General features: G+C 42.6%; 62 protein-coding genes and 1 pseudogene (2 of these 63 running past the window's edge). 34 read left to right on the forward strand and 29 right to left on the reverse strand.

What is annotated here, in order from left to right:
• On the forward strand, positions 1–433 hold the final stretch of the coding sequence (locus tag J7E52_RS05470) for a leucyl aminopeptidase (RefSeq protein WP_214744010.1). It extends 1,073 nt beyond the left edge of the window; only the last 433 of its 1,506 coding nucleotides appear in the window; the start codon falls outside the window, past its left edge; the stop codon is at positions 431–433.
• Positions 434–492: 59 nt separating this feature from the next.
• On the opposite strand, the gene J7E52_RS05475 is transcribed toward J7E52_RS05470, so the two are convergent.
• Positions 493–882, reverse strand: coding sequence for a YuzC family spore coat inner layer protein (locus J7E52_RS05475; RefSeq protein WP_214744011.1), 390 nt, complete (start codon positions 880–882; stop codon positions 493–495).
• Between the two features lie 254 nt (positions 883–1,136).
• Here J7E52_RS05475 and J7E52_RS05480 point away from each other — a divergent pair, with 254 nt between their 5' ends.
• From J7E52_RS05480 to J7E52_RS05505, 6 genes are all read left to right on the forward strand, one after another.
• Positions 1,137–1,886 carry a GTP cyclohydrolase II gene (locus J7E52_RS05480; protein WP_214744012.1) on the forward strand — a complete coding sequence of 250 codons (750 nt, stop codon included), beginning with the start codon at positions 1,137–1,139 and terminating at the stop codon, positions 1,884–1,886.
• Positions 1,887–1,899: 13 nt separating this feature from the next.
• Entirely contained in the window at positions 1,900–2,994 is a 1,095-nt protein-coding gene (gene ribD, locus J7E52_RS05485) for a bifunctional diaminohydroxyphosphoribosylaminopyrimidine deaminase/5-amino-6-(5-phosphoribosylamino)uracil reductase RibD (RefSeq protein ID WP_214744013.1), read from the forward strand.
• A 23-nt stretch (positions 2,995–3,017) separates the two neighbouring features.
• Positions 3,018–4,115 (forward strand): FAD-dependent monooxygenase, encoded by a 1,098-nt coding sequence (locus J7E52_RS05490; RefSeq protein WP_214744014.1) that lies wholly within the window; start codon positions 3,018–3,020, stop codon positions 4,113–4,115.
• Between the two features lie 15 nt (positions 4,116–4,130).
• Positions 4,131–4,694 carry a 5' nucleotidase, NT5C type gene (locus tag J7E52_RS05495; RefSeq protein WP_214744015.1) on the forward strand — a complete coding sequence of 188 codons (564 nt, stop codon included), beginning with the start codon at positions 4,131–4,133 and terminating at the stop codon, positions 4,692–4,694.
• Between the two features lie 126 nt (positions 4,695–4,820).
• The gene (locus J7E52_RS05500) at positions 4,821–5,219 is read left to right on the forward strand and encodes a hotdog fold thioesterase (RefSeq protein WP_286197468.1); all 399 of its coding nucleotides are present in this window, start codon (positions 4,821–4,823) and stop codon (positions 5,217–5,219) included.
• A gap of 63 nt (positions 5,220–5,282) precedes the next feature.
• Complete coding sequence (locus J7E52_RS05505; protein ID WP_214744017.1) at positions 5,283–6,002, forward strand: MOSC domain-containing protein; 720 nt, start codon at positions 5,283–5,285, stop codon at positions 6,000–6,002.
• 52 nt (positions 6,003–6,054) lie between these two features.
• On the opposite strand, the gene mnhG is transcribed toward J7E52_RS05505, so the two are convergent.
• Genes mnhG through J7E52_RS05540 form a run of 7 tightly spaced genes read right to left on the reverse strand, consistent with a single transcriptional unit; the run spans position 6,055 to position 11,783 of the window.
• Positions 6,055–6,393: a monovalent cation/H(+) antiporter subunit G gene (gene mnhG, locus J7E52_RS05510; RefSeq protein ID WP_214744018.1), complete on the reverse strand. Its 339-nt coding sequence runs from the start codon at positions 6,391–6,393 to the stop codon at positions 6,055–6,057.
• Positions 6,377–6,613: a Na(+)/H(+) antiporter subunit F1 gene (locus J7E52_RS05515; RefSeq protein WP_396020251.1), complete on the reverse strand. Its 237-nt coding sequence runs from the start codon at positions 6,611–6,613 to the stop codon at positions 6,377–6,379. Before J7E52_RS05515 ends, mnhG begins: the two co-directional genes overlap by 17 nt.
• Positions 6,614–6,660: 47 nt before the next feature.
• Positions 6,661–7,137 (reverse strand): Na+/H+ antiporter subunit E, encoded by a 477-nt coding sequence (locus tag J7E52_RS05520; RefSeq protein ID WP_214744020.1) that lies wholly within the window; start codon positions 7,135–7,137, stop codon positions 6,661–6,663.
• Between the two features lie 6 nt (positions 7,138–7,143).
• The gene (locus tag J7E52_RS05525) at positions 7,144–8,625 is read right to left on the reverse strand and encodes a Na+/H+ antiporter subunit D (RefSeq protein WP_214744021.1); all 1,482 of its coding nucleotides are present in this window, start codon (positions 8,623–8,625) and stop codon (positions 7,144–7,146) included.
• A complete protein-coding gene (locus J7E52_RS05530; RefSeq protein WP_214744022.1) occupies positions 8,618–8,959 on the reverse strand; it encodes a Na(+)/H(+) antiporter subunit C in 342 nt (113 codons plus the stop codon). The genes J7E52_RS05525 and J7E52_RS05530 overlap by 8 nt, the downstream gene beginning before the upstream one ends.
• Positions 8,959–9,381: a Na(+)/H(+) antiporter subunit B gene (locus J7E52_RS05535; RefSeq protein ID WP_053536727.1), complete on the reverse strand. Its 423-nt coding sequence runs from the start codon at positions 9,379–9,381 to the stop codon at positions 8,959–8,961. The genes J7E52_RS05530 and J7E52_RS05535 overlap by 1 nt, the downstream gene beginning before the upstream one ends.
• On the reverse strand, positions 9,378–11,783 hold the full coding sequence (locus J7E52_RS05540; protein WP_214744023.1) for a Na+/H+ antiporter subunit A: 2,406 nt from the start codon (positions 11,781–11,783) through the stop codon (positions 9,378–9,380). The genes J7E52_RS05535 and J7E52_RS05540 overlap by 4 nt, the downstream gene beginning before the upstream one ends.
• 396 nt (positions 11,784–12,179) lie before the next feature.
• Between J7E52_RS05540 and J7E52_RS05545 the strand changes: the two genes are divergently transcribed.
• Positions 12,180–12,377, forward strand: a complete 198-nt coding sequence (locus J7E52_RS05545; protein WP_214744024.1) for a DUF5366 family protein — start codon at positions 12,180–12,182, stop codon at positions 12,375–12,377.
• 145 nt (positions 12,378–12,522) lie between these two features.
• Here the strand turns inward: J7E52_RS05545 and J7E52_RS05550 are convergent, their stop codons facing one another.
• From J7E52_RS05550 to J7E52_RS05560, 3 genes and pseudogenes are all read right to left on the reverse strand, one after another.
• Positions 12,523–12,966, reverse strand: a complete 444-nt coding sequence (locus J7E52_RS05550) for a hypothetical protein (protein WP_286197469.1) — start codon at positions 12,964–12,966, stop codon at positions 12,523–12,525.
• Between the two features lie 57 nt (positions 12,967–13,023).
• Positions 13,024–13,413: pseudogene (locus J7E52_RS27350) on the reverse strand (transglycosylase domain-containing protein); the annotation flags it as partial.
• Complete coding sequence (locus J7E52_RS05560) at positions 13,376–13,669, reverse strand: hypothetical protein (protein WP_214744025.1); 294 nt, start codon at positions 13,667–13,669, stop codon at positions 13,376–13,378. The pseudogene J7E52_RS27350 and the gene J7E52_RS05560, both read right to left, overlap by 38 nt.
• A 263-nt stretch (positions 13,670–13,932) precedes the next feature.
• Here J7E52_RS05560 and kapD point away from each other — a divergent pair, with 263 nt between their 5' ends.
• Entirely contained in the window at positions 13,933–14,556 is a 624-nt protein-coding gene (kapD, locus tag J7E52_RS05565) for a 3'-5' exonuclease KapD (protein WP_214744026.1), read from the forward strand.
• A 40-nt stretch (positions 14,557–14,596) separates the two neighbouring features.
• Here the strand turns inward: kapD and kapB are convergent, their stop codons facing one another.
• Complete coding sequence (kapB, locus tag J7E52_RS05570) at positions 14,597–14,983, reverse strand: kinase-associated lipoprotein KapB (RefSeq protein WP_214744027.1); 387 nt, start codon at positions 14,981–14,983, stop codon at positions 14,597–14,599.
• Positions 14,984–15,161: 178 nt separating this feature from the next.
• Between kapB and J7E52_RS05575 the strand changes: the two genes are divergently transcribed.
• The 4 genes from J7E52_RS05575 (at position 15,162) to J7E52_RS05590 (ending at position 17,405) form a co-directional block, all read left to right on the forward strand.
• The gene (locus J7E52_RS05575) at positions 15,162–15,752 is read left to right on the forward strand and encodes a peptidylprolyl isomerase (RefSeq protein WP_214744028.1); all 591 of its coding nucleotides are present in this window, start codon (positions 15,162–15,164) and stop codon (positions 15,750–15,752) included.
• A gap of 134 nt (positions 15,753–15,886) precedes the next feature.
• The gene (locus J7E52_RS05580; protein WP_214744029.1) at positions 15,887–16,111 is read left to right on the forward strand and encodes a hypothetical protein; all 225 of its coding nucleotides are present in this window, start codon (positions 15,887–15,889) and stop codon (positions 16,109–16,111) included.
• A 163-nt stretch (positions 16,112–16,274) separates the two neighbouring features.
• Positions 16,275–16,751: a GNAT family N-acetyltransferase gene (locus J7E52_RS05585; RefSeq protein ID WP_214744135.1), complete on the forward strand. Its 477-nt coding sequence runs from the start codon at positions 16,275–16,277 to the stop codon at positions 16,749–16,751.
• 39 nt (positions 16,752–16,790) lie between these two features.
• Entirely contained in the window at positions 16,791–17,405 is a 615-nt protein-coding gene (locus J7E52_RS05590; protein WP_214744030.1) for a PH domain-containing protein, read from the forward strand.
• A gap of 40 nt (positions 17,406–17,445) precedes the next feature.
• Here the strand turns inward: J7E52_RS05590 and J7E52_RS05595 are convergent, their stop codons facing one another.
• Positions 17,446–18,303: a manganese catalase family protein gene (locus J7E52_RS05595; RefSeq protein ID WP_214744031.1), complete on the reverse strand. Its 858-nt coding sequence runs from the start codon at positions 18,301–18,303 to the stop codon at positions 17,446–17,448.
• A gap of 143 nt (positions 18,304–18,446) precedes the next feature.
• Here J7E52_RS05595 and J7E52_RS05600 point away from each other — a divergent pair, with 143 nt between their 5' ends.
• Complete coding sequence (locus J7E52_RS05600) at positions 18,447–19,202, forward strand: TraR/DksA C4-type zinc finger protein (RefSeq protein WP_214744032.1); 756 nt, start codon at positions 18,447–18,449, stop codon at positions 19,200–19,202.
• A gap of 40 nt (positions 19,203–19,242) precedes the next feature.
• On the opposite strand, the gene J7E52_RS05605 is transcribed toward J7E52_RS05600, so the two are convergent.
• Positions 19,243–20,418, reverse strand: coding sequence for a MalY/PatB family protein (locus J7E52_RS05605; protein ID WP_214744033.1), 1,176 nt, complete (start codon positions 20,416–20,418; stop codon positions 19,243–19,245).
• A 102-nt stretch (positions 20,419–20,520) separates the two neighbouring features.
• On the opposite strand from J7E52_RS05605, the gene J7E52_RS05610 reads away from it, so the two are divergent.
• Positions 20,521–20,781 (forward strand): DUF1871 family protein, encoded by a 261-nt coding sequence (locus J7E52_RS05610; RefSeq protein WP_214744034.1) that lies wholly within the window; start codon positions 20,521–20,523, stop codon positions 20,779–20,781.
• Positions 20,782–21,030: 249 nt separating this feature from the next.
• Here the strand turns inward: J7E52_RS05610 and J7E52_RS05615 are convergent, their stop codons facing one another.
• The gene (locus J7E52_RS05615; protein ID WP_214744035.1) at positions 21,031–21,876 is read right to left on the reverse strand and encodes an alpha/beta fold hydrolase; all 846 of its coding nucleotides are present in this window, start codon (positions 21,874–21,876) and stop codon (positions 21,031–21,033) included.
• A 295-nt stretch (positions 21,877–22,171) separates the two neighbouring features.
• Here J7E52_RS05615 and J7E52_RS05620 point away from each other — a divergent pair, with 295 nt between their 5' ends.
• Both J7E52_RS05620 and J7E52_RS05625 read left to right on the forward strand, forming a co-directional pair.
• Positions 22,172–22,672 carry an Lrp/AsnC family transcriptional regulator gene (locus J7E52_RS05620; RefSeq protein WP_214744036.1) on the forward strand — a complete coding sequence of 167 codons (501 nt, stop codon included), beginning with the start codon at positions 22,172–22,174 and terminating at the stop codon, positions 22,670–22,672.
• Positions 22,669–23,838: an aminotransferase gene (locus J7E52_RS05625; protein WP_214744037.1), complete on the forward strand. Its 1,170-nt coding sequence runs from the start codon at positions 22,669–22,671 to the stop codon at positions 23,836–23,838. The genes J7E52_RS05620 and J7E52_RS05625 overlap by 4 nt, the downstream gene beginning before the upstream one ends.
• 160 nt (positions 23,839–23,998) lie before the next feature.
• On the opposite strand, the gene J7E52_RS05630 is transcribed toward J7E52_RS05625, so the two are convergent.
• On the reverse strand, positions 23,999–24,352 hold the full coding sequence (locus J7E52_RS05630; RefSeq protein ID WP_214744038.1) for a helix-turn-helix domain-containing protein: 354 nt from the start codon (positions 24,350–24,352) through the stop codon (positions 23,999–24,001).
• Between the two features lie 135 nt (positions 24,353–24,487).
• On the reverse strand, positions 24,488–25,831 hold the full coding sequence (locus tag J7E52_RS05635) for a sodium-dependent transporter (RefSeq protein ID WP_214744039.1): 1,344 nt from the start codon (positions 25,829–25,831) through the stop codon (positions 24,488–24,490).
• A 345-nt stretch (positions 25,832–26,176) separates the two neighbouring features.
• On the opposite strand from J7E52_RS05635, the gene yugI reads away from it, so the two are divergent.
• Positions 26,177–26,581: a S1 domain-containing post-transcriptional regulator GSP13 gene (gene yugI, locus J7E52_RS05640; protein ID WP_063234086.1), complete on the forward strand. Its 405-nt coding sequence runs from the start codon at positions 26,177–26,179 to the stop codon at positions 26,579–26,581.
• A gap of 126 nt (positions 26,582–26,707) precedes the next feature.
• On the opposite strand, the gene J7E52_RS05645 is transcribed toward yugI, so the two are convergent.
• Positions 26,708–26,941 (reverse strand): DUF378 domain-containing protein, encoded by a 234-nt coding sequence (locus J7E52_RS05645; RefSeq protein ID WP_214744040.1) that lies wholly within the window; start codon positions 26,939–26,941, stop codon positions 26,708–26,710.
• A gap of 205 nt (positions 26,942–27,146) precedes the next feature.
• Here J7E52_RS05645 and J7E52_RS05650 point away from each other — a divergent pair, with 205 nt between their 5' ends.
• The 3 genes from J7E52_RS05650 (at position 27,147) to J7E52_RS05660 (ending at position 30,429) form a co-directional block, all read left to right on the forward strand.
• Positions 27,147–28,310 (forward strand): iron-containing alcohol dehydrogenase, encoded by a 1,164-nt coding sequence (locus J7E52_RS05650; RefSeq protein ID WP_214744041.1) that lies wholly within the window; start codon positions 27,147–27,149, stop codon positions 28,308–28,310.
• A gap of 147 nt (positions 28,311–28,457) precedes the next feature.
• Positions 28,458–29,804 (forward strand): glucose-6-phosphate isomerase, encoded by a 1,347-nt coding sequence (locus J7E52_RS05655; protein WP_214744042.1) that lies wholly within the window; start codon positions 28,458–28,460, stop codon positions 29,802–29,804.
• Positions 29,805–30,024: 220 nt separating this feature from the next.
• Positions 30,025–30,429, forward strand: a complete 405-nt coding sequence (locus J7E52_RS05660) for a YugN-like family protein (protein WP_214744043.1) — start codon at positions 30,025–30,027, stop codon at positions 30,427–30,429.
• On the opposite strand, the gene J7E52_RS05665 is transcribed toward J7E52_RS05660, so the two are convergent.
• Both J7E52_RS05665 and J7E52_RS05670 read right to left on the reverse strand, forming a co-directional pair.
• Positions 30,426–31,418 carry a potassium channel family protein gene (locus J7E52_RS05665; RefSeq protein WP_214744044.1) on the reverse strand — a complete coding sequence of 331 codons (993 nt, stop codon included), beginning with the start codon at positions 31,416–31,418 and terminating at the stop codon, positions 30,426–30,428. The genes J7E52_RS05660 and J7E52_RS05665 overlap by 4 nt on opposite strands.
• Positions 31,419–31,670: 252 nt before the next feature.
• The gene (locus J7E52_RS05670) at positions 31,671–32,957 is read right to left on the reverse strand and encodes a glycoside hydrolase family 18 protein (RefSeq protein WP_214744045.1); all 1,287 of its coding nucleotides are present in this window, start codon (positions 32,955–32,957) and stop codon (positions 31,671–31,673) included.
• Positions 32,958–33,123: 166 nt separating this feature from the next.
• On the opposite strand from J7E52_RS05670, the gene J7E52_RS05675 reads away from it, so the two are divergent.
• On the forward strand, positions 33,124–33,333 hold the full coding sequence (locus J7E52_RS05675) for an alpha/beta-type small acid-soluble spore protein (RefSeq protein ID WP_034310322.1): 210 nt from the start codon (positions 33,124–33,126) through the stop codon (positions 33,331–33,333).
• 60 nt (positions 33,334–33,393) lie between these two features.
• Here J7E52_RS05675 and J7E52_RS05680 read toward each other — a convergent pair whose 3' ends face one another.
• Complete coding sequence (locus J7E52_RS05680; protein ID WP_214744046.1) at positions 33,394–34,143, reverse strand: glycerophosphodiester phosphodiesterase; 750 nt, start codon at positions 34,141–34,143, stop codon at positions 33,394–33,396.
• A 147-nt stretch (positions 34,144–34,290) separates the two neighbouring features.
• Here J7E52_RS05680 and J7E52_RS05685 point away from each other — a divergent pair, with 147 nt between their 5' ends.
• From J7E52_RS05685 to J7E52_RS05700, 4 genes are all read left to right on the forward strand, one after another.
• Positions 34,291–35,118, forward strand: a complete 828-nt coding sequence (locus J7E52_RS05685) for an undecaprenyl-diphosphate phosphatase (protein ID WP_286197471.1) — start codon at positions 34,291–34,293, stop codon at positions 35,116–35,118.
• A 376-nt stretch (positions 35,119–35,494) separates the two neighbouring features.
• On the forward strand, positions 35,495–36,817 hold the full coding sequence (locus tag J7E52_RS05690; protein WP_214744047.1) for an APC family permease: 1,323 nt from the start codon (positions 35,495–35,497) through the stop codon (positions 36,815–36,817).
• A 146-nt stretch (positions 36,818–36,963) separates the two neighbouring features.
• A complete protein-coding gene (locus J7E52_RS05695; protein ID WP_214744048.1) occupies positions 36,964–38,157 on the forward strand; it encodes an MFS transporter in 1,194 nt (397 codons plus the stop codon).
• A gap of 99 nt (positions 38,158–38,256) precedes the next feature.
• Positions 38,257–38,586 carry a hypothetical protein gene (locus J7E52_RS05700; protein WP_101223592.1) on the forward strand — a complete coding sequence of 110 codons (330 nt, stop codon included), beginning with the start codon at positions 38,257–38,259 and terminating at the stop codon, positions 38,584–38,586.
• A 14-nt stretch (positions 38,587–38,600) separates the two neighbouring features.
• On the opposite strand, the gene J7E52_RS05705 is transcribed toward J7E52_RS05700, so the two are convergent.
• Entirely contained in the window at positions 38,601–38,837 is a 237-nt protein-coding gene (locus J7E52_RS05705; RefSeq protein WP_214744049.1) for a hypothetical protein, read from the reverse strand.
• Between the two features lie 145 nt (positions 38,838–38,982).
• Here J7E52_RS05705 and J7E52_RS05710 point away from each other — a divergent pair, with 145 nt between their 5' ends.
• From J7E52_RS05710 to J7E52_RS05720, 3 genes are all read left to right on the forward strand, one after another.
• Positions 38,983–39,846 carry an STAS domain-containing protein gene (locus J7E52_RS05710; protein WP_214744050.1) on the forward strand — a complete coding sequence of 288 codons (864 nt, stop codon included), beginning with the start codon at positions 38,983–38,985 and terminating at the stop codon, positions 39,844–39,846.
• Positions 39,847–40,021: 175 nt separating this feature from the next.
• Positions 40,022–40,459, forward strand: coding sequence for a hypothetical protein (locus J7E52_RS05715; protein WP_214744051.1), 438 nt, complete (start codon positions 40,022–40,024; stop codon positions 40,457–40,459).
• A gap of 337 nt (positions 40,460–40,796) precedes the next feature.
• A complete protein-coding gene (locus tag J7E52_RS05720; protein ID WP_214744052.1) occupies positions 40,797–43,166 on the forward strand; it encodes a penicillin acylase family protein in 2,370 nt (789 codons plus the stop codon).
• Positions 43,167–43,220: 54 nt separating this feature from the next.
• On the opposite strand, the gene J7E52_RS05725 is transcribed toward J7E52_RS05720, so the two are convergent.
• Positions 43,221–43,439 carry a hypothetical protein gene (locus J7E52_RS05725; protein WP_214744053.1) on the reverse strand — a complete coding sequence of 73 codons (219 nt, stop codon included), beginning with the start codon at positions 43,437–43,439 and terminating at the stop codon, positions 43,221–43,223.
• Complete coding sequence (locus J7E52_RS05730; RefSeq protein WP_214744054.1) at positions 43,432–44,055, reverse strand: sigma-70 family RNA polymerase sigma factor; 624 nt, start codon at positions 44,053–44,055, stop codon at positions 43,432–43,434. Before J7E52_RS05730 ends, J7E52_RS05725 begins: the two co-directional genes overlap by 8 nt.
• 156 nt (positions 44,056–44,211) lie before the next feature.
• On the opposite strand from J7E52_RS05730, the gene J7E52_RS05735 reads away from it, so the two are divergent.
• From J7E52_RS05735 to J7E52_RS05750, 4 genes are all read left to right on the forward strand, one after another.
• Positions 44,212–44,376 carry a YvrJ family protein gene (locus J7E52_RS05735; RefSeq protein ID WP_286197472.1) on the forward strand — a complete coding sequence of 55 codons (165 nt, stop codon included), beginning with the start codon at positions 44,212–44,214 and terminating at the stop codon, positions 44,374–44,376.
• Between the two features lie 412 nt (positions 44,377–44,788).
• A complete protein-coding gene (locus J7E52_RS05740) occupies positions 44,789–45,619 on the forward strand; it encodes a GNAT family N-acetyltransferase (protein ID WP_286197473.1) in 831 nt (276 codons plus the stop codon).
• A gap of 8 nt (positions 45,620–45,627) precedes the next feature.
• Complete coding sequence (locus J7E52_RS05745) at positions 45,628–46,089, forward strand: DinB family protein (RefSeq protein ID WP_309476854.1); 462 nt, start codon at positions 45,628–45,630, stop codon at positions 46,087–46,089.
• 379 nt (positions 46,090–46,468) lie between these two features.
• Complete coding sequence (locus tag J7E52_RS05750) at positions 46,469–50,287, forward strand: bifunctional 2',3'-cyclic-nucleotide 2'-phosphodiesterase/3'-nucleotidase (RefSeq protein WP_286197474.1); 3,819 nt, start codon at positions 46,469–46,471, stop codon at positions 50,285–50,287.
• A 108-nt stretch (positions 50,288–50,395) separates the two neighbouring features.
• Here the strand turns inward: J7E52_RS05750 and J7E52_RS05755 are convergent, their stop codons facing one another.
• Positions 50,396–50,824 carry a TspO/MBR family protein gene (locus J7E52_RS05755; protein ID WP_214744056.1) on the reverse strand — a complete coding sequence of 143 codons (429 nt, stop codon included), beginning with the start codon at positions 50,822–50,824 and terminating at the stop codon, positions 50,396–50,398.
• Positions 50,825–50,998: 174 nt separating this feature from the next.
• Here J7E52_RS05755 and J7E52_RS05760 point away from each other — a divergent pair, with 174 nt between their 5' ends.
• Complete coding sequence (locus J7E52_RS05760) at positions 50,999–51,862, forward strand: DUF4349 domain-containing protein (protein ID WP_214744057.1); 864 nt, start codon at positions 50,999–51,001, stop codon at positions 51,860–51,862.
• A 44-nt stretch (positions 51,863–51,906) separates the two neighbouring features.
• Here the strand turns inward: J7E52_RS05760 and J7E52_RS05765 are convergent, their stop codons facing one another.
• The 4 genes from J7E52_RS05765 to J7E52_RS05780 all read right to left on the reverse strand — a co-directional run.
• Positions 51,907–53,274 carry an amino acid permease gene (locus tag J7E52_RS05765; protein ID WP_214744058.1) on the reverse strand — a complete coding sequence of 456 codons (1,368 nt, stop codon included), beginning with the start codon at positions 53,272–53,274 and terminating at the stop codon, positions 51,907–51,909.
• 316 nt (positions 53,275–53,590) lie between these two features.
• Positions 53,591–54,748 carry an endonuclease gene (locus J7E52_RS05770; protein WP_214744059.1) on the reverse strand — a complete coding sequence of 386 codons (1,158 nt, stop codon included), beginning with the start codon at positions 54,746–54,748 and terminating at the stop codon, positions 53,591–53,593.
• A gap of 206 nt (positions 54,749–54,954) precedes the next feature.
• Positions 54,955–55,302 carry a phage holin family protein gene (locus J7E52_RS05775; protein WP_101223581.1) on the reverse strand — a complete coding sequence of 116 codons (348 nt, stop codon included), beginning with the start codon at positions 55,300–55,302 and terminating at the stop codon, positions 54,955–54,957.
• A 539-nt stretch (positions 55,303–55,841) separates the two neighbouring features.
• Positions 55,842–55,997, reverse strand: the 3' end of a protein-coding gene (locus J7E52_RS05780; protein WP_214744060.1) for a TetR/AcrR family transcriptional regulator. Its footprint extends 735 nt past the window's final position; only the last 156 of its 891 coding nucleotides appear in the window; the start codon falls outside the window, past its right edge — the gene reads right to left on this strand; the stop codon is at positions 55,842–55,844.

The following is a 55,997-nucleotide window of genomic DNA, read 5'->3' on the forward strand; positions in this document are numbered from 1 at the left end:
GACATACGCTAAACATCATGGTGCTGACTATCTTATTGACGTTGCTACTTTAACGGGCGGTGTCATAACGGCGCTGGGCATGGATATGACGGGTGCAATGACAAATGACACGGAATTCTATGAACAAGTGGTCAAAGCCTCAGAGGAGGCCGGGGAGCCCATTTGGAGATTGCCGATTACAGAAAAGGATAAAGAGCGGGTACGCAATAGTAAAATAGCGGATTTGAATAATTCACCTGGAGGGGCAGGGCATGCGATCATGGGCGGTGCATTCATCGGCGAATTTGCCGAAGACACTCCGTGGGTCCATCTGGATATTGCCGGAACATCCACAACCTCGAGCAGCTCCGAATTGTGCACGGCGGGGGCTACCGGTGTCATGGCACGAACGCTTGCACTATTGGTTGAAACCTTTGAATCGAAAACAAGATGAACCCAAATATCCGAAGCCGAAAAAAGGCTTCGGTTTTTTTACCAAAAGAATGTTTGACGTTATACATCCCTCCATTTCAAGCTGACGATGATATGACAATTTTCTTCCCCTGCTTTAGGATAGAAATCAAAACGGATCCCATCTGGGTTATACGTGATATCAGGTTCGTTCTTAATTCCTATCTGTCGGATCATATCGATCACGACACTCTTTTTCGACGCTTGGGCAGCAGTCATCAACCGGTTCGAGAAAGGCTTGGATGTGGCTAAAGTATCCATGACTTTTTTTACATCAAGCATTAAGGATTGCGATGTCTTTGCCGATTTAACCAGCAGATCCGGATTGGTTGCCGAGTAGGGGCGCAATGTTCCTTCCCGTTCCCGATTCATTGCCCCGGCATGAGGCGGAAACAGGATAGGGTCATAAAAAAAATAAGGGAAATCCTCCAAAAGGTTTCCTTCCTTTCCTTAAGTCTGTCTATAGACACGTTTTCGTTATACGTTAAAATATGTATAAAGGCCAGCCGATATGATAGCGGTTTGTGAATGACCTTTCTCTGCAAAAAAACTTCTTGAAAATTATGATTAAAGACACACTATTATTTGTAAACTGCTTCATTGACAGGTATAGTGTATAGTAATATACTTACTTACCTAAAGTAAGGAGAAGGCACACTATAAATTATAAAATAGGTGATGTTAACATGAAAATAACCGAGGAAACAAAAAACCTTTTAATAGATAAAATGAATATCATCAAAACCCCGGGAAAAGCTGATATATGCCTTGTGGGGCCTGTGAACCTGCCTGTCGAACAAGGTGATTTCTCAACGGTTTTCCAATGGTATACATGGCTTCAGCTTGACGGCGCGGATAATGACAAGGAAGCGGTGCTTGATTCGCTTTCGGAAGCCAACCTCGCTTTTGGACAGCAATCCTCCGTATTGGTGTATGGGGATTTTAATAAGTCGGGGGATGCACTTGTCCGGATGCATAGCATCTGTCACACAGGTGATATCTTCGGCAGTAAACGCTGTGATTGCGGCTACCAGCTCCACCAATCGATGAAGATGATAGCCGAGCATGGGTGCGGGGCCATTTTTTACCTTGCGGACCATGAAGGAAGAGGGATCGGCCTGTTTTCCAAATCTCTTGCCTATTTGCTTCAGCAGGAAGGTTATGACACGGTCGAGGCGAATGAGGCTTTAGGATTCGAGGACGATACGCGATCTTACGAGGGAGCCATTCGAGTGTTGAGGGAACTGCGCGAGAATCCGGTGACTTTGATCACGAACAACCCGAAAAAGCTGGATGCCCTCAAGAAGCATGGACTTGCGGCAAAGGACCATATTCCGCTTTGGGGCGGTCTGACGGAAGATAATAGTTTCTATCTCGATACAAAGGTTAAGAAGTCTGGACATATTCCCGAAAAGAAGCCAACTTTGATTGTATAAGGAGAGCTATAGTATGAATGATGATCAATATTACATGAAGCTGGCACTGGATTTGGCGGCGAGTGCCAAAGGAAAGACGAATCCGAATCCAGTGGTCGGTGCAGTCATAGTCAAAGACGGTGTGATAGCCGGGACAGGGATCCACCGTAAAGCGGGTGAACCGCATGCGGAAGTACATGCTTTCAAAATGGCGGGTGAGTATGCGGAAGGTGCAACGCTATACGTGACTCTTGAGCCTTGTTCCCATTATGGAAAGACACCTCCTTGTGCAAATTTGGTGAAAGAATCAGGTGTCCGGCGGGTTGTCGTGGCTACTCAAGATCCAAATCCGGAAGTAGCCGGCAGAGGGATATCGATCATAAAGGATGCAGGCATTGAAGTGGAAGTTGGCGTCCTTGAAAAGGAAGCTCAAAGGCTGAATGAGCGTTTTATTCACAATATGCTGACGAATCGTCCATTTGTCATATCGAAGTATGCGATGACGCTCGACGGAAAACTTGCAACCCACACAGGTCATTCAAAATGGATAACAGGAGAAGAATCACGTCATTCCGTTCATTTGCTGCGTGATGAGGTGGATGCCATTCTCGTTGGTATCGGGACTGTGTTGGCCGATGATCCATCACTGACGACCAGACTTCCGGAGGGCGGAGGGAAAAATCCGATCCGGATCATTTTAGACAGTGAATTACGTGTTCCCTTGGATGCCAATGTTGTACAAGCATCAGTTGCGAAAACCTTGATCGTAACGCAGGAAAAAGCACCTGCGGATAAAATGGACCTTTTACGTGAAAAAGGGGTCGAATTCATTTTTGTCCCCAAAAACGAGACGGGCCTGAATCTAAGGGCTTTGATGGAAGAGCTGTATAAAAAGGGGATTACGGATGTCTTGCTGGAAGGCGGAAGCGAAGTGAATGCCTCTTTCCTTAGGGAAGGGCTCATCGATAAATACTTGATTTATATAGCTCCTAAACTATTGGGCGGGAGAAACTCACTAACACCGTATACTGGAATGAATGTGGATAAGATGGATGAAGCGATGGATGTTTCCTTCTCTGGCGTGGAAACGTTTGGTGAGGACATACGCATCACGGCTTATCCTAAATAAAAATAGACAACAGGTGAAGAGGCATGTTGGTTAAAGCAGATGTATGCATAGTCGGATCAGGACCTGGAGGAGCTCTGCTGGCTTACCTATTGGCCAAGCAGGACATTTCAGTCGTATTGCTTGAGAGGCATTCTGAGGTTTCAAGGGAGTTCAGGGGCGAGTTCTTGAACGATGAAGGAGAGGGCATTCTTAAAAAGCACGGTTTATTCGAGAGTGTGGAAAGGCTAGGCTTGCTTAGGATGGAACAAATTGAATATTGGAATGACGGCCAAATATTCAAAAGCATTTTTCCTGAATGGCCTGTCGATCATGTGGGGATACATGTTCCTCAAAATCATCTGCTTACAGCTATATTGAATGAAGCTGAAAAGCTGGACTCTTTTCAATTGATGATGAATACGAGGGTTACGGACTTGATACAGAATGAAATGGGCCGTTTTACGGGTGTCAAGGCTCGAAATGGCGGAAATGACCTGGAAGTGCAAAGTTCATTGATAATCGGGGCGGACGGCAGATTTTCCATCGTTCGAAAAAAAGCGGGGATTCCAGTCGTGATTAAAAATCATGGTTATGATTTACTGTGGGCAAAAATTCCAGCTCCCGAGGGATGGAAGCCTTCGATCAAGATGGCATTTGTCAATGGCTCACAGGTTGCCCTCTTCACTCAGGCTGGAGGTTTCATCCAAATTGGCTGGAATATAGAACATGGTTCATTTCCCCATTTGCGAAAACAGCATTTTGATCCGTTCATTGAAGATTTGCTTTTTGCCTTTCCTGAATTAAAAAAGGTTGTGAGTGAAAATATCCGCTCTTGGCATGACTTTATTTTATTGGATGTTTACAGCAGCTATTGTAAAACGTGGACAAAGGATGGCGTTGCTTTATTAGGTGATGCAGCCCATACGATGACACCTACAGGTGCGTTCGGACTCAATTGTGCCATGAAGGATGCCGATATTTTAGCCGAACTTATTTCTGGATGCATCCTGCAGGAGGATACTGGCTTCCTTGGACTTAAAATGGCTGAGCCAAAAAGAAAAGCCGAAATTGAAAGATTACAGGCCATTCAGGTGGACAAGGAAATTTCCTTCGCATCACAGTTTGCCGCCGCTTATGTTTGAATAGGAGTGAAGGATATGAAATTCGGTTTTGATATTGACGATACCCTTATTAACTTGAGGGAGTTCGCGTTTCATCTTTATAATGAAAAGCTTAATACGAACATAGAGTTAACGAAATTCAGAGCTTTAAAGACGTTGGAGATCCATGAAGCTTTCGGGCTTGATAAAGAGGCTGGGGGCAAGATGTGGAACAGCCTTGCCGAGGAAGTGTATTATTCATCCTGTCCAGCCTTCGAGGGCGCAGTGGAAACGCTGCAGGAGCTTGAACGCGATGGTCATGAAATCTATTACATCACCGCCAGAAAAGCGGAGCATGGTGAACGGACGAAAAAATGGCTGATTGAAAACGGCTTTCCGGTTAAGGATGACCATTTTTACTGCGGGATGAAGGATCATGAAAAAATTGATACGATCCGCAAATTGGAATTGGATTATTATTTTGATGATAAACCTGCAGTGCTGGAAACTTTATTGGATATTCCAACGAAAGTGTATGCAATAGATAACTCCTATAACAGGGAATTGGATATTCCAAGACTGACAAGCTGGTTTGAATTAAAAGAAATCCTCTCAAAATAATAAAATTCACATTATTGACGGATGACTTGATAGACTTGGGTCATCCTTTTTTTGTATACTGGTATGAATAGTGATTCATTTTTTATGTAAATGGCAGGAAAAAACATGAGATCTGGGGGTATTGGGATGGAGAGAAATATTGAAAAGTCATTGATAGGCACGCTTGGGATTGAAATGAAAGAAGTGGGTGATGGGAAAGTCATTGCGACGATGCCGGTGGATGACCGGACTAGGCAGCCGTATGGTTTATTGCATGGGGGAGCGTCCGTTGCCCTTGCAGAATCCGTTGCAAGCTTTGGCGGAATGCAGCTGGTAGATAGCACAAAACAAGCTGTCGTCGGCCTTGAAATCAATGCCAATCATGTAAGGGGCGTCCGTTCCGGTTTTGTTACCGCAGAAGGGAACATCATCCATCACGGGAAGACGACCATGGTGTGGGACGTGAAAATCCATGATGAAGAGGATCATCTTATCTGCATTTCACGTTGTACATTGGCCGTTATCGACTTACCGAAGACAAAGTGATTCTACAGTGTCCGGTTTAAGTATAATATGGCAGTAGACTATTGTATGAAAAGAGGTTTTTTTATGCTGGTGGGTCATATACAAGAAATAACCCGTCATCCTGTAAAATCATTCACTGGTGAACAGGTACAGAAAACGAGGGTGATGGACTATGGACTATATGGAGATCGCAGCCATGCCTTTAAAGACAAAAATGGGAAGTTCCTGACGATAACCCAAGTCCCGGAAATGGTCCGTTATCAAGCTGTTTTTTCTGGTGAGGAAACCCTTGACCACTATCCGGAAATTAAAGTGAAGACCCCTTCAGGAAACGTGCTGACATGGGGGGAGGGAGCCTTTCAGGAGGAAATGGAACGGTTGTTAAAACAGGAGGCTGCACCCGTTGTTTATCAACCTATACATATTCCTTTAGGTGCGATTGAAGAAGAAAACATCCTGCTTGTCAGTGATGCCTCGATTGGAGAATTGACAAAGCTTTGGGGAAAAGAACTGGATAGCAGGAGATTCAGGCAAAATTTGGTGCTATCCTTAGTGAACAAAACGCCCTTTTTAGAAGAGAAATGGTTCGGAAAAAGGATTCTAATCGGGAATGAAGTGGAATTGGAGATCAAAAGGTACTGTGAACGTTGTATGATCATAACTGTCGATCCAAACGATTCCCAGAAAGATCCATCACTTCTGAAAACTGTGGTCAAGGAAAGGAAAAACCACTTTGGCGTATATGCCTCGGTCATGCAAACTGGTGAAATCAGAGTGGGCGACCAGGTATTTTTAAAGGATTGAGACAGAAAAGAGCTGCTCCTGTAATCCGGGCAGCTCTTTTACTATGGCAGGATCACCGGGTTTTCTTTAAATCATCCTGGACACTCCGATCCCACATTTTTACGCCAGAATGATAAGCCGAGCGATTGATTAAATGCCCGGCCACAGGGCCGGTCATGAAGATAAAGATGATCGCGAGCACGACCCGGAAATCGAAATGGCTATGTTTATAATAGAAATATAATAAGGTGCCGATCAGGATGAACATGATCCCAAGTGTCGAGCTTTTTGAGGCAGCGTGATTTCTTGTATAGACGTCAGGCAGCCGGATGATGCCGAATGCCGAGACTAAAAAGAGAAAGACTCCCATTAAAAGGAATAGGGCCGATAGGATTTCAACGATTGCGGTCATCTTCAATAATCTCCCCTTTCTCAAGGAATTTGGCGAAAGCGACCGTTCCGATGAATGATAGGATTCCGAGCAGAAGAATGGCTTCCAGATATGCGCTTGTATCCATGACAATGGAGGCAAGTGCAACGATTGCGATAAGATTGATTCCCATCGCATCGAGTGCGACGACCCGATCCGGTACGGAAGGCCCTTTGATTAAACGGTATAAGAATCCAACCATGGAAAGCGAAACACCGAGCAGTGCGATTTTAAGTATTAGATCGAACATTATTTGCTCACCTCCATAATCGCTTTTTCAAATGTATTTTTAATGCTGTCCACAGCCTCATCTTTGTCGGCAATATCCATCGCATGGATATAAAGAATCCGATTATCTTCCGATACTTCAACGACAAGTGTTCCTGGTGTCAGTGTAATTAAATTTGATAGGATCGTAATTTCCCAATCCTTAGTCAGTACGGTTTCATATGCGAATATGCCAGGTCTCATATCCAGGCTCGGTTTAAGCACGGCCTTAAGGACGCTAATGTTGGAAAGTATGAGTTCCCTTGCGAATATGAGCAGCAATAGAACGACGGCATTCACCCTTTTCAAGTAAAAACGATCATTGAAAAAATGACGGAAGACGAACATGATGCCGAGCCCCAACATATATCCGATGATAAAAGTGCTCCCGTTAAACTCATTTTTCAAAAACATCCAGATAACCGCAAGGAACACATTCAGTAAAATTTGGAATGACATCAGGCACTACTCCTTTAAAACCGCTTTGTTATAGATTTCGGGATTCATTAACGAATCTACAGCTTGTGTAATGAATGGGTAAATCGATTCTGTTCCTACTCCGAATAAAACGGAAATGATGACAAGGAGGACGGCAGGAACTAGCATTTTATTAACCGTTTCATTGGTTAAGGCATAATCAGCTTTCGGAGTTCCCCAAAAGCCATTCATGAATATTTTCATGACGGAATATAGGACCATCAAACTTGAAAGCAAGACAACGGCCATTCCAAAGTAGGCCCCTTTTTCTGCAGCTCCTTGAAGAATCAGGAGCTTGCCGGCAAAACCGCTGAACGGAGGGATTCCCGCCAAAGATATGGCAGCTATGAAGAAGGTCCATGCAACGGCCGGATATTGCTTGATCAAGCCGCCCATGTCCCGCAAATCATCCGATCCGCTGATTTTGATCATGATGCCAACGAGCAGGAAGAGTGCAGCCTTGATGAGCATGTCATGAATGATATATAGAATGGAGCCTGATAAGCCCTGTTCATTCATGACGGAGATTCCGAACAGGATAACCCCGACGGCGATGATGATATTGTAAATGATGATTTTTTTTACATCCCAATAAGCTATCGCACCAATGACACCGATGATAATGGTCAAGATTGCAAGTATCGCAAGGAAAGTATGGGTGAAATCCTGGTCATGATAAAACATGAGTGTATAGGTCCTGAAAATGGAATATATCCCGACCTTCGTCAGCAATGCCCCGAATAGAGCCATCACTGGAATGGGAGGAGCATAATAGGAACCGGGCAACCATTGGAAGAGCGGGAAAATGGCTCCCTTCAAACCGAATACGATCAGAAATCCAATCGCTATCACCGAGATGATTCCAGGCTGGTTGACTTCCGCTATCCTCTGGCTGATGTCCGCCATGTTCAATGTTCCTAGAACTGAATAAAGATACGCCACCATGATGACGAAAAAGGAAGAGGAAAGCACATTGACGATTATATACTTCAATGATTCCCTCAGTTGGATTTTCGTCCCTCCCAGTACCAGCAGCACGTACGAAGCCATCAGCATGACTTCGAAGAATACGAATAGATTGAAAAGATCCCCCGTAAGGAAGGCACCGTTTACTCCAATCAGCAAAAATTGAAATACAGGATAATAATAATGTCTTTCACGTTCTTCCCCTATGGAGTAAAACGAGTAAAGCAGTATAGCCAATCCAATGACATTCGTGGTCAGTACCAGCAGCGAAGAAAGCATATCTGCGACGATCACGATCCCGAATGGCGCATCCCAGCTGCCGACACCTAAAGTCAAGATCCCTTGAGTATGGACCGTAAACACTAGATAAAGGGAAATTACAATTCCGATAAGAGAGGAAGTAAGGGATATCCCTCTTTGCAGCCTGATTTTTTTTGCAAAGAAAATGAGCAGGATGCCTGTGAAAAGCGGCCATAAAACAGGCATGAAAGTAAGATTATTCATTCGCTTCCGTACCTCTCATTTCTTCCATGTCATCCGTACCAAGTTCCTGGTAGGTCCGATAAGCGAGTACCAGCAGAAATGATGTGACTCCGAAACTGATGACGATCGCCGTCAAGATAAGCGCTTGCGGAAGGGGATCGACATAGGATACTGCTTTATCACTTAGCAATGGAACGGAACCGCCTTTCAAACCGCCCATCGTCAAAATCAAAAGGTGGGCGCCATGACTGAGCAGCCCTGTACCGATTATGATTCTTAAAATGCTTTTTGAAAGCATTAAATAGGTCGCACACATAAATAGTATTCCAATCACAATGGCCATTAAAAGTTCCATTATTCACTCTCCCCTATCGTTTGAATAATGGTCATCGTTACACCAACAACCACAAGATAAACACCCAGATCAAAAAGTACCGCAGTATGAAGCGAGATGTGCCCAAGAAGCGGTAAATCAACATATTGATAAACATGTGTCATGAGGGGCACCCCGAAAAATAGCCCGCCGGCTACGGTCAGGCTTGATATGAACAAGCCTGACCCGATCATTAATTTATAGTCAATCGGCAGGATGCCGGTGACGGTTTTAATGTCGAAAGCGAGCAACAGCAGGACAATGGCGGCTGAAGTCATTAAACCGCCGACAAACCCGCCTCCTGGCGAATAATGCCCTCCTAAAAAGATGGCTACCGCAAACAGCAAGATAACAAAGGCGGCGACTTTCGTAACCGTTTGGAGAATCAGGTCATTTTGCTTCATGATTTATCTTTCACCCCTGTCAAACGCAATTTGATCATCGCGAATATTCCGAGCGCAGCGATGGAAAGGACACAGATTTCAAACATCGTATCAAGTCCGCGGAAGTCAACAAGAATGACATTTACGACGTTTTTCCCGCCTGCTTCCTTATAAGCATTTTCAAGATAGTAATTGGATATGGAATCAAATAGTTTATTGCTATGTGCCGATAAGGCAATCAATGTCACGATGACTCCTACACCAATGGATATCAGGGCATTATTCAACTTGAATGTCATCCGTTCTTCCTTTCTGCTTGCCATTAACGGAAGGTGGAAGAAACAGAGCAAAAACAGCGCTACCGAAATCGTTTCGATGACTAGTTGAGTCAGGGCTAAATCCGGTGCCCGCAGTAAAACGAAAAATAAGGAAATCGTATAACCGACGGCTCCTAATATGATAATGGAAGTTAAACGGGATCTTGCAAACAGAATGGCGATCGAGCCAATCACGATGATCGCAGCCAATACCAATTCATATATGCCGATCGGGGCAAAATTCCCTGTATCCAATTTAAATGCATCCTTCCAATAGAGCGTAAAGCCCAAGGAAAGAATGAAGAAAAGGAAGATTGAAAGCAGATACGTCCGAATATAACCTGTCATTAATACTTTCATGACGAAGGAAGCTGAGCGTTCGAGCCCTCTTACCCCGTTATCATACAAAGCATTCAGGGATATACGTTCAGGAATCCACTGAGTGATCTTCTGCCACTTCGGAAGCGTCTTGTATAAAAGAATTCCAAATGCTATGATGCCGATGGTCATCCATACTTCAGGTTGGAATCCATGCCAGAAGGCGATATGGACTTGGAAATCCGGTCCCGCCAAGCTTGGCTGTATGCCGGCTACCGCAGGTTTAATGATTGATGAAGATAGCAAGTTTGGAAAAATACCGAAAACGATGACCAACGAAGCAAGGATGATCGGGGATATCAGCATCCCGATCGGTGCCTCATGGGGCTTCTTTTCCAATAGTTGTAACTGAAGTTTTCCTGTAAAGGGTTTGAGCACGACGATCATGCTATAAATAAAAGTGAATACACTGGCTACCCATGCCACCACAGGGAACAGAACCCCCCATGTCTCCATATTGAAGATATTCAATTCCAATACATCCACCATGCTGGCCAAGAACATTTCCTTACTCAAAAAACCATTGAAGGGCGGAAGTCCAGCCATTGAAAAAGCACCTATGACAGCGACGGTGAAAGTGATCGGCATCAACTGCATCAATCCGCCAAGCTTTCTGATATCACGCGTACCGGTTTCATGATCAATGATGCCTGCAACCATGAAAAGGCTGCCTTTAAAGGTCGCATGATTAATCAAGTGGAATACTGCTGCAACCGTGGCTGCCAAGTATATATTTTCCCCCAACGCTTCATAGTGGAGTGCCGCCGCACCAAGTCCCAAAAGCGACATGATCAATCCGAGCTGACTGATGGTGGAAAAAGCGAGAATCCCCTTCAAATCAGTCTGCTTGATTGCAGAGAATGAGCCCCAGAGCAGGGTGATCAATCCGACGATCGAAACGAGCCAGAACCATAATCCTGATTCCGCAAAAACGGGGCTTAATCGGGCAACCAAATAAATTCCGGCCTTGACCATTGTGGCGGAATGAAGGTAAGCACTGACCGGTGTCGGTGCTTCCATCGCGTCAGGAAGCCAGATATGGAACGGGAACTGTGCAGATTTAGTGAACGCGCCAAGCAGCACAAGCAAAAGTGCAGGAGTGAAGAGCGGGTGGTCCATAAGTTCCCCGCTTTGGGCAATCAATTCACGTATGCTGAATGTGTTCCCCATAATGGAAAGGAGAATGATGCCCCCAAGCATGCTTAAGCCTCCAAGCACAGTGATCAGCAGGGATTTCTGCGCTCCATACCGCGAAAGCTCCCTTTCATTCCAATATCCTATCAATAGAAAAGATGATAAACTCGTGAATTCCCAAAACGAATAAAGGACAATTAGGTTATCGGATAGGACGACACCAAGCATCGCTCCCATGAAAAGCAAAAGGAAGACGTAAAATTGGTTCAGCTTTTCTTTCTCTTTTGATAAATAGAAAATTGAATACAGAACGACGAGTGAACCTATACCTGTAATAAGCAAGGCGAACAAAAGCCCCAGTCCATCGACATAGAAATCAATATGAATTCCGAGAGAAGGAATCCATGTTGCCCTTTCCGTAATCATATCCCCTTGTTTGGTCAAGGAAATGAACCTTGAAAAATAGGTGAAAAGGATAATCGGTAAAATCAATACAAACCATCCAGTGTGTATTTGTCGAAATAGTTTGTACAATATTGGTACAATAAATGCTAATAGAAACGGTGATATTACCGCCCAATGAAGTAAAGACATAAACTCCCCCCTTTTTAAAACGAAGTCAGTCGTCTTATTATGCTTTTTTCGCGCAATTATAGACGTTAGGAAATCTTCGTTGAATATGTATTTTTTTATCGAATACTTGCCTCGCTTAAAAGTATAACGCAATTTATGTGGGTTTGCATGGCTTTAAAAACGGGTGAAGGCAAACTTGAATGATGTTTTATATATAGGTAGAAAAGGAGGGGGAATCGTCCTGAAAAATTTATAAAAAAAGTTTTTCAAGGGGGAATTAGTAGAGTACCCATTGTTAAATGGTGGATCACCTTGCATATTATAGGATAAAAGACGCATGGATGGAGAAATCATGAAAAACACAGATTTACATAGCTATTTACCAATCATTTCAATCCTATTTATGGGCAAATGCAAATGCTCAAGTTATTTGGAAATTTGGGAATCTACCAAGGGATGCAGGAGTTTTTTTCTGAAGCCGGCATCAAGCTTGCGCTGCTGATCGTATTGCTCCTAGTATTCTTCATGTTTTTTGCCGTATTGAAGCTGGTCTCCGATACGATATTGGAGCTGTCTTTATTATTCTTTCCAAGGATTCGGAGGGGAAAGCCCTGAACAGTGTAAGAAAGGGATCTGTCATATATGTGATTGGCGGTGCCTGTTCATTGTTCAGTGAGTTGCAATAGCTTGCTCCGCTAACGAGCAGATTGAGGTCAGCATCCGTTTCTTCTAAAATAGGAGGCATAATTGAGTAGCTTGATTATGCCCCTGGCTGCCTATAACTTTGGTATGCCCGATTGAAAGAATTTTTTTTATAATCTTTTCCCCCAATCAAAGAGACAAGCTCGTGCGTATGATGCTGTATAACCACTAAAAGCACCTCGATATCATTGACACCGATTTTTGATTGTACAGCAATCTTTGACTGTGTTTGCAGCTTGGTATCGAGTGCGGTATGGATGGTTACACCGGAATTCAAAAGCTTTTTCGACCTTTTTATCCAGCTCAGCATCCGTATAGCGACATCAGGGCTTTGAAGAGATTTGTCGAGACCCTCGGAGGATGCCACCAGGATTTTCAATTCCTGATGAACATATGTCACGTAATCGGGATATAAGTCGACCAGGGTGGACAAGTCTAGTTTAATCGTACTTTTGATAAGCCTTTCGTACTCGGCCTGTTCTAAATCACCTTCCGCAACCATTTGTTTCAGTAATCTCTCCTGCCGCTTTTTCGTCGCATCGAAATGTTTAAGAGGATTATAGTTTTCCGGATTATTAGGGATTGCGGCCAGGAAGGCAAGTTCCGCCTTGGATAATTCTCCAGTCGGTTTACTGAAATAAAATTGGGAAGCAGCTTCTATTCCATAAGCTCCATTACTGAAATATATGGCATTCTAATACAGCTCCATGATTTCCAGTTTTGATTTTTTCCGCTCTATCTGATAGGCGTAAAGGAGTTCACTAAGTTTTCGGTTATACGTTCTATCATGTGAAAGATAAGCATTCCTGGCAAGTTGCTGGGTAATGGTACTGCCGCCTTGTTCGATTGTTTTATTTGGTGAATTGATAAGAAGCGCCCTGCTTATGCCGGATAGGTCAACGCCTGCAGGATCATAAAATTTTCTGATCCTCTGTAACGATGAACAGATTTTTCAGGAATAGGTGGATGTCTTCAAGTTTTAGGTAAGTCCGGTTCTCACCATTGGAAATTTCACTGATGACCTTTCCATTTTCAGCCTTCATGTAACTATACTGAGCCAGTTCTATCGATTCAATGGGAATTCGCTCGTCGAGTACATGATAGGGAGATTGCGCTAAGGACCACTCCTGATAGGAAAGGAAAATGAAAAGGATCAATACGGGAACCAAGAGGGAAATCGTGATATAACCAAGATACGTGCGCATAGTTCAACTTCCTAACTAATATATTTTTAGTATGTCCTTAAATTGAAGGAATGAAAAAATGGTACTTTTGATCCATCCATCCATCATAATCCAAATAAGGTAGACAATATAGAGTTTTGGGTAAATTAGGTATGATGGCAATTGCCGTATCCGAATGGTGTGTTACGAAAAACTTTCTAAATCTTCTGTTATAATAAGCTCGTGAGAAAAAACCATTTTTTGTTTTATAAGTTGATGTCAGGAATATGAAGGGGGTCATAAAAATGGAGGAACAACAGCAATATGTATTCATAGATTTTGAATTTACGATGCCAGAAGGAAAAGCCAATCCAGTAGGGTTTTATCCGGAAATCATTGAGGTTGGCTTAGTCACCGTCATTAATGAGACCATTCAGGAACAATTCTCATCTTTTGTTAACCCATTGAAATTTCCAGTCTTAACGGGAAGATGCAAGAAGTTCTTGAACATTACCCAGGATCAGGTGGACCGGGGAATTTCATTTGAAGAGCTGGTTACTTTATTGAAGAAAATAGATGAGCAGCACCCGACGACGATTGTTACCTGGGGAAATATGGACATGAAGGTACTTCGCCAGAACTGTCAGAAAGCAGGATTGGATTTCCCTTTTTCAGGGAAACAAAGTGATCTTTGCCTGGAGTATAAACGCTTTTTCGGGGATCAAAATCAAACCGGGCTTTGGAAGGCTGTACAGGCCTATGGCAAAGAAGGGACAGGCAAGCATCACCGGGCGCTGGATGATGCGATTACGACATATAATATCTTTAAGTTAGTGGAGAAAGATAAAAGTTATATGAAAAATCATGAACCGACGACAATTGGCGATCGCATTGATTTATCAAAAGTATTGAATCATTTAGCGTTATAAAAGCCAAATCATATACTACTGATTTGGCTTTTATCATGCTTTATTTGAAATAATCCGCCGCTAGATCTTCAAGCAATTGTAAGCTTTTATCATTCCACTCTGTTTGGGCTTCGCTTAAAGTGCATTTCATTTTCTCAACAGCTTCTCTTAAGGATTCCTTATACTCAGGAATCTCCTCATTAAAGTTCCTGACCATATTCTTTGGTACATTGGTTTGCTCCCGGAAAGCTAGGGCACGCCGCTGATGGAACATGGACACTTCCGTTTGCTTCGGGTTATGGAGATCTCCCTGCATGGGATGCTTCAAGACAGCCAACACTTTTACAAGATATGCAGCAGGTCTGATATCGGTGACTTCCCCGATATATTTTCCAGTTTTATATATGGCGGTAACCTTATCGCCGATTTTAAAATCCTGTTCTGACATTTCCCTACCACCTTTCTTTTAACTTCCTTCATGATACATAAGAACAACGATTTTTCACAGCGAATTTGTTCAATTTCGTAAAGATGCTTTTTTTATGAAAATCGTGTAAAGTGTACAAATGAAGATGAAAAATGGTGTTTCATACCATTTTATTTTAAAAAGAAAGAGGTTATGTACAATGACAAACTTTCCACAATTAACAAGTGAAGTTTTGGAAAATGAAAAAGCGGTCATCATGCAAACGTCGATGGGCGATATTAAAATTAAACTATTCCCTGAACTGGCTCCAAAGACAGTGGAGAATTTCTTGACACATGCTGAAAATGGTTATTACGAAGGAATCATCTTTCACCGTGTCATCAAGGATTTCATGCTTCAAGGCGGAGATCCGACAGGCACTGGAATGGGTGGAGAAAGTATCTGGGGAACTCCATTTGAGGACGAGTTCTCCATGCAATTATTCAATTTGCGCGGAGCTCTTTCCATGGCAAATGCAGGCCCAGGAACAAACGGCAGCCAATTCTTCGTCGTACAAGCCCAGCATGTGGACAGCAGGATGGGTGAGCAAATGAAGCAAGCCGGTTATCCGGAAGAAATCATCAGTGCTTATATGGAGCAAGGCGGCACACCATGGCTGGATCATAAACACTCTGTTTTTGGACAAGTGGTCGAAGGCATGGACGTTGTTGATACGATTGCTAACGTAGAGACAGTAGCGGGAGACAAGCCAGCAGTGGACGTGGTCATTAAAGGGATCACCATTTTATAAATAAAAGAGAAGCGAGGGGCTCAGTGCCTCTCGTTTTTTTAGGTTTTAGTGGATTAGGCCCACTAGTGGATTGTTCTGGTAATTGATATAATGGGATAATGCAGTTTAATTCCCTATCAGGAAGGATGTATCGGATGGACTTTTTCAATCATGCTTTACTAGGTTTGTTTCTTTACTTTCCGGAAGACAAGACTGAATATATCTCGGCTGGTATAACTTGCTTCATTTTTTTAGTCGCAGCCGTTTTTACGATGAGGGCAATTATAAGATATTCAAAGAAGGAAGAAATGAAAACCAAACAATTCGAAGATGAGGTCACCAAAAGGAACCAACGTATAAAGGATGATACCATTTCTTGATACCGGGAAATGCCGTACATCGCGCCCCATTTTTTTGAATATGAATGGTATTATGTGTTGTTGAAGGTCGTAAAGGACCTGACGAAGAATTAAATGTTCCCTTATCAGCATAAGCATTTTATACTATAAGCATAGAGATAGAAATTTGGGGGCGTAATTGGTTATGCAAATCGTGGCGAAAAGAATGATTGCGGCAGATACGGTTAAGGATTTTTTCATTAATCACTGGGAGACGACCCAAGTCGTTTTTTCAAGAGGCTTGTTTCATTATGCGGAACTTGAGGGTTTTGGGGTGATGGACGAGAATGAAAAAATCACGGGGTTGGGAACATACAAATTGTCCGACCATGTATGTCAGATCATCTCTTTGAATAGTGAGCATGAGAATCAAGGTGTTGGCTCATCATTGCTTTATGTGATGGAAAATATCGCTAAGGAAAAAAATTGCCATACTATTAAAGCGATTACAACGAACGATAATTTACAGGCGTTGAAGTTTTTTCAAAAGCGTGGTTATGTCATTTCGGAAATCGTTAAAAATGCCGTGGAAGAATCACGGAAAATCAAGCCTGAAATACCTTTTTACAGTTTTGATGGAATTCCGATCAGAGACGAGATAATACTGGAGAAATACTTATAATAAGGTGTAATTCACCTGAATTTGATAGGGGGAATAGGAATGTTCAAGAAAATGGCGGCAGATGCCCTTGGTCTTAGTGATATTGGAAGTGTGATTAGTCCTGCTGATTATGACAAGGTGGATGCGGATGACTATATCATGCATGAAGACGGGGAAAAAATTTATTTCCTGATTAAATCGAAAACCGATGAGTACTGTTTCACGAATCAAGCGTTCATACATTTGGACGGTACAAGTGCGATAAGCAAAAAGCGTACATTAACAAGATATAGCTACAGCCAGTATACTATTTCCAACGCCACGCTTGAAACCGCAGGGACTGTGGATTTGGATGCTGAAATTAAATTTTCGATCGGTGCAAAGACTTTCTCCATTGATGTTCATAAGAAATTCATTGAAGAATTAAAGGACTTGTTCAAATCACTCGTGAAAATATCGGAAATTTGCCATGAGAATGAGTATGCCCTTCAATATGCCCAGCAAAGCGTAAACCTTGCTTCTTCCACTTTGAATCAGGTTCGCACTGATGGAAGCCAAATGGCTGCAAGTTTCAAGGAAATTAATTCCGCCGCATTCGAATGGTTGATGGACAGCCGGAAAAAGTACCATGTGAAAGATTTTGGCTTTGTTTTTGAAAAATATATCAATAATTAAAAAAGGAGGCGAACACAGAATGATGTGTCCGCCTTCTTTTTTAATTGTTCAAATCAGTCAAGCCTGGGCTATGTTCATTTGGCATATCCGGCATTTCAGGGACCGGGAATCCTTTTGGCGGCTCGGTAACAGCAAGGCTTCCGCCATTTCGGCTCGGTGTCTCCCCTTGGAAAATTTCGCTGATTCGAGTTTGATCCATCCTGAAGTTGAATTGGGCATTATGGTAGCCTAAATCCACATATTTGCGGCATTCAGGATATTTGTTCAAATCATAATTAGGTACAGGGAAGATTTTACCCCAGTCGACCCCAAGAGTTTCCAATGCCTTGGCAAATGCATTTTGATGGGCATTGTCGCGAACCATTAAAAATGCCAGTGTTTCGCGCATTGATTTATTGGAACTCATTTCATAAATCCTGGACTTTTGCAGGACTCCCGTGGATTCAAGCATGACATTGTTCAAAAGGTTCGCCACAAGATTACCGTGATCATAAACCCATGATCCATTCCACGGATTGCCGCCAGCATCGACGGGCAGGGATGCTTTCGCACCGATGATGAAATGGTGAGGGTTTGCACCGCCTTTGATGACTTCATCCAATGGGGCGCCGTCGATAGCGACATCTCCAGGCATATCCCCGCCAGCACCATTCAGCAGCTGGTTGATGGTTGATTGGACAAGTTCAACGTGGCTAAGTTCCTCCAAGAAAACGCCACGGATTAAATCACGATATTGTTTAGCCTTGCCGCGGAAGTTGGCGCTTTGGAAAGAATACTGCATCATCGTCCGCATTTCACCGAATTGCCCTCCAAGCGTTTCCTGAAGTACTTTTGCTGCATTCGGATCAGGCTTATCGGGAACGATCATATTGATTAAGTCTTCTTTATAGAAATACAAATTGAAGCCCTCCTTGAATTTGATATTTCTAAGTTAGCTTCTGTTATCAGAATTAAATTATTCCTAAGGTAAAAAGTACCTTTATGGAATGGCGGGAAGAGAGAAATACTAGAGGGAAGAACGATTTTGAAAGGATGTTGCACATGCTATCCAATCAGCAGCTTAAAGAATTTCAGCAGCAATTGCAGCAAACGAAGCAAGAGTTGGAAGAGCGGTTAAGTGATTCAGGCAACCACGATTTAAGAAGGAGCCTGGAGGATTCGACAGGTGAGTTATCGAGTTACGATAATCATCCCGGCGATGAAGGAACCGAGTTATATGAACGGGAAAAGGATTTGGCCCTTTCCGAGCATGACCGGGATGAAATAAGGGATATTGAACGGGCGCTTTCTGCCATCGAGGCAGGGGAGTATGGAAAGTGCCAGATTTGTTCAAAAGAAATACCTCTTGAACGTTTGAATGCCATCCCTACTACGACTTATTGTGTCGAGCATACCCCATCACAGGAAACCTCGGACAATCGGCCGGTCGAAGAGGAAGTCTTGGGACCGCCGTTTGGAAGGTTTGATTTTGACGATCAGCACGAATCGGTTGCATACGATGCGGAAGATTCTTGGCAGGATGCTGCCAGTTATGGAACATCTGAATCGCCTTCCGATTTTGTAAATCCGCCAAGCGATTACGAAGATATGTATGTCGAATCCGAGGAAAATATCGGATATGTCGAAGATTATGAAAATTTCGTTGGTGTGGATATATACGGTAAGGAGATAACGGTTTATCACAACTCCCAATATGAAGAATTGAAGGAAGAACTTTTTGAAGAAGACATTCAAACCCCGTTTGGGGATTTGCCTCGATATGAGCATGATCCTTATGTGGATGAAGAGAAAGAATGAAAAAGAAGAACCAGGATACTAAACCTGGTTCTTCTTTTATTTACGAAAAAGCCAATTTCAAACGGTTTAGCCCTTCCATCAGGACGGAGCGTGAACAACCGAGATTCATTCGGACGAAACCTTCTCCGCCAGGTCCATATTTTGAACCAGGTTCCAATGCGAGCTTCCCTTGATGGATCAGTCGATCCTTAATTTCCTTGTCGGTCAATCCAAGGTCACGGCAGTCAATCCATAAGAGGTAAGAGGCTTCCGGATGCATGACATGCAGTGAAGGAATTTCAGCAGCAATAAATTCTTCTGCCACTTTTATATTCTCCTCAATGTATTCGATCATGTCCTCAAGCCATTCCAAGCCCTCCCGATACGCGGCTTCCATCGCTGTTAAGGCAAAGATATTAAGACCATGGAAGGCCAGTTTCGTTTGGGCCTTTTGCAATTTCTTCTGCAATTTTTCATTACTGGTGATCAGGAATGAAGCCTGAAGGCCGGCAATATTGAATGTTTTGCTTGGCGCCATCAAAGTAACGGTCATGTCCGCCAATTTTTCTGAAAGCGCGCCGATCGGATAATGCCTTGAAGTTTTATGGAATAAGTCAGCATGTATCTCATCGCTGACGATGACTACATCATATTTTTCACATAGCTCCCCGATTCGGAGGAGTTCGTCCTTAGTCCAAACGCGTCCGCCAGGGTTATGCGGACTGCAAAAAAGGAATAGCTTCACTCCGCTTTTCAGCTTGTCCTCAAAATCGCTGAAATCAATCTCAAAGCGGTCCTTTTCTATGATAAGGGGACTATTGACCACTTCACGGTCATTATTTTTGATCATATCAAAAAATGGGGTATAGACGGGAGATTGTATCAGTATTTTATCGCCCGGGTTCGTGAATGCTTGGATCGTTGTACCGATTGCGGAAACGACGCCGGAGCTGAATGAAATCCACTCTTTATCGATTTGCCAGGAGTGCCGGTCTCTAAGCCAGCTTTGAATCTCGGTGAAAACTGTTTCAGAAGGGACGGTATAGCCGAAAATCGGATGATTCAAGCGTTCCATCAATGCCTTTTGAATGCCCTCAGGAGATGGGAAATCCATATCGGCAACCCACATTGGCAGTACATCCTCGCGCCCATACAATGATGTGAGCGAGTTTTTATCCCATTTCGCAGATCCTGAATTTTCCCTGTTGATTTGTTCTTCAAATATTGACTTGTTCAAAATATCCACCACCGAATAAAAATTTGTCGTCTTCGCGAAAAGCCTGTTGTTATGATACTATGATATCATGTTCTTTGAAAATATTGAGCAGGTGATGATCTTATGGATACACAGCAAATGAATTTAGCGTTGGTTGCCGTTTTGCAAGAATGGGACCCTTTCAAGATAGGATGGGATCTATATGAGCCCGAAATTGCCGATACGGTCGTAGCAATCCGAGATATAGATGCCCCAAAGGAACTGGCGGAAAAAATAAAATCCATTTACGAGTTCTCGTTCGATGAATCCGTTCAGATGGAAAAGTGCCTGGAAGTTGCTCAAAAGCTGCTCATCATTAAAAATGATGCCAGCTGTTCAATCTAAAGGTGAAAAAGGGTGTACCCAGAAATCAGGGGGCACCTTTTTTATGTTGTTTTTTTGCCCTTTACTCGTAGTTTTTGCTATTTACTCGTGAATTCGTGCAGTTTACTCGTGAGTTTGCGCGGTTTACTCGTGAGTTTGCGCAGTTTACTCGTGAGTTTGCGCAGTTTACTCGTGAGTTTGTGCAGTTTGCTCGTGAGTTTGTGCAGTTTACTCGTGAGTTTGCGCGGTTTACTCGTGAGTTTGCGCAGTTTAGGTTGTTGGGTTGGCCACTCCAACAAATCCTTTAATCAATTGATACACCTCTTCGGGTTTCTCCTCTGGAAGAAGGTGCCCGGATTCCTCAATGACAACAAGCTCGGAGTTAGGCAGGTCCTCATGGAGCCTTTTGCCAATATTCAATGGCACCACTCGATCATGCCTTCCCCAAATAAGCAGGCATGGTGTATGGATATCACTAAGGTCCTCCTTCAACAAATCGACTTCCTTATCTCGCAGCATCCGCCCCAATGCTCGGAAAATATCATGCTTCTTTATGAATGGTCCCAGATATCCCTGCCGCATTTCATCGTCAATCATGGCCGGGTCGTGGACGACATTTTTCAAGTTCTTTTCGATACCTGATTTTTGTAAATACCGTTTTATCCCGAATGAAAAGAAAGGCAGGTAACTGACCATCTTCATTTTTTCCGAATAGCTGGGCTGATAGCCTGAACCGGCAAGGAGAATGGCATGATCGACAAGGTCAGGATATGATTTGATGAGCTGCAGGGAAATCTGTCCGCCCATGGAGTGGCCGATGATACTGAATTTCCTGATGCCTTTTGCCTCTAAGAACAGAACGACGGATTTAGCGATGTTCCGGAATGAATATGTATATCGATAATCTTTTCCGCTTTGTCCGAATGGCGGGAGGTCGATGGAAATCACATTGAATTCCTTGATTAAATAGGGCACTAATTTACGAAAACTGAAGCTCGATGACAAAAATCCATGAAGCAGGATTAGGGTGGGGAAGGAGTCATCGATTCGGTCATATTCAAAATAGATTTCCATATTACCCACCCGTTCGACACCTTTGATTGTATGACTTTCCATAAAAGATCCTCCTCCATTGATAGAAGTCTTGTGTGCACCTGAATATTCCAAAAAAGGTCCTTTAATACTGTTACATAACAGTAATTGTAATAATAACGATGAAAAAAGACAATTACTATAACAGGTCACCAACCAATTTTGATATAATAGTGTAAGTTTATCCTGACAGAATAGGACTTATTAAATTATATTGTCATATAGGGATTTTTAAAAATCTAATAAGGTAATTCGTGAGACTATCTGCCAGCCTAACCATCACATCTAAATTAGTGAATTCCAAAAGGGGGGTTTTCCAATGCACTTGAATGAAGAGGAATTGGAAGTCTTGAGAATCATTGAAAATAACAGCCGGATTGATATGAAGGATTTGGCTAAAATGACCGATCAATCTGAAGCGGACATTGAAATAACATTGAAAAAATTAGAAGATATGCGGGTTATTGTGCGTTATTTGACGGTCATTAACTGGGCAAAAGTGGATGAATACCATGGTGTCACAGCGATGATCGATGTAAAAGTCACTCCAAAACGCGGCGTCGGTTTCGATGAGGTCGCAAAAAGGATTTACAAATTCAAAGAAGTCGAGTCCGTTTATTTAATGTCAGGGGCTTATGATCTTTCAGTCATCGTCGAAGGACGTTCGATGAACGAAGTGGCAAGCTTTGTTTCGGAAAAACTTTCGACACTGGATTCCGTCATTTCTACGACGACTCACTTCATTATGAAAAAATACAAGCATGATGGCACGATTTTTGATCAAACTGAAGAAGATAAGCGGATAGTGGTGTCACCATGATTAAAACGAGTTATGTTTCAAAAACGATTGCAGAGCTTAAACCATCAGGCATCCGCCGTTTTTTCGACCTGGCAGCCAATTTGGAAGGGGTCATCTCCCTTGGTGTGGGTGAACCGGATTTCGTTACATCTTGGGCAGTTAGGGAAGCGGCGATCAACTCCTTGGAGGAAGGATATACCTCTTATACAGCCAACGCCGGTTTATTTGAATTAAGGTCGGAAATCAGCTGGTATATGGAGAAGCAGTTCCATGTTTCCTATAGACCGGAGGATCAAATCATTGTCACGGTCGGAGCAAGCCAGGCTCTCGATATTGCCCTGAGGACGATCTTGAACCCAGGTGAAGAAGTCATTGTCGTCGAGCCTTGTTTCGTCGCCTATGCACCGCTTGTGACCATGGCAGGGGGAATACCGGTCACGGTCCAAACATCCAAGGAGGATGACTTTAAGTTGACTCCCCAACAACTCGAAGCGGCGATCACGCCTAAAACGAAGGCCGTTTTAATCTGTTCGCCGAATAACCCGACGGGAACCCAGCTTGGGCAGGAAGAATTAGTGATGCTAGCTGACATCGTTAAAAAGCATGACTTGCTGGTGATTTCCGATGAAATCTATGCCGAACTTGCTTATGATGAGAAATTCACTTCTTTTGCTGCCATTGACGGCATGATTGAGCGGACAATTGTCATCAATGGGTTTTCGAAAGGGTTTGCGATGACTGGATGGCGTCTTGGGTTCGTTTGTGCACCTAAGGAAATTTCTGAAGCGATGCTTAAGCTTCATCAATATGCGATGATGTGTGCGCCGACCGTTGCGCAGCATGCTGCATTGGAAGCTTTAAAGCACGGTATGCAGGATGTGGAAGAAATGCGTCGCAGTTATCGGCGAAGACGGAATTACATCGTGAAATCATTTAACGAGATAGGTCTAGATTGCCATAATCCCGGAGGGGCTTTTTATGCTTTTCCTTCAATCGAGAAAACCGGTATGACTTCGATGGAATTTGCTGAAAAACTTCTGACGGAAGAACTTGTGGCCGTTGTACCGGGTGATGTGTTCGGGGAAAGCGGTGAAGGCCATATCCGCTGTTCCTATGCATCCTCCATGGAACAGCTTCAGGAAGCGCTTAGAAGGATGGAACGTTTCATGAAGAATCATTGCCAATAAAAGCAAAAAAAATAGGGATCCGGCCTTTAACAGCCGGATCCCTTTCCATAGGGGGAATTAGAAAAAAGAGTTAATCTAATGGATTAACATAGAAAGTGTTAATCATAGTATATCCAGTACCCTGAAAAAAAATACACATACTAAGGGCCTTTTTTTTGAATTAGGCTTGTGTTTTATATAAAGTATGCATAACATTCAGAATTTGTTCTTCGCTAAAGTCCTTGGCTGTTCTTAGAATGAGCTCCGCTTTTTTTGTTCCGATTTCTTCAATCAATTTTTTTATGTCCTCGTCGATACCATCATCGTTCCCAGTTGGAGCATCCTTCAGGAATTCCGAAGCTGGAATATCAAGAACGGTGGAAAGCCGTAAAATCATTTGTGTATCAGGAACCGATTCACCCGATTCATACTTTTCAATCTTCTTAGTGCCGATTCGTAATTTCAAAGCCAGTTCCTGTTGAGTGAGGTTGTGTTCTTCTCGGTATTGCCGGATGTTCTTCGCGATATTTGACATAGACAGACACTCCTTAGGAAATATATTTTTTTATGTAATTATTTTACCATATTATTACTTAAGGTTAGAAAATGAATATGTAGGTTTTGTGAAAAAAATGCCGCTTCGAGAAATATCGAAACGGCATGTTGAATGTTAAATGAGATTAGTTGACTTAAGGAATACGAGTATGATCATCACCGGTACGATGTAGCGAATCAGGAAGTACCAAAGTTTAAAAAGTGATCGGCCTGAATCAGCACCGGATTCGAATTCCTTTTGTACCTCGAGCCTTTTCATCTGATAGCCTATGAAAAGGGATATGAACAAGGCGCCGACTGGCAGCGCGATATTGCTTGTCAGATAATCAGCGAAATCGAATATGGATAAATTGAAAATCTTCACATCCGAAAGCACCCCGAATGATAATGCGCTTGGAATCCCAATTAAGAAGACGGTGATACCAGCTATCCAAGAAGCCTTCCTACGCTTTGCAGCATCACCCTTGATCATGGCGGCAACGACGATTTCGAGAATGGAGAATGCCGTCGTAAGGGTGGCAAATAATAATAATATGAAGAAAATGAACATGAAGATCCCGCCAAGCGCCATTTCATTGAAGACGGCAGGCAACACGACAAATACTAGTCCAGGTCCGCTTGAAGGGCTGAAACCTAGTGCGAAAACAGCCGGGAAGATGACCAAACCTGCCAGCAAGGAAATGAAGATATTCAGTCCAACTACCGAAAAGGCCGATTTTGTAATATCTTCTTTTTTGCTTAAATAGGATGCGTAGGTTACCATCACGGATACACCGACACTCAGTGCAAAGAAGGATTGGCCCAGTGCCAATAGGATCGTTTCCCCTGTTAATGCGGAAAAGTCCGGCATCAAGAAGAATTTAACACCTTCCATCGCTCCATCCAGAGTCAAGGAACGGATAAGAAGAATAATGAAAAGAATGAACAATGAAGGCATCATATATTTATTGGCCTTTTCAATTCCCTTGGAAACGCCGCCTTGCACGACCCAAATGGTAAAGACCATGAAGAATAACTGAGCGATAACCGTTTCATAAGGATTACTGATTATCGTATTGAAGAAGTTTCCATATTCTTCTTGAGTCAAGTTTGAGAGGGAACCTCTAAAGCTTCTTGCTAAATAAGAGATGATCCAGCCTCCAACAACACTGAAGAAGGAAAGCAGAATGATGGAAGCGACGACACCGCCATATCCGATCAATGCCCAAGGCTTTCCCGGGGCGATATGTTTATATGCGCTAATGGCATCTTTCTGTGCATTGCGGCCAATCGTGAATTCCGCTATTAATATCGGTGCACCGATAAGCAGGGTGAATAAAATGAAGAGCAGGAAAAAGGCCCCTCCACCATTTGACCCAGTCATATATGGGAGCTTCCAAATGGCACCCAATCCAATAGCGGATCCAGCGGCTGCCAGGATGAACCCAAGTTTTGATGTCCATTGATCTTGTTTTGACATGATGGAAAAACTCCTTTAGATGTAAAAAATATCTAGCTGTATATCACTTTTTTAAAACATTTTCTCATCTTACTATGATTATGGGGAATTGAATAGTGTTTTAATATTACAATCTTTAGAAAAATGAGTAAATATCTTAAGGGAAATAGAGGTTATTTGCAAATTTTTAGGATAAGTTATAAATAAAGATCTTATAATATTTATTATTTCCAAAAAACAAACATTTTTAATGAGTAAAATCCTAAAAAGTATGGTATACTTAACTTTGATTATTTTCCAATTATGTGATATAATTTTTTATTGCGTGAAAAGACGAAAAAATATATATAAAATAGGAGTGTTACCATGTCTGAAAAATTCGAAATTGGTGCGGTAGTTGCTGGTAAAGTAACTGGTATTCAACCATACGGTGCATTTGTTGCTCTAGATGATTCAACTCAAGGTTTAGTTCATATTTCTGAAATTACTCACGGCTTCGTTAAAGATATCAACGAACATTTAAAAGTGGGCGATGAAGTGAAAGTCAAAGTTCTTTCAATCGATTCAGCTGCTGGAAAAATCGGCTTATCGATCCGCGCTACAGAAGAAGCTCCTGAGCGTACTGAAGCTCCGAAAAAAGCTCCGAAAAAACGCCAAGCATCTGTTAAAGCGACATCTCACATCGAATCTACTGAAGGTTTCAACACATTGAAAGACAAACTTCAAGAGTGGATCGAACAATCTCAACGCGAAGACTTAATCAAAAAATAATTTTGGGAACCGGCAGATCCTTCGATCAGCCGGTTTTTTTTTGTCCATGAAATAAAGCCGGGTCATGTGTTTATCCATGGTCCGGCTTTATTTTATAAAACATAAACAATGTCCATGGTCATGACATCAACGAGTCGGTTTGGTTTCAGGCTCTCTGGAAATTTCAGGACTTGGTTTAAAGAGAAGACCAAGATTAATGAGACCGGCAATTCCAACTAATCCATAAACGATACGGGCCAATGCGGCATCTTGCCCTCCGAAAATAGAAGCGACCAAGTCAAATTGAAAAAATCCTATTAAACCCCAGTTGATTGCCCCGATTATTGTAAGAACAAGTGCAGTTCTTTGTATTCCACTCATTGTACAGCCTCCTTTTTTTGAAAAAATCAGTTCTTTACTTATCATGCTTTTTCATCATGTAAATATACATTTGCACAAAAGTTCCGGGCGGATATTTTGTATTTAAATGGAACATTGGTCATAATGAATAAAAGAAAAACTAGCACTTGGCTCTATGGACAATTCATAAAACGGAGTCATGTGGCACTTAAAGGAGAGATATACATTGGAGAATTTCACTTATAAAAATCCTACTAAAGTAATTTTCGGGAAAGGTCAGCTTGAAAGTTTAAAAACTGAAATTCCTGCGTATGGCGATAAAGTGTTACTTGTATACGGTGGAGGAAGCATAAAGAAAAATGGCTTATATGAAAAAGTGGTCAATGCCTTGAAAGAAATTGATGCAGAGGTGCACGAACTTTCCGGAGTTGAACCGAATCCACGCATCTCAACAGTCCGAAAAGGTGTTGATCTTTGTAAAGAACATGGTATCGACTTTGTCCTTGCTGTTGGAGGAGGAAGCGTCATCGACGCTACAAAGGCCATCGTTGCGGGTGCTAAATATGAGGGGGATCCATGGGATCTTGTCATTAAGAAGGCGCCAGTCGAAGAGGCGCTTCCATTCGGAACGGTACTGACTTTAGCTGCAACCGGCTCTGAGGCGAATTCCGGATCGGTCATAACAAACTGGGAAACAAAAGAGAAATATGGATGGGGGAGTCCATTGGTATTTCCGCAATTCTCCATTTTGGATCCGGAAAATACTTTTTCGGTACCAAAAGACCAAACGGTATACGGAATGGTCGATATGATGTCACATGTATTCGAAACGTACTTTCATCCGGAAACGCATGCGCCGCTTCAAGACCGTTTTTGTGAATCGCTGTTATCGACGGTGATTGAAACGGCACCTAAACTATTGGAAGATCTTGAGGATTATGAGCACCGGGCCACTATCCTGTATGCCGGAAACCTAGCCTTGAATGGGTCGCTTGGGGTTGGGTACAGCGGTGATTGGGCAACTCATAACATTGAACATGCCGTTTCAGCCGTTTATGACATCCCGCATGCAGGAGGATTAGCCATCTTGTTCCCGAATTGGATGAAGCATGTGCTCCGTGAAAATGTCGCACGCTTTAAACAAGTTGCAGTCCGTGTATTCCATGTGGATCCGGAAGGTAAAACTGATGAGGAAGCGGCTCTTGAAGGCATTGAAAGACTTAGGTCATTTTGGAGCAGCTTAGGGGCGCCGACCAATCTTTCGGATTATGGCATCGATGACTCACAATTGGAAGTCATGGCTGATAAAGCGATGAGCAGAGGGGAATTTGGACGATTCAAAGTCCTCAACCGTGAAGATGTCCTTGCCATATTACGGGCTTCATTATAAACAAGTGATATGATTCTTTCTCCCGCCTTGTCAGGTGGGAGATTACTTTATAACCATATTTCGTTATTTACCTGATCGATTTCTTGATTATGAGAATTACATCAGATAAAGTGAAGGGGAAACTAAAGAATTCAAGGAGGAATTTGAATGGCGCATATTCGTTTCGATTATACAAAAGCCCTGCCGTTTTTCGGGGAGCATGAGATTACCTATTTACAGGATGCTGTAAAAGTGGCACACCATTCCCTGCATGAGCAGACAGGGGCAGGCAATGAATATCTTGGCTGGCTTGATTTACCCGCCAATTATGATAAAGAAGAGTTCTCAAGGATCAAAAAAGCGGCCGCAAAAATAAAAGAAGATTCAGATGTGCTGCTGGTTATCGGAATCGGCGGATCATACCTGGGAGCACGAGCGGCAGTTGAGATGCTTCAACATAGTTTTTATAACATTTTACCGTCGGATAAAAGAAATGCACCGCAAATTCTATTTGTGGGTAATAATATAAGCTCTACATATATGCAGGACGTAATGGACCTATTGGAAAATAGGGATTTCTCGATCAATGTCATCTCTAAATCCGGTACGACCACGGAGCCTGCACTGGCCTTCAGGATTTTCCGTAAACTGCTGGAACAAAAATACGGTGTTGAAGAAGCTAAGAGCCGCATTTATGCGACCACTGATAAAGAAAAGGGCGCATTAAAAACGGTTGCAACGGAGGAAGGTTTCCAAACTTTCGTCATTCCTGATGATGTTGGCGGACGTTATTCGGTCTTAACGGCAGTAGGGCTGCTTCCGATTGCTGTCAGCGGGGCGGATATCGATCAAATGATGGAGGGAGCCGAGCGGGCAAGGGCGGACTTCAGTTCTTCCGAGCTAGGTGAGAATCAGGCATACCAATATGCGGCGGTCCGGAATATCCTTTACAATAAAGGGAAAACGATTGAAATGCTGATAAACTATGAGCCTGGACTTCAATACTTCTCTGAGTGGTGGAAACAATTATTTGGAGAAAGTGAAGGAAAGGATCAAAAAGGGATATTCCCTTCATCGGCCAACTTTTCGACTGACCTGCATTCATTAGGGCAGTATGTTCAGGAAGGACGGCGTGACCTTTTTGAAACAGTCATCAAAGTGGAAAAGGCCCGTCATGAAATCTTGATTGAAGAAGCGGAAAATGACTTGGATGGCCTGAATTACCTTTCAGGTGAATCGGTGCAATTCGTGAATAATAAAGCCTTTGAGGGTACGCTGTTAGCCCATACGGACGGTGGCGTTCCCAACCTGATCGTAACGGTTCCGCAACTCGATGCTTATACTTTTGGCTACCTTGTATATTTCTTCGAGAAAGCATGTGCAATGAGCGGATACTTACTGGGTGTAAATCCATTTGATCAGCCTGGAGTGGAAGCTTATAAGGTGAACATGTTTGCTCTTTTAGGCAAGCCGGGTTATGAAAAGAAAAAAGCTGAGCTCGAACAACGCTTATAATATAAAAGGCATCAAGCTGGAATAACATCCAGCATGATGCCTTTTTTTCGTTTGAAAAGCTAAGGTAGTGTCAGGCGAAGAGAAAGAAACTTCACAAAAGCGTAAGGGGAGCTTGGAAGCGATTCCTTTTGTCAATCGAAGGAACAATGGAGGCATTCCATGTTTTTTTTAAGCCACTTTGGTTAAGCTAATAGAAAATTAGCGAAAGAGGTTTTATACAATGATTAAAATTTCTTCTCAGTTGGAAGGGAAAACATTCGGTTTATTCGATCTGGAGACGAAGTTAAAACCTGAAGGATATGCGATTGGCGGAGGATGGGATTATGACCATGGGTCTTTTGATTATAAGATTGATGACAGTGATGGCTACCAATTCTTGCGAGTCCCTTTCAAGGCTGTTGATGGTTCACTCGATCAGGACGGGGTAATGGTCGAACTTTTACAACCGTTTTTGTTATCTCATAAGTACGAGGACGGGATTGATGATGAAGGAAATATCGGAAACCTTTCCGCTTCCTTCAATCAGTTTGCTGAGCCTGAAAATAAGGATGCCGAATTTCCGGAAAACTATATTTCATATGGAAAAACGCTTGTCCGTGATTTGGAAAAGCTTTTATTACATTAATCTTCAATGATGAGCAGGGTGTCATCACGATGTATGATTACATCTCCAGGGGGCTTGATTAATGTCTTGCCTCCTGAAATGATGCCGACCAATAATATGTCTTGATCAAATAGCTTAACGTTCAACTGTTTAAACGTCAATTCCACCCAGTCATCCTGGATGGGCAGCTGTTTGAGGTTCAATCCATCCCGCTCTTTTTGCTCTTCGGCTTCCACAATGATTCCCTTCGATAAGCAATCCTGCATATATTCACTCGCAAATTTATTCGTTTCGACTATACCGTCCGCTCCAGCCCGTAAAGCATTTTCCTTTTGTTCATGCGTCAATATTTCCACAAGACAATACACATGCGGATTCAGCCCTTTGACGGCCAGTAACGTTAAGATTGAGAACATATCCGTTTGCAGCTCGTCTTGCTTAAGATCAGCCGTGATAAGGACGCGTATGGCTTGTTTTATATTAGCTTTCTGCAAAACGGAATCCAATGTAGCTTTTCCTTGGACAAAGTGGATATTCGTTCTTGGAAGCGGGTGCTTTTCCAGCGTATCATCGATAAGGACAATGGATTGATGATGTTTGCGATCATGAATGTTTTGGATGATTCTCTTGGAACGGCCATTCCAGCCCACAATGATAATATGTCCGCCGCCGCCGTATACTTTCTTTCCTGTTAGAAATTGCTGTTCATTGGAAATGGAAATTTTGGCAATGTACGCAAAATAAGAGGTGATCAGGCCGGCGCCCGACAAAATAAGGACCATCCCAATGATTCTTCCAAGATTTGTAACGGGAGTGAAATCTCCGTAACCCACCGTTGACATAGTGACGATTGCCCACCAGATGCCATCAAGTAAAGTGGGGAATCTCTTCGGCTCCACAATGTGGATCAAGACCCCGAATGAGAGTAAAAATAATGCAATGATAGAAAGCAATCTGATGAAACGCGGAAATCTGGGAACGGTGCTGATGTATGGACCGATTCGAATCATGTTTTCTCACCCCTTAAGCTGTTCCTTTTAGTATGGTCAAAAAAGACTTGGCTCATAAGGGTGCGATAGACAAACTTTGAATAGAATATCGGCATATTACCGAAAGTTGCCAATCGATTTTTGGGTAAATGATAAAAGCCCTCCGGATGTTGTCGGAAGGCTTTTAGTGCTGAGTCACGTATCCTGAACTGGACTTCATGCTCGATGATTGATTATATGCCCGTTTGCGTTTCGGTATTCCTCAATCTTTTCTTAGACCCTTCTCCGTACGTTAAAATTATCACTGATGAGCAGCCAGTTTTGAGGGAAGGCTAGGCCGAGCTTCCAATAACTCATTCCCCTTAGATTCAGTTCTTTGATCAAATCGAATTTTGCCTGAATGGACCTGGCATCTTCAAACCACACCTCATGCTGCCTATCCTCTATATCGGTATAGTTGAAGTGCGGGGCCTGTGCGGTTTCATCATACTCGATGGAAACATTATTGGCCGCCGCAATCTGGATGGCCTGCTGCGGACTCACGGCCCTGGCAGTGGATCCCTGTACAAAGGGCAGGGTCCAATCATAGCCATATAGATTCTGCCCCATCAGGATCTTGTTGGAGGGAATATCGGTGACGGCATACTCAAGAACCTCCCGAACAGGCCCGATCGGGGACACAGCCATTGCCGGTCCTCCGCTATATCCCCATTCATAAGTCATGATGATAACGAAGTCGACGATTTCACCATGTGCTTTATAGTCATGTGCCTCATACCAACGGCCTTTTTGCTCAGCACTTGTTTTAGGGGCAAGTGCTGTGGAAATGAACCAACCCTCTTTCTTGAATCGTTCTTTGGCTTTTCGGAGAAATTGATTATAGGCTTCTTTATCGGCCGGCCTTAAATACTCAAAGTCAAAGTGGATATCCCGGAAGCCATATTTCTTTGCCGTTGTAACGATATTGTTCAGGAACTTATTCTGAACGGAAGTATTCGTTAAGATGATTTGACCGAGTTCATCGCTGAATTGGTCATTTTCCTGATTCGTGATCACCATCATCAGGACATTTTTATTTTCCCTGGCGATGGCAGGGAAGTCATTGAGCAAAGGCTCTTTCAAGGAGCCGTCACGAAGCGCCTGGAAGCTGAATGGGGCTAAGTAGGTTAAATAGGGCCCAGCTTCCCTGGCGGCCGTTACAAGGGCCGGTGCAACCGTCGTACCCCGCGGCTCGACATAACCGTTGAATTCGGCGGTCCTTTTCTTCCGTGCCGGAATATAGAGCCGGTATCCAGGGGAAAGGATTTGATTTTCGGAAATGCCATTTATTTTTGCCAATTCTTGAAAAGGGACATCAACCCTTTGGGAAATGGAATAAAGACTATCGCCCGGTTGAACGAAATAATAGCTGCCGACGATTGGAATGACAAGGGCCTGCCCCGAAACAAGATTATTTGGGTTAGGGATCTTATTTGTTTCCACGAGCCTGTCAACGGTTACGCTGTACGTCTGGGCGATGCCATATAGCGTCTGGCCTGGCCTAACCACATGTATTTGCAATTTCTTTTCCCTCCTACTGAAAGTTTCCTAACAGTTTATGAGCATAAAAAGAAATTCATGATAAAGAGCTTAGGATTGAGAGAAACATAGATAAAAAAATACAATAAATTGGCAATAATAATTTAAGCTTAAAATGCTAATTAATATTAGTAGGAGGTGAAAACACATGGCAAACAACAATAACAGCAATCAACTTTTAGTATCTGGTGCAGAACAAGCTCTACAACAAATGAAAAATGAAATCGCTAGTGAATTTGGTGTAAACCTAGGTGCTGACACTACTTCTCGCGCTAACGGATCTGTTGGTGGGGAAATCACAAAACGTTTGGTTCAAATGGCTGAACAACAACTAGGCGGTTCAAACTTTTCTCGTTAATTAATTGAATAAATATGGATTAGAAAGAGAAGGAGTATCGCTCCTTCTCTTTCGCATTGTTCAGCCATGCGACTGCCAAGCTTTTAAAATCTTGATTGCCTTTTCAGGGAAATCGGTCATGATGACGTCGACTCCCAACTCTGCCAGCTTGACGATGTCGGCTTCATCATTGGCGACCCAAGGCCGGATTTTATATCCAAGTTTTTTCGCTTTTTCATTAACTGCTGGAGTCAGGCTGTTTTTATCTGGATGAAAACCAGCTTCTTTTTTATCACGTAAGATTTCTTCGAAGTTTTCAGGAAGCCCCTCGAACAATAATGCACGTTCAAGGTCTGGGGCAAGCATCTTCACTTTTTCAATGGATTGATGGTTGAAGGAAGAGAGGATCACCCGGTTTTCCATTCGATATTGACGAATTAAATCAATAATCTTCTGTTCAATTCCTTCGTAGGCGAGTTTATCCGTTTTGATTTCGATATTCATCAATAAAGCATTTCCTTTTGCCCAGTCGAGAACTTCCAGTAAAAGAGGAATCCTCTCCCCAAGGAATTCACTGGAAAATTTGCTCCCGGCATCAGCCGTTTTCAACATTTGTGCCGAATGATCTTTTACATAACCGGTAAGGTTGGTCGTTCGATCAAGTGTTTCGTCATGGATGATGACCAATTCCCCATCAGAACTGAGATGGACATCAAACTCGATTCCCTCAGCACCGATTTCTGCCGCCTTTTGGAATGCGGCCATGGTATTTTCAGGATGCGTCCCCTTGGACCCTCTATGGGCGAAAATCAGTATGTTTTGCAAATTCATCACTTCCCCTTTAAACTTTATCTTGAACCCTATCATACATGTATCACTGAATTGTTTCAGCAATGTTTAATAGACAATATTTTAAACAACGAGTAAAATACATATGATATTTCCATAAATAGGTGTTCGAATTATGAGGTGAATAAAATGAATATGTGGGAAATTTTTGTTGCAGTTATCCTTGGTCTTGTAGAAGGATTAACTGAATTTGCTCCTGTATCGTCTACAGGGCATATGATTATCGTCGATGATTTATGGCTGAAATCGAAAGAGATTTTCGGAAGTGAAGTGGCCAATGCGTTTAAGGTGGTCATCCAGCTTGGTTCGATCCTCGCCGTGGTCGTGCTCTTCTGGGGGCGATTCATGGACTTGCTTGGTTTAAGGAAGCTGAAAGGCACATCCGCTGTGAACGGTCCAAAGCTTAACCTATTGCAGATCTTTGTTGGATTGTTGCCGGCTGGCGTTTTAGGACTATTATTCGAAGATTACATTGATGAACATTTATTTACGATGAAGACGGTTATCGTCGGATTATTCTTGGGCGCGTTTTTGATGATTGCTGCGGATAAATTCCGTCCAAAGCTGACTGCTGAAACGGTTGACCAAATCACTTATAAACAAGCTTTCGGTGTAGGTTTAATTCAATGTTTGTCACTGTGGCCGGGATTCTCGCGTTCAGGCTCGACCATTTCCGGTGGGGTGCTTTTAGGAATGAGCTATCGCGCTGCTTCCGATTTCACCTTCATCATGGCGGTGCCGATCATGGCTGGTGCCAGTCTGTTAAAAATTGTGAAATACTGGGAGTTCTTCACACCTGATGTTCTGCCATTCTTTATTGCAGGTTTCATCAGTGCATTTATCTTTGCGTTATTCTGTATCCGCTTTTTCTTGATATTAATCAATAAAGTTAAATTGACTCCTTTTGCCATTTACCGGATCGTCTTGGCAGTCGTGCTTCTATTCATTATTTGGTAATACGAAAAGAAGCTTGAAAGAGGAGAGGAAATCACCCCGTTGATTAGGGGTGATTTTTTTTGTGTTCAAAAAAAAAGCTGTAATTCCAGAAAATGTATGACGAATGATACTTAGGTTTTATAGTTTTTAATTCGTTATTTTAGAGTAAAATATCAATAATTCTTTTTATAATAAAAAAATATTCGGTTTTTAGTGATGTTTCAGACATAATTAGTAAAAAAAATATAATTGTAATAAAGTTCCCTGAGCTTAGTGATACCAACGTGTCTTGGAATTTATCTGAATATTCAAATGATTACATAAACTATTTCCATATAATTTATATGATATAATTTTAGTATAAATAAAGTACATGTGTACACCTGGGGAGGACAACATGGGAAATGACCAATTGAAGAAAACGATTGGCTTTTGGGTTGGAACATCTATTGTAGTTGGTACAGTTATCGGTTCTGGTATTTTCATGAGACCTGGTGACGTGCTTGAGTTAAGCGGTAATTCAACCATGGCCTTATTAGCTTGGCTGATAGGTGGTCTCATTACCCTTGCAAGCGGATTGACGATTGCGGAAGTGAGTACACGGATTCCTAAAACGGGCGGCTTATATGTCTATATGGAAGAAGTGTACGGAAAAGCATGGGGCTTCCTATGCGGCTGGGTTCAGACATTGGTGTATGGACCTGCAGTCATGGGCGCACTCAGTTTATACTTCGGGTTATTAGTTGCAGGAATATTTAATCTCGCTTCAGGCTACACTTTGGCGATAGGGATTTTTACGATCGTATTTATAGCAGGCATGAATCTTCTGGGGACAAAATACGGCGGTATCATCCAAACCTTATCGACCGTTGCTAAATTGATCCCCATCATTTTCATAGCTGTGTTCGGTATCGCACAAGGTGATATGCCTGTATTTAATATCAACAGTGAAAGTTCAATGAAAATCAGTATGGCCGGTGCCATTTTGGCTACGCTCTGGGCGTATGATGGCTGGATGAATGTCGGCTTCATGGCAGGGGAGATGAAAAACCCGCAGAAAACGCTGCCGCAGGCAATCATAACGGGATTGGTCGTGGTCATGGTCGCTTACTTGGCTGTGAACCTTGCCATGCTTTCTGTATTGGGGGCAGAGGGAGTCATAGCTCATGGTACGAATGCCGCGAACGTTGCGGCCACGATGCTATTTGGTGAATTGGGCGGGAAATTGATAGCAATCGGAATAGCGATTTCAATATTCGGTTGCTTGAACGGGAAGCTTCTGACCTTTCCGCGCATTACCTTGGCGATGGCGACTGATAAAATGATGCCAGGCCATAAACAAATCGGGAAAATATCGCCTAAGTTTAAAACGCCAATAAATGCGACGGTACTGCAAGTGATCATTGCAATCATCATGATGGTTGCAACAGACCCTGATAAACTTACCAATATGGCTGTATTCTCCGTCTTCTGTTTTTATGGATTAGCATTCTTCGCGGTCTTCATCTTACGCAGAAAAGATCCGGATGCGAAAACTTATAAAGTGCCGTTTTACCCATTCATCCCCATCGTGGCGATTGCTGGCGCAATATACATTGTTGTAAGCACGTTAATCGATACACCTTTAAATGCCCTGTACTCGGTGATCATCCTCATTATAGGTATGCCAGTGTACTGGCTCCTTAAAAAAGGTGAGCGGGATGATAAACGTTCATATTAATGAAAAACCCTTCACTGCATGCAGTGAAGGGTTTTTTGTGTTGCTGGAACAAATCTTTCCCTTGGGACAAAAGTGACGAAATAGACAACTCGGAAACTTCGTATTAACATAGGGGAAAAGTTAAATAGTGAAGGGTCTGAACAAAAGTGAATTATATCGAGCCTGCTGGTAAATCATTCAGGAAAACAATCTTGGCTTTATTTCTTGGTAGCTTTGTAACGTTTGCGGATCTGTATAGTACCCAACCGGTCATTCCGGTTTTCGCAAAGCAATTCGGAGTCTCTCCCGCAATGGCAAGTCTTACATTATCTTTCGCAACTGGAACGCTTGCCATCTGTTTATTGCTTGTTTCTTTTTTTTCGGAAAATATCGATAGGAAAAAAATAATGGGGACGGCGCTCACCCTGTCTGCATTGTTATCCATATGTGTCAGCTTCATCCAGGATGACCTATACATCCTTATCGCAATACGGGCGATTCAAGGAGCCGTGCTTGCAGGTTTCCCGGCAATTGCGATGGCCTATATCAATGAAGAATTTCATCCGAAAAGCCTGGGCTATGTGATGGGAATCTATGTGAGCGGTTCGAGTATCGGCGGATTGGCTGGCAGGCTGATTGTCGGCGTGCTGACCGACCATTTCTCTTGGAACATAGCGATTGGAAGCCTTGGGGCTTTAAGTTTGGTCATCAGTCTGGCTTTTTGGTGGATGCTTCCGCCTTCACAGCATGCCGTCCGCGCAGGAGTCTCATTGTCGAGAATCAAAACCTCCCTTATCAATAACTTAAGGAATAGCAGACTAGTACTCTTATTCGGCATGGCCTTCCTATTAATGGGCTCGTTTGTTACCGTTTATAACTTTGTGGGTATACCTTTAATGGGACCGCCATATCATTTATCACAAACATTGATTGGCTTCATTTTCATAATCTATCTTGTGGGGACATTTAGTTCTACATGGATGGGAAGGCTTGCCGATCAATATACTCGGAGGCTTGTACTTCTTACCGGAATCGCCATCATGCTGATGGGCGCCATTTTTACCTTATTGGATCCGCTTTTGCTGAAAATAATGGGGCTTGCACTGTTTACATTTGGCTTTTTTGGAGCTCATTCAATTGCGAGCAGCTGGGTCGGAAGCCTGGCTGATAAGAGTGAAAAGGCACAAGCATCTGCATTATATCTCCTGTTTTACTATGCGGGATCAAGTGTGGTGGGGGCATCGGGCGGTTTATTCCTGATGAAGTTCGGCTGGGGAGGGGTCATCTCGGCTGTATCCATTCTGATCATCCTGGCTGCCGCTTGTGCGATGATGGTTGAAAAAGTGAAAATCGTTAAATAAAATGATCTTTTCTATCATGTTTTTCCGGAATCCTGAATATAATCTAGTGAAAATGGATATTGAATAATAGATTGATAAGAGAAGAGGGTAATAGATAGAGTGAATCGAAAAGCAGTAATTCTCATTGGGTTAATAGCCGTTTTAATTATATTATTCGTTGTATACTTAACAAGTCCGGGCAGATTGGAAAAGGTGGAGATTGTTGAAAAATACTATCCTCATTTCTCCGATGGCAAGGCAGTCGGTTTTAAGACGAACGAAGTCATTGATGTGACGGAAACCGAAGAGGGATCTAATTGCGCAATGAAATTCAGCAATGGGAAAACGTTGGAAATTGATTGTGACCGTTATTTAACATACAAAATTGATGAAACAGTCTATATTACCACAGAAGGAAACCATGTGAAGGAAATCCGGAGAAAAAGGTAGTGGCTTTTCAATAGTTAATGACGGGAGAGCTGAGTTTGCTTAATGAACAAACTCAGCACTTTTATTTTATCCAATGGAAAAACCCAGGCCATTTCGGACTGGGCTTTTTCATTTTTCATCTTTGCTTTTACTTTTATCCTTTTTATTGCGCCGAAGTACATCCAAGATTCGCGGCTGTTATTTTTACTGTTTATGAGTTCGACTAAATCGCTCATGTTTTCAGATACGAAGTCTTGTTGATCTTTTTTCATGGTTATCCCTCCAAGTCATATAGCATAATACCCTTATAAAGAAAAGGGTAAACGTCTATTATCATATTGGTAATAGAAGGATTTTATATCCTTAACCATTCATTATTTGATAAAATGTGATAAAAGCCCTGTATGGGAGGTCTACATGGAAGAATTAAGAATGATCGGTGAAAAAATTGAAAAATTTAAATATATCTTAGTGGAGCATATCGAGTTGTTTGAAGAAGAGGAACCGCTCTATGATTTTGAAACCAGTAAAGAGGTACGGTCAAAGCTTATTCAAATTCATGCAGATGCCTTGATTCATGGAAAGGCACAAGCGATGGAAAGTATGAAAATAACGGGAATGGAAATGGGTAAGCGCATCGTGGATATGGGCATTCCTTTAGATAAGAATATTGAGGAAGCTCAACTTGTGCGTAACCTTTTCTGGAGTTTCATTGAAGAAGAAGTAAGCAATCGCTATTACTCGATTGAAATTCTGCTAAAGGCAAGCTCGATAATTGATGCAATCCTGGACCAATTCATACACTGTGTGAGTATCAGTTACGTGAATCATTATAAAGAAATGGCGAAAATAGCAAACGATTCTTTGCAGAAGATAAAAGAAAACCAAGAAGTCATGGAGGAATTATCCACCCCGATCGTTCAGACCGTTTTAAAGGATGTGCTGCTCCTGCCGTTGATCGGACGCATTGATGATTGGAGAATGGAGTCGATGCAATCGACGGTACTGCAAAAATGCGCAGATCTGCATACGGAAGTATTGATCATGGATTTCTCCGGAATTACCTTTACAAAGGAAAGCAATATGCTCTCCCTGCTGGATCAATTAGTGGGGGCACTGGCGTTGATGGGAACGGAAACGATGTTTGTCGGCTTTACCCCTGATGTCGTGAAAGAGATCGTCAAACTTGATTTCGCAAATCAGGTAAAAGCCTTCCTATCATTCAGGCAGGCCCTGGAATATCTGTTTAAACAAAGAGGGCTGGCTCTTAAGCCATTATGATGGAGGTATCCTTTTTTAGGGTATCTTTTTTTCTATATCATGTAGTTCCTAGGAAGCTTTCATATTTTATCGTCCATCGATATTTCTTCATGATATAGTAAATGGCGTGAGGGCATGTTGATTTTCATTTAAGTAACGTGAATAATGTAAAGCGTGTAAGAAAGGTGGACGAAGAGTGTTTTTCAAGAAAAATGAAGAACCTGATCATAACGAAAAATGGTATTGTGTAGGAATCATGACGGATAATGGGCTGGAGGACGAAGAATATGATGTTTTGTCCAAACACATCCTCGACTCGGTCCAAAATGTCTCGGTCATATCGGACCTGGTAAGGGTCGAATGGGATCGGGATAAATTGCGAGCCTTGACTGAACGTTTTCAGGCCCCATCATTTTCCGACCCATGTTTTATCATTAATGAATTCATACCAGAGGATATAAAAAAAGAAAGAAAACTTCTCGAGAAAACTCATAAATGGAAGAGGCTCTTTGGTCTTCTCTCCCCGATTGAATACATGGAAGCCGAGACGAAGGCGGCCCATGACTTTGATAAGGCTCTCTTTTATACAGACGATGCAGATAAAGTCATTGAATACATTATTGCAAATAGCTAGCATCCCTGTCACATCGATACATTGTATCGGTGTTTTTGCATTTATTTAATGTTTATCGGAGCAATTTCGCGTAGTAATTTGACCTAGTGGGAAAAATTCTGGCCTTGTGTGGGAGTAATTCGAGCTTGCACGGTAACGATTCGATCTAGCGCGGTAGTAATTCGAGCTTGCACGGTAACAATTCGACCTAGCGCAGGAAAAATTCGTCCTTGAACCTTTCCGACCTTACGGAAATAAAAAGAGAGAATGTAAGGATGTTGGTAGGAAAGATGGGTGGAAACGCGGAATATCTTAAATAGAAAGAAAGAGAGTTTTAAGGGGAGAGGGAGATGAATCGATGGAAGTTGCCGTACCTCAGCAAAAGCCAAAACGGAAGTGGAGAAAGCGGGTGCTATGGAGTTTTGGAATCCTGATTATACTTTTGCTGTCTTTCTTGATTGCTGCAAATGTATTTCTTTCAAGATCCTTGCCGGAAACAAAGGGGGAAATATCGCTTCCAGGTCTTTTGAAACCGGTTACGGTGGTGAGGGATTCAAGTGGGGTCCCGCATATCAACGCAGCGAATGAACATGATTTGTATTTAGCCCAAGGGTATATCCAAGCACAGGATCGTTTATTTCAAATGGATTTAAGCAGGCGTCAGGCTTCAGGAAGATTGAGTGAAGTGATTGGTGAGAAAACCGTCAAAAATGATAAGTATTTCCGTACACTTGGGTTGAGGCGGGCGGCTGAAGCCTCTTATGCAGCATATACAAGTGATGGGAAAGAAGCCTTGGATGTGTTTGCCGAGGGGGTAAATCTTTATATCGATGAATTGAAGGAGAATGGGAAATGGCCGGCGGAGTTCACTTTGCTTGGATACGAACCAGAGCTGTGGACACCCGTCGATTCGGTGACCATCGGTAAATATATGGCCTTTGATTTAGGCGGGAACTGGGAGGATCAGGCGTTTAGGCAGTATTTGCTGCAAACGTTCCCAAAGGAAAAAGCATATGATTTATTCCCTAATTATCCAAAGAGCGCTCCATATATCATCAGCAAGGAAGAACTGGATATTGAAAAAAGTTTTGCCGGGGCCGTTATTCCTTATGAATTCAACGGCAGCAATAACTGGGTCGTTTCAGGCAAGAAAACGGATTCCGGTCAGCCGTTATTGGCCGATGATCCCCATCTGGGATTAGCTACACCGTCCGTTTGGTATCAAATGCACTTGGAGGCCCCGTCGGTCAATGTGAGCGGTGTTATTTTTGCGGGGATTCCGGGAATCATCCTCGGTCATAATGAAAAGGTCGCTTGGGGTGTGACCAATACCGGTCCGGATGTACAGGATCTGTATATTGAGAGAAGAAACCCGGAAAACGAGAAAGAATTCTCCTATAAAGGTAAATGGGAAAAGGCTGAAATCCTGGACGAACCCATCAAGGTGAAGGATGGTAAAACAATTGACTATAAAGTGACGGTTACCCGCCATGGACCGGTTGTCTCCGAGTTTGCCGGGAAAAGCGGAAAAGATACCGTGCTTGCATTAAGGTGGACGGCACTTGATCCATCTGCCGAGCTTGAAGCGGTATTGAATATGAATAAAGCGGGAAGCTGGAAAGAATTCGAAAAGGCCCTCTTGCAATTCGAAACGCCGGCACAGAATTTCGTCTTTGCCTCAGTCGATGGGACCATTGCCTATAAGGCGAATGGGAAAATCCCAATCCGGAAAAAAGGCGATAGTATGCTGCCTGTACCTGGCTGGACGGATGAATTTGAGTGGAAAGGCTATATTCCCTTTGATGAACTTCCAAAAACGGTGAATCCGGCAGAGGGATTCATTTCGACAGCGAATAATAAAGTAACCTCAGATGATTACCCTTACCACATCAGCAATAACTGGGCACAGCCGTACCGTCAGATGAGGATACAGGAGTTTTTAAAAGCCAATAAAAGGCTTACGGCCGAGGACATGCAAAGCCTGCAGATGGATAAGGTGAATTTGCAAGCTAAGGAGTTTGTTCCTCAATTCGTGGATGTATTGAAAGGTCCATGGGGGAAACAGGAAGACCAGGCACTAACGATTCTGAAGAAATGGAATCATATTGATTCCGTAGATGAAGCGGCACCGATGATTTTTAATGTCTGGATGAGAAAAATAGGGGATGTTCTGCTGAAGGAAGAAATACCGGAGGAAACCCTCAACCTCTTTAATGGAAGGCGTTCGGCCGTCGATGAACTACTGCGGCGGGCACTGGATGGTAAGCCGGGCCCTTGGATTGAAGAGGCAGGCGGACTTGAGCAGGTGCTTGCCAAGTCGCTGCAGGAGACTTTAACGGAACTGGAAGAATCACAAGGTGACGATATAGCTGATTGGGAATGGGGAGACTATCATCAGGTAAGGTTTAACCACCCGCTATCGAGTGTCGCCCCGTTAAATTATTTATTCAACAGCGGCGGCGGAGTGCCGGTAGGCGGCAGCAGTGTCACCGTACAGGCGGCGGCATTTTTAGATGATGGAACCGTTAATCATGGCGGCTCCTGGAGATTTGTCATCGACCTAACTGACATGAATAACGGGTATCACCTCGTTGGCCCGGGTCAATCAGGTAACGTGAAAAGTGAGTGGTACAACGATCAGCTTGATGATTGGGCAGAAGGTACTTATCACAAAACCACAATCGACGATCCAAAAGGTAATAAGCTGACATTGAAACCATCATACTGATTTTCAGAAAAAAAGTACCAAGTCCAGCATGATTGCTCTGGACTTGGTACCTTTTCATTGTTTTTGTTTAGTAAAGAATTCTGCAAGGAACTCCTCAAAATTAGGGGCCTCGATTGCTGCGATTTTTTCATATGATTCAATGATCTTGAGTTTAATTTCTTGCTCCAGATCATTCCGGTCTTGATAGTTCGTGTTATTTAAAGATTTTTTTATTTTAGGATTCAAAGAGTCTATTAGATCCATCAATTCTTCTTTTGACAGTTTTTTATCCACAATGGCTTTTCTCCTTTCTAACATATACCTCATCCATATAGTGCTTTCGAAGTTTTTTTAGAGCTTGTTTACGGATGCTTGAGATATTCTGTGGCGACTCTTGGAAATAGGCAGCAATTTCCTTGTTGGATAGGCCGTAGGAAAAGATCATGGTCAGCACCAGGCTTTGTTTGGCTGTTAACTTCTTCAAGGCTTTTATCATCTCTTCATCACTTATGTGTGAAGTGAGTTCATTCGTTTCCCCCATCTTTTCAAGTTGAACGTCCAAAGTGCCGATTCGATCGATCAATCCGCCAGTATCCCTTGGTGCCGCATCAAGTACCATTCGATAGCGTTCCCGCTGCTTCCGTGCCCTTTTATCAAAATCAACAGAGAAAAAGTAAATTAAGGAGCACATGTATTTGTATACTTTAGCCCGGTAATAGAAAATTTTGAAAGTCTCGTTGAGATGACCAATGTTGTGGGAAGAAGGGGAATCAAGAGTTTCAGTAAAAATCCTTAAATGCTCTGGGTTCTGTAAAAATACTTGAATGATCGGTTGTTCAAAGAAAGATGAGTACTGTTGCTGCAGAAACTCCAATGAATGAGAAAAAAAATGAGAAGTTAATTGGTTCATTGTTATCCCTCCTTTAATTAATAAAGTGATAGACAAGGGGAATAAATCAATTATATAGGAACATTCGTTCTTTTTTCCATGAATCAATAGTGCTAGATTGATTTTTTTAAACAAGTTTCACTTTAGATATCAGATACAAGAAAAGGGGTGAAGAGGATGATGATTGAGGATGCTACTCTGTGGGTTTCATTAGTTAGCGAATTTGGCTATCCATTCGTCGTTTCTATGTTTTTGCTCTTCCGCTTCGGTAAACAATTAAAAGAACTGACAACGGACGTAGAGAACTTAAAAAAGTCCGCTCATAAAACGAAAAAACGATAACCTCAGGACGTATGTGCCAGGTGATAAACACCGAATTTCGGATTCTATTCAAAAAAAGGGTCCGGAATTCGGGTATAAAGAAATGGGTATTAACTGAAAATCAAGACTTTGCTACATCCCCCCTTAAACTCAAGTAAAATAATGGTAAACCATTATTTGGAATATAGCACAAAATAGGTAAAAAATAATCGTCATTTGGAATCATTTTACTGCTATAATTCATCCGTCAATGGAATTAGATAGGAAATCCTCCCCTCATACGATTTTGGTTTTATGGATTAAAGTGAAAATACTTTTAAAAAAACAACATTCATCAATAAACTTATCGAAGTATGCGGCATCCAAGTAAAAGGGTGCTGCTTTTCTCATTGTTTGGTAATAAACTGATAATATGGAAAAGGGGTGGGGAAATTTGAAGAGTCAACAGCTAGAAGATATTCGTATCCTTCAGCATGAATGTGAACGGGAAGGTTTTACTTTAAAGCTCAACTGGGAAACACTTCGCAGTCGAAATGGTGTGAATAAGAATGACTTTTTTCAATATGATGGATTGAAGCTTGTTGGTTTTCTCGGTCTTTACGATTTTGGAAACAAAGTGGAGATGTGCGGGATGGTGCATCCTGATTACCGGAGGCAAGGCATTTTTACAAAGCTTCTGGAAGAGGCCATAAGGAGTGCCGAGGAGCGCAACTATAAGTTGATTCTCTTGAACTCACCTGCTCAATCCCATTCAGGGACAGGATTTTTGAAACAGCTCCCATGTGAGTTTGCTTTTTCTGAGTTTCAAATGAAATGGTCCGAAACGGAGCTTGATGATTATGGCGATGCAGTCGTTCGCCCTTCACGGAGAGATGATGAGGAAACGGAAATTCAGCTGGATATTCAATGTTTCCAATTTACGAAGCAAGAGGCGAAGGATTATTATCAGCGCATCCAAAATGAGGATACTCTGAAAACCATGATGATTGAAAAGGATGGCCGCGCGGTCGGTAAGATCCGTGTTGATCACTCAGGCCGGGAAGCGTGGATTTATGGATTTTCCATTTTGCCGAAATACCAGGGAAAAGGACTTGGCAGAAAGGCATTGAAAAAGGTCGTAGCAGAACAATGCCACCTGGGATATGATATTTCCCTCGAGGTAGAGGCGACTAATGAGCATGCTTTAAGACTCTATGAATCTTGTGGATTCAAAACCATACAAAGACAGGATTATTATCAATTCAAAGGGACGACAAAGAGTTAGGGGCTGGGATGATGTTGATCTTATTCAATTATAACTGGCAAGTGCGAAGTGAGTGGTTCAAGTGGTGCCGGTCCTTGCCGAGCGGGGAGCTGAAACGGCAACGCATAGGAGGGATGGACAATATATTGAAGACACTCGCCCATATCATCGATGTCGAATGCAGCTGGATCAGGGCCATACAAGGGGAGCCTGATGTCGCGATCGACTTGGACGATTATGATACGATCGAAAAAGTGGAGGATTTATCTATCCGTTATCACTCTGAGGTCATGGACTATTTGAACTCGCATTCCATTGATGATGAGAATGGAATGATTCAGCCAGCTTGGATGGAGGGGACATACGAAAAAGGCAGGATACTGCGCCATCTGATAGCGCACGAAATTCACCATGTAGGCCAGTTGTCCATCTGGTCGAGGGAGATGGGCATCGAACCGGTATCCGCCAGTTTAATAGATCGGGCTTTATAGGCTTTATGTTTTAAAAACTGGTAATGCAATTTGCTTTACCAGTTTTTTATTTTGATAGGAATTCCGCAGGGTTTTTCAAAAAAGTTTCACTGAAGTAAAGAGTGAGTGTAAGGAACGATCTTTGAGATCCATACGATGTAATCAGGCTGGTTCATTTTTACGGCCGGCTATTAGGAAACTTTCCCCCTAAGAATTTACTAGAATTCGATAATGATTATATACATAATTGAAGGTATATCGATCTATGTACACTGAATGGAAATGGGAAAAAAGTAGCGTTTATTCAAAATTCGTAATATTACGGTAAAATTTGGCGCCTATTCGACAAAATCATGATATATTATTCTAGCATTTTACAAAAATAGAAGGGTTGTGAAGTATGTCGTTCAAGATGCATGTTAATAAGATGCTCGCCCCGATTCTTGCTGTGAGTTTGATTACGGCCCCATTTGCCGTACCGGGGGAGACATCCGCCAAAGAGGCTAATAAGAAACCGGTCACGACTGAACCATTTATCATTTCAGCTCCTACTGTTAATTACTCAAAAGGCACCAAAGCGACTGTAACGGTCACACCGAAAAAAGGGAACAAAGGAAATGAAACCGTTGTCTTCCAATTAATGAATGGGACGAAGGTCATTTCACAGTCAGCCATTGAGGCGGATATTAAAGCGGCCCAAAAGTTCTCTGCGTACTTCAACTCGTACAAATCGGGTTATTGGATCAAAGTATCGGTTGTCTCCAAGTATAACGGCAATACGAGTAACTTCGGCAACAGCCTGGCAGCCTCCGTTTCGGATGCGCCATTTGAACTAAGGATCATGGAAACGACGGATATACACACTAATCTGGTAAGCTATGATTATTATAAGGATGCAGTATCGGACTCTGTCGGCTTTTCCCGCACGGCTTCTTTAATCAAACAGGCACGAAAAGAAGTGAAAAATAGCGTTTTAGTGGATAACGGCGACCTTATTCAAGGGACCCCGCTAGGTACGTACAAAGCAAAAATAGCGCCACTGAAAAAAGGTGAAGTCCATCCCGTCTATAAAGCGATGAACTTGCTTGACTATGATGTGGCCACATTCGGCAATCATGAATTCAATTATGGTTTAGCTTATTTGGACGAGGCCATCAACGATGCGAACTTCCCTTATGTCAATGCCAATGTTTATAAAAAAGATAAAGACAATAATTCAAAGAATGATAAAAATAAATATACTCCTTATAAAATCGTCACGAAGAAAGTAAAGGACATCAATGGAAAAGAAAAATCAGTAAAAATAGGCTACATTGGATTTGCCCCTCCGCAAATCATGGAGTGGGATAAAGCGAACCTTGACGGTAAGGTCATTACAAAAGAAATCGTCACGACTGCAAAAAAATATGTACCTGAAATGAAGAAAAAGGGCGCGGATGTCATCGTGGCGCTCACGCATTCCGGATTTAATGGCGATACCAAGAATACCGAGGATGTCATCTATTCATTAAGCAAGGTATCAGACATCGATGCCATCACGTTCTCCCACACGCATAAGGTCTTTCCGGCACAAGATGAGGCTTCTTTAGACAGCCTATTCAAAGATAGCCAAGGAAAAGTCCTTAAAGGCGTGGATAATAAAAAGGGTACCATCAATGGTGTACCAGCCGTTCAAGCAGGATATGGCGGCAGTAATCTCGGGATCATCGATCTTGATATCCAGAATATCAAGGGGAAATGGAAAGTCGTCAATTCCGATTCATCAACACGGGCAATCAACGACAAAATAACAGGAAAAAAAGCAACTGAAGATGCATCTGTCGTCAAAGCCGTGAAGAAGGATCACGAAGGAACGATCAAGTATGTTAACACGCCAATTGGAACGACTACAGCCCCAATTCATAGTTATTTCGCCCTTGTGCAGGACGATCCTTCCGTACAGGTCGTGACGAGCGCACAGAAATGGTATGTAGAAAAATACATCCAAAGCAACCGCCCTGAATACAAAGACTTGCCAATTCTCTCTGTAGGAGCCCCTTTCAAAGCGGGTCGCAATGGAGTCGAGGAATTCACTGAAATCAAGGAAGGCGGACTGACCATTCGCAGCGCCGGTGATTTATACTTATACGATAATACCTTGAAGGCAATCAAGATCAAAGGGTCAGTGGTTAAAGAGTGGCTTGAAATGTCTGCCGGGAAATATAATACGATCGATCCTGCCAAGTCTGAGGAACAGGAGCTGCTTAATGGAAAGTTTGCCGTTTATAACTTTGATGTGATTGACGGCGTTACGTATCAAATCGATGTCACCAAGGCTCCGCGCTATGATGAAAAAGGGATTAAAGTGTCGGATTCAAGCAGAATTGCAGATTTGAAATATAATGGTGAACCAGTGGACCCGAATCAAGATTTCATCGTCGTGACGAATAATTACCGTGCTTCGGGCGGGGGGAACTTCCCGGGAGTCAAGGGCAGCGAATATGTAGTTGACTCCGCGGATGAAAATCGCCAGATCTTGATGGATTACATCACACAAGAGGGTGAGATCAATCCAACCGCTGATAATAACTGGTCAATCGCCCCGATTTCAGGCAATGTGAACGTCACTTTCACCTCATCACCAAAAGGTGTGGAATATCTAAATGAAAACAGCCCGATTTCTTATACAGGCGAAAAGGATGATAAAGGCTTTGGCATATACAAATTTAATTTGGGGAAAGAAAACGTTAAGGTGCAACTGCTCGGAATCAATGATCTTCACGGCCAGCTTGATACCACTTCCGATTTTGGCGGTATCAAACAAGGGCGTGCTGATTATTTAGCAGCGCACTTGAAGCAGCGTGAAGCTGAAAACCCTGAAAATACACTTTTACTATCGGCAGGGGATGCTGTTGGGGCAAGTGCTCCCGTTTCTTCTTTGCTCCAGGACAAACCGACGCTTCAGTTTTTGAATAATATGGAATTCGATGTCGGAACTGTCGGGAACCATGAGTTCGACAAAGGGGTAGAAACCCTGATGGCTCAAATCAATGGCGGAAAGTCGCCAACATCCGATGTGGTATTCGATAAATTGAACTTTCCATATGTAGTTGCCAATGTCGTATATAAAGACACGAAAAAACCGATTTTGGACCCTTACGTCATAAAAAAGGTCGGCGGGGTTGATATTGGGTTCATAGGTGTAGTCACGAATGCCACACCTCAAAAAGTAAGTCCGGATGGCATTAAAAATGTGGAATTCATAGAACAGGCACCTGCTGTAAATAAGGCGGTTAATGAGTTGAAAGACAAAGGCGTCAAATCGATTGTGATCATCTCACATGACCCAGGAACTGAAAAGGAAGGGGTCATCACAGGCGAAGTGGCTGATCTTGCCAATGCCGTGGATGATGAAGTTGATGTGATCTTAGCTGGAGATAATCATGCAAAGGTCAACAACTATGTGGATAATAAATTGATTGTACAAGCTTACTCTTATGGAACGGCTTTTGAAGATGTGGATTTGGAAATCGATCCAAACACAAAGGATATTGTCAAAAGGTCAGCTGAGATTGTCACGGTTACACAAGATGGCATCACACCGGATGCCGGGACGACGAAATTCATTAACGACTATCTAGACATGTTCCCCGAGTTGAAAGCCCCGCTTGGGACAACGGATGAGAAAATTTTAAGAGCCAATGCCTATACGCAGGAAACGGGCCTTGGGAATTTAATTGCCGATTCAATGAAGGCAGATTTGAATTCCGATTTTGCCTTCATGAATCCAGGCGGAATTCGTGCTGATATTCCAAAGGGGGAAGTCACTTTTTCCGATTTAGCGAAAATCCAGCCGTTCGGAAACGTATTGGTTAAGCTGGAACTGACTGGAGCAGAAGTGAAAACGCTGCTGCAACAGCAATGGATCGTTGAAGGATCTCCGAAAACCTTGCAAATTTCTGGACTGAGCTATACAGCCGACTTCAGTAAACCTGTCACGGAACGGGTCACTTTATTGAAGAAAGCGGACGGAACACCGATCAAGGATACCGAAACATACACGGTGGCCGTCAATGATTTCATGGCAAGCGGTGGTGATAACTATACCGTCCTGAAAGGAAAAGAGCGTGTGTTTGGACATGCAGACCTGGAAGCATTCGTTAACTATGTGAAAGAAACGTTTAAAGGCGGAAAGATCACGGCAGAAATTGAAGGCAGAATTACGAATATCAATAATTAATAGAGGTTTACTCGTGAAATTTGCACAATTACTCGTGAGTTTAGAGGATTTACTCGTGAAACTCTAAAAGAGAGCGCTCCTTAATATAAGGGGCGCTCCTTTTGGTGATCAATTGTTTCTGAAAATGGAAAAGTTCAATCCCAATGCGAAGGTGACCCATGCTATATAGGGAATCATCGCTAAACCGGATGCACGGTCTATTCTATAAAACTCGAATGCCGTTAAAGTAATCAGGGTCAGCAGTGCAGCCATTTCAATAAATGCCGTTCCGCGCAAGCCCCATTTGAAGAATAAAAAAGACCATAGGAAGTTCAACCCTAGTTGAGTATCATAGAGGAGTTCAGCGGACTTCGATTCTTTTTCCTTGGATGCAATGCGATATTTCGCTATACCCATAATCGTATAAAGGCTTGTCCAAGCAACGGGGAAAGTCCAGGAGGGAGGAGCGAAAGCAGGCTTCTTGAGTTTGTCATAAATTTCTTTTGAATTCCTTGTGGCGAGTATCCCCACAAGTGAACCTCCGACCACAGGTACCAATACACTTTTTGCTAATTTTCTGTAGTTCTAATGCGATCCTCTTCTTTCTTCATTATTTGGATGTTCTTGTACCTTTACCTTTTCATCTGAAAATAAAACATGACCCTTTGATCAAGAAGTGTAACTTTCTTCCAAAATTTTACGTCGGTACTAGTAAGAAAAGGGGGAATACCGATGAACCGAAAAACAATGATGCTTATGTTCAGCTTGTTCCTCTTACTTGCTGCATGCATCAGTAATGAAAAAGATGATTCAGCATCTAAAGCAGAGGATGAAACGGCGGAAAGTAAGATGGACGCTTCATTTTCCGGGAATAAGGTACAGGAAGAAGCAGCGGAAAAGGAGGGGGTGACGGATGAAAGAAAGGTCATCCATCAAGCCCAGCTTGAGTTGAAGGTGAAGAACCTTGAAAAGGCACAAATGAAGATTGAGAATAAGGTGGCTGAATATGGCGGATATGTTGTCGAGTCCAATGTATACAGGGAAGATGAAGAACTGGTGGAAGGAACGATCACTGTTCGGGTCCCAGAAGCCCATTTTCAGGATTTTCTAGCGGATAGCGAGGGCGAGGCTTCAGAAGTGGTCGGAAGGAATGTGACAGGACAGGATGTAACGGAGCAATATGTAGATTTAAAAGCAAGATTGAAGTCAAAGAGGGCAGTTGAGGAAAGGTTGCTTGCATTCATGAAGGATGCTGAGAAGACGGAAGATTTGCTGAAAATATCATCCGATCTTGCCGTGGTGCAAGAAGAAATAGAGCAGCTGACAGGGCAAATGAAGTATCTTGAGAACCAGACCGCATATTCGACGGTTACCATCAAGTTATCACAGGACCGGATAGTTGTACCGGGCATTGATAATAAGGAATTGAATACTTGGGAAAGAACGAATAAACAACTTGCAACGAGTGCGAATCTATTACTTAAAGCGGGTTCAGGAATCATTGTTTTTATAATAGGAAACTTGCCTATCCTCATTATTTTAGGCGGAGCTGGTGCGGCGGTCCATTGGGTGATCAAAAGAAGGGGTAAAAGGTGAAGGCAGAAAGAGAGGGTGCCAATTAGATTGGCACCCTCTGACATTTATCTTTTCCGTTTATGCAAGCCGGTCACATAATACAGGGCTACCAACAGTAAGATCCAAATCGGACCAACGATTAGAGCGATTCTTGTATCTGCTGAAAAACCGAGTACGACCATTACGAATACTAAAAAGGCTAATGTGAAATAAGAAGTGAATGGGAAAAGAGGCATCTTGTAAGACAAGCCTTGTTTTTCTCCCTGACTCATTTTCCGTCTAGACATAATCTGTGTGACAAGTATGGTTCCCCATGTCCAGAGTGCACCGAATGTCGCGACACTTGTGACGTAAGTGAAAACTTTATCGGCTTCCATGTAGTTAAGGTAAACGCCGAAAAGAAGCACGATAGCCGAAACGATGATGGCAACGCCAGGAACGCCTGACTTTGTTGTACGTTCGAAGCTTTTTGGTGATTCACCTTGCTGCGCTAGGTTGAATAACATTCTTCCTGTACTGAAGATCCCGCTGTTACAAGATGAAAGGGCTGCTGTCAGTACGACAAACTGAATGATTCCTGCTGCGCCTGGTATACCGATTTTATCAAACATCATAACGAATGGGCTGTTTTCTCCATTCATTTCATCCCATGGAGTGATCGATAAAATGACTGTCAGAGCTAAAACGTAAAAAAGTAAAATCCGGTAAAAAACGGTATCGATGGCTCTCTTTAAAGATTTTTCAGGATTTTTAACTTCACCTGCGGTTACTCCAAGCATTTCAATTCCCAAATAGGCGAACATGACCATTTGAAACGAGAGGATGACACCAGAAATTCCATTAGGGAAGAATCCTCCATTTTCAACAAGGTTGCCGAAACCGACCGCGACTCCGCCGTTCCCTAGTCCAAAGATGATCATTCCGAAGCCAAGGACGATCATAAGGATGATCGTAATGATCTTAATTAAGGCGAACCAAAACTCCAATTCACCGTATGCTTTTACAGCAAGAAAGTTAATCGTTGTCATGATGGCAAGTGCGGCTAACGCCCAAGCCCATTGAGGGGTATCAGGGAACCAAAATTGCATATAGATTCCGACTGCCGTAATTTCAGCCATACAGGTGGCAATCCAAACGAACCAGTAATTCCATCCGGTTATATACCCGGCAAGAGGACCGACAAATTCGCTTGCATAGCGACTGAAAGAGCCTGCGACAGGATTTTTTATCGCCATTTCCCCAAGTGCACGCATGATAAGATAGATCATAAGCCCGCCAATGGCATAAGAAATGATGATGGCTGGGCCGGCTAATTTAATCGCAGATGCCGAGCCGAGAAATAGACCGACTCCAATGGCTGCGCCAAGAGACATTAATGCGATATGTCGTTCTTCCAAACCTCTATGCAGTTGAGATTCTTTGGAGTTTTGCATAATTTTCCCCTTTTCTATGTTGGAGTTTAATTTTCTCTATCTAGCATTTTATCACTAGTAGAGGAGAATACATATTATTTATTGATTTTTCACATAATATTACAACTAAATAATATATTTTAATAGGAAGAATGTAAAGCAAAAAATGAAAACGCTTACTACGAAAGTGTTCCTATCTTTTTTCTTCGTATCACAATCTTTAAACCCTAATTGCAATGCTATTCAACCAAAATAAAATTATGTGATTTTTCTAAAAATTTAGACATCTACCAATGGAAAAGCTGTCCCGAAAATATGGAACAGCTTGTTCATTTTATCATTGCCAGATGGCGGAGGCCCATTCAGGATGATCTATGAAAGGGTTGCGATTATGCTGATATTCATTATAAATGATCTCATTCCGATTACGCTCGAAGGCATCCACTGGATCCTGTTCATTCCATTCCAGTAAAACAGCTAATTTACCATGATATGGGGCGGTACCATTGTTCACTTGATTATTTAACTCTAAATCGACTTCCCCTGCATCACCCTCGTAACGAACCGCCATATAAAACAGCATCCTGGCGACATCACCTTTGACACTATCGCGAGGTTCCCACGAATCAGAATCATAGTAATTTCCTATAGCTTCGGTATGTTCAGAACCTCCATTATCAAAGTCCAGGTTGTTTCTAGTACTGTTGACAGAGGTATCAGTCGGCCGAAGGTGATGCAGATCAGTGCCGGGTCCTAAAGTGGTACCGAAATCACCATGTGATTTTGCCCATACATGCTCACGATTCCAATCATTAACACCAGATCCGTTCATCGTTTTTCCTTGAGAACGCCCTGTATAAAGAAGAATGACATTATTGGCGTTATTCGGGTCCTCATCGGTTTTCCGTAAAGCGTCCCAGACATTTGAATACGATATTTCCGAATGATCATCGATGATTTCATGGAGGGCGCTTTTTAGCGATGACCCTGATTTTCCGCTGGCTGAATCATAGTATGAGCCAACCCCCGGTGTCTCCGGTTCTGTTGAATCATTCCCTGAAAACATGGCAGATACATCTTTTAAGCCTGGATGGGTGAAATAGGCACTAAGTGAACCGGTTACGGTGACTTTTTTTCCTTTTAAAGAAGGATTTGTTTTTAAGCCAAATTCAGAGCGGAAGGAGAATGGAACCTGAACATACAACATATTGGAAATAGTTGTTTCCGATGAGCTTTCTGCCAATGCTATGGCGTAATCATTTGGATAGCCGCTCGTGACGACGGTATTGGCTGACGTGGGCTGTCCCACCACATATCCGCTGACCGTTTTAATCGTGCCGTCTTGATTCGCAATGGCTTGGGAAACGGAGTAAGGAGAGGACAAGCTGCCATCGCCAGCCGCGGCTAGTGACGGGGTAATGCAAAAAGCGGAAATAAAGAATGCAAGCACGAGTAAAATGGGCAGGGAAAATCTTAATTCATGTTTTGTGAACATGTCATTCCTCCATAAATCGATTCATACCCATTTCCAGAGAAATCGGCATGTATATGTAAAGTTATGGATATAAAGCACTTTTTCCTTCTGGACTGTCAAAAATGAGAGAATACAGCTAGTGAAGCTTAGCGGAATTTAGGGAAATAGCCCGGGAAATATCGAAGGCTGTTATGGAAATGAAATGGATGCGAAAAACCGTCAGCATGCTACTGACGGTTTTTTTTACTCTGTTTTATAAGAAGACTTTGTATGAAACTTAATAACAATGATCCGATTAAAGCTCCCCAAAAAGAATTTATTACAAAGCCACTGACGGCATAGGAAGTGATTTGGAATGTGAAGGCATTGATAATGAAAGAAAACAACCCGAACGTCAGGATGGTGATCGGCAATGTGATAAGCTGGAGAATTGGTCTAACCAGCAAGTTCATGATTGATAATATAAAAACCGCCAGCAAGGCTGTTCCGTAAGATTTAATCGTGATGGAGTCGAGAAGCCAGTCAATAACGAGCAATACCAGCCCGTTGATAAGGAAACGCATTATTATGTTCATGAAAAACTCCTCCTGAAGTACCTTTACTACAAGTCATTATACTAAAATTCCATGAATTTCAGTTATATGTTTGCAGAATTGTCACAAAAAAAAGAGGAATACGATATGTATTCCCCCAAATGGAAAAGGACCTTTTTTAGGGTCTCGGACTGTAGACAAATACGAAGAAGGCGGGTTTGCAGCAGTTCTTTATTTAAAAAAGTTCCAGTCGATTTCAGAAATCCGCTCCCTTTCCGCCGACTGTCTGCCAAGCCTCCTCGCCGCAAGCGTCTGCGGTGTCTTGGCTAGCCAGTTATTCGGCAGGAGTGTCGCAAATTTCTCAATCCATTGAGGGTTTCATAAAGTATATCCTAGTGTTTTAATCATAGTTCGGGATATGAGCATTCCGGACTTCCTTTTGTAGACAAATACGAAGAAAAGCTAGTTTGCCAGCAGTTTTTTATTTAAAAACGTTCCAGTAGTTTTCAGAGATCCGCTCCTTTTCCGCCGAAAGAACCCCATTTGTCTTCAAACTGGGACCCATTAGGGTCTTTTTCTATTTAATTGTTGGCAATGATCTTTTCGAATTCACTTAATTCCAATGTGTTTTTCAATTTTGGGTTGGTGTTTAAGGAAAGCAGGGCACTTTCGATGAGAAAGATCCGCGGTTCTACGTTTTGTAAAAGTTCCTCTTGGATAAAGTGAATCAATTTTAA

Source organism: Bacillus sp. ISL-34 (assembly GCF_018613325.1).
Classification (GTDB): Bacteria; Bacillota; Bacilli; order Bacillales; family DSM-1321; genus Peribacillus.

What these genes read in the sequence shown, in the direction of transcription:
- J7E52_RS05735 (WP_286197472.1), top strand. Translation starts at nt 44,212, where the DNA reads ATGATGATTGAGGATGCTACTCTGTGGGTTTCATTAGTTAGCGAATTT.
- J7E52_RS05750 (WP_286197474.1), top strand. Translation starts at nt 46,469, where the DNA reads ATGTCGTTCAAGATGCATGTTAATAAGATGCTCGCCCCGATTCTTGCT.
- J7E52_RS05655 (WP_214744042.1), top strand. Translation starts at nt 28,458, where the DNA reads ATGGCGCATATTCGTTTCGATTATACAAAAGCCCTGCCGTTTTTCGGG.
- J7E52_RS05660 (WP_214744043.1), top strand. Translation starts at nt 30,025, where the DNA reads ATGATTAAAATTTCTTCTCAGTTGGAAGGGAAAACATTCGGTTTATTC.
- J7E52_RS05620 (WP_214744036.1), top strand. Translation starts at nt 22,172, where the DNA reads ATGCACTTGAATGAAGAGGAATTGGAAGTCTTGAGAATCATTGAAAAT.
- J7E52_RS05610 (WP_214744034.1), top strand. Translation starts at nt 20,521, where the DNA reads ATGGATACACAGCAAATGAATTTAGCGTTGGTTGCCGTTTTGCAAGAA.
- J7E52_RS05730 (WP_214744054.1), bottom strand. Translation starts at nt 44,055, where the DNA reads ATGAACCAATTAACTTCTCATTTTTTTTCTCATTCATTGGAGTTTCTG.
- J7E52_RS05675 (WP_034310322.1), top strand. Translation starts at nt 33,124, where the DNA reads ATGGCAAACAACAATAACAGCAATCAACTTTTAGTATCTGGTGCAGAA.
- J7E52_RS05600 (WP_214744032.1), top strand. Translation starts at nt 18,447, where the DNA reads ATGCTATCCAATCAGCAGCTTAAAGAATTTCAGCAGCAATTGCAGCAA.
- J7E52_RS05530 (WP_214744022.1), bottom strand. Translation starts at nt 8,959, where the DNA reads ATGGAACTTTTAATGGCCATTGTGATTGGAATACTATTTATGTGTGCG.
- J7E52_RS05625 (WP_214744037.1), top strand. Translation starts at nt 22,669, where the DNA reads ATGATTAAAACGAGTTATGTTTCAAAAACGATTGCAGAGCTTAAACCA.
- J7E52_RS05775 (WP_101223581.1), bottom strand. Translation starts at nt 55,302, where the DNA reads ATGAACATAATAATGCGTTTCCTTATCAACGGGCTGGTATTGCTCGTT.
- J7E52_RS05705 (WP_214744049.1), bottom strand. Translation starts at nt 38,837, where the DNA reads ATGAAAAAAGATCAACAAGACTTCGTATCTGAAAACATGAGCGATTTA.
- J7E52_RS05500 (WP_286197468.1), top strand. Translation starts at nt 4,821, where the DNA reads ATGGAGAGAAATATTGAAAAGTCATTGATAGGCACGCTTGGGATTGAA.
- J7E52_RS05480 (WP_214744012.1), top strand. Translation starts at nt 1,137, where the DNA reads ATGAAAATAACCGAGGAAACAAAAAACCTTTTAATAGATAAAATGAAT.
- J7E52_RS05515 (WP_396020251.1), bottom strand. Translation starts at nt 6,613, where the DNA reads ATGGTTGGATTCTTATACCGTTTAATCAAAGGGCCTTCCGTACCGGAT.
- J7E52_RS05525 (WP_214744021.1), bottom strand. Translation starts at nt 8,625, where the DNA reads ATGAATAATCTTACTTTCATGCCTGTTTTATGGCCGCTTTTCACAGGC.
- J7E52_RS05765 (WP_214744058.1), bottom strand. Translation starts at nt 53,274, where the DNA reads ATGCAAAACTCCAAAGAATCTCAACTGCATAGAGGTTTGGAAGAACGA.
- J7E52_RS05575 (WP_214744028.1), top strand. Translation starts at nt 15,162, where the DNA reads ATGACAAACTTTCCACAATTAACAAGTGAAGTTTTGGAAAATGAAAAA.
- J7E52_RS05540 (WP_214744023.1), bottom strand. Translation starts at nt 11,783, where the DNA reads ATGTCTTTACTTCATTGGGCGGTAATATCACCGTTTCTATTAGCATTT.
- J7E52_RS05635 (WP_214744039.1), bottom strand. Translation starts at nt 25,831, where the DNA reads ATGTCAAAACAAGATCAATGGACATCAAAACTTGGGTTCATCCTGGCA.
- J7E52_RS05520 (WP_214744020.1), bottom strand. Translation starts at nt 7,137, where the DNA reads ATGTCATTCCAAATTTTACTGAATGTGTTCCTTGCGGTTATCTGGATG.
- J7E52_RS05770 (WP_214744059.1), bottom strand. Translation starts at nt 54,748, where the DNA reads ATGTTCACAAAACATGAATTAAGATTTTCCCTGCCCATTTTACTCGTG.
- yugI (WP_063234086.1), top strand. Translation starts at nt 26,177, where the DNA reads ATGTCTGAAAAATTCGAAATTGGTGCGGTAGTTGCTGGTAAAGTAACT.
- J7E52_RS05645 (WP_214744040.1), bottom strand. Translation starts at nt 26,941, where the DNA reads ATGAGTGGAATACAAAGAACTGCACTTGTTCTTACAATAATCGGGGCA.
- J7E52_RS05720 (WP_214744052.1), top strand. Translation starts at nt 40,797, where the DNA reads ATGGAAGTTGCCGTACCTCAGCAAAAGCCAAAACGGAAGTGGAGAAAG.
- J7E52_RS05495 (WP_214744015.1), top strand. Translation starts at nt 4,131, where the DNA reads ATGAAATTCGGTTTTGATATTGACGATACCCTTATTAACTTGAGGGAG.
- J7E52_RS05535 (WP_053536727.1), bottom strand. Translation starts at nt 9,381, where the DNA reads ATGAAGCAAAATGACCTGATTCTCCAAACGGTTACGAAAGTCGCCGCC.
- J7E52_RS05590 (WP_214744030.1), top strand. Translation starts at nt 16,791, where the DNA reads ATGTTCAAGAAAATGGCGGCAGATGCCCTTGGTCTTAGTGATATTGGA.
- J7E52_RS05505 (WP_214744017.1), top strand. Translation starts at nt 5,283, where the DNA reads ATGCTGGTGGGTCATATACAAGAAATAACCCGTCATCCTGTAAAATCA.
- kapB (WP_214744027.1), bottom strand. Translation starts at nt 14,983, where the DNA reads ATGTCAGAACAGGATTTTAAAATCGGCGATAAGGTTACCGCCATATAT.
- J7E52_RS05615 (WP_214744035.1), bottom strand. Translation starts at nt 21,876, where the DNA reads ATGGAAAGTCATACAATCAAAGGTGTCGAACGGGTGGGTAATATGGAA.
- J7E52_RS05560 (WP_214744025.1), bottom strand. Translation starts at nt 13,669, where the DNA reads ATGCGCACGTATCTTGGTTATATCACGATTTCCCTCTTGGTTCCCGTA.
- J7E52_RS05665 (WP_214744044.1), bottom strand. Translation starts at nt 31,418, where the DNA reads ATGATTCGAATCGGTCCATACATCAGCACCGTTCCCAGATTTCCGCGT.
- J7E52_RS05690 (WP_214744047.1), top strand. Translation starts at nt 35,495, where the DNA reads ATGGGAAATGACCAATTGAAGAAAACGATTGGCTTTTGGGTTGGAACA.
- J7E52_RS05685 (WP_286197471.1), top strand. Translation starts at nt 34,291, where the DNA reads ATGAATATGTGGGAAATTTTTGTTGCAGTTATCCTTGGTCTTGTAGAA.
- ribD (WP_214744013.1), top strand. Translation starts at nt 1,900, where the DNA reads ATGAATGATGATCAATATTACATGAAGCTGGCACTGGATTTGGCGGCG.
- J7E52_RS05710 (WP_214744050.1), top strand. Translation starts at nt 38,983, where the DNA reads ATGGAAGAATTAAGAATGATCGGTGAAAAAATTGAAAAATTTAAATAT.
- J7E52_RS05585 (WP_214744135.1), top strand. Translation starts at nt 16,275, where the DNA reads ATGCAAATCGTGGCGAAAAGAATGATTGCGGCAGATACGGTTAAGGAT.
- J7E52_RS05580 (WP_214744029.1), top strand. Translation starts at nt 15,887, where the DNA reads ATGGACTTTTTCAATCATGCTTTACTAGGTTTGTTTCTTTACTTTCCG.
- J7E52_RS05680 (WP_214744046.1), bottom strand. Translation starts at nt 34,143, where the DNA reads ATGAATTTGCAAAACATACTGATTTTCGCCCATAGAGGGTCCAAGGGG.
- J7E52_RS05545 (WP_214744024.1), top strand. Translation starts at nt 12,180, where the DNA reads ATGCTCAAGTTATTTGGAAATTTGGGAATCTACCAAGGGATGCAGGAG.
- J7E52_RS05745 (WP_309476854.1), top strand. Translation starts at nt 45,628, where the DNA reads ATGATGTTGATCTTATTCAATTATAACTGGCAAGTGCGAAGTGAGTGG.
- J7E52_RS05630 (WP_214744038.1), bottom strand. Translation starts at nt 24,352, where the DNA reads ATGTCAAATATCGCGAAGAACATCCGGCAATACCGAGAAGAACACAAC.
- J7E52_RS05490 (WP_214744014.1), top strand. Translation starts at nt 3,018, where the DNA reads ATGTTGGTTAAAGCAGATGTATGCATAGTCGGATCAGGACCTGGAGGA.
- kapD (WP_214744026.1), top strand. Translation starts at nt 13,933, where the DNA reads ATGGAGGAACAACAGCAATATGTATTCATAGATTTTGAATTTACGATG.
- mnhG (WP_214744018.1), bottom strand. Translation starts at nt 6,393, where the DNA reads ATGACCGCAATCGTTGAAATCCTATCGGCCCTATTCCTTTTAATGGGA.
- J7E52_RS05760 (WP_214744057.1), top strand. Translation starts at nt 50,999, where the DNA reads ATGAACCGAAAAACAATGATGCTTATGTTCAGCTTGTTCCTCTTACTT.
- J7E52_RS05550 (WP_286197469.1), bottom strand. Translation starts at nt 12,966, where the DNA reads ATGGTTGCGGAAGGTGATTTAGAACAGGCCGAGTACGAAAGGCTTATC.